The following is a 54,282-nucleotide window of genomic DNA, read 5'->3' on the forward strand; positions in this document are numbered from 1 at the left end:
GCGGGCGCCAGGCGCAGCGGCGGCAGCTCGCTGGGCGGCGGCGGCGTCGCGCAGCCGGCCAGCAAGGCGGTGATCAGCAGCAGGCGGCGCTTCATCATGCGCGGGCAAACCTCAGCAGGCTGTGGCAATAGCCGATGCCGTCGCGCGCGGTCAGCAGGCGCAGGCCGGCGGCCTCGGCCAGGCGGATGTAGTCGCCGCTCTCGTAGACCTTGCTGTTGCCGCTGGCCATGGCGGTGAAATACGGCGAGGTGTTGATGAGGCAATAGGCCGCGATGTCATAGCGCTGGCGGTCCCAGAAGGTGTCCATGACCAGCACCTGCCCGCCGTCGGCCAGGCAGGCAGCGACGCGCCGGAAGATGCTGGCGATCTCGGCCTCGCCGAAGCAGCTCAGGAACTGGCTCATCCAGACCAGGTCCATGCCCGCGGGCAGGGCGGCGTCCGGGTCGAGCAGATTGCGCGCATGCAGCTGGGCGCGCTCGCGCAGGCCCTCGGCCAGCAGATTGGCCTCGGCCACCGCCAATTGCTGGGGCAGGTCGACGAGATGGAGCTCGACCTGGGCGTCGTAGTTCAGCGCGGCGCGCGTGAACTTGCCGGTGTTGGCGCCGATGTCCATGAGGCGCTTTGGCGCCGTGGCGAACACGTCGGGCAGGATGTCGGGGAAGGAGGTGTCCGAGTAGTGGTGGTCGAAGGCAAACCAGCTCGACTTGGCCGGCTCGGGCAGCTCGGACAGCACCGGGTAGATGCTGGGCCAGTCGCCCAGATGGGCCAGGCCCAGCGGCTTGCCGGCATCCAGCGAGCGCTCCAGCTCGAAGAGCCCTTGATAGCAGACGTCGTGGATGAAGTCGAAGTTGACGCGCGTGATGTCGTCGGAGATCAGGCAGAAGCCCGCCTTGTCGAGCTGCCAGCGGCTGGCCTCGATGAGCACGACGCCGGCCGACAGGCAGGACTCCAGCACCAGCTTCAGCGCATAGCGGCTCCAGCGGCCGGTGGCCTCGAGTTCGTCCAGCGTGATGCCGCGCTCGCCGGCGTCGCCCAAAGCCTCGAGGATGCCGCGCTTCCACGCGTAGTGGACGCAGTGGAAGACCACCGGACCGAAGGCGATCTTCTGGGCCTCGAAGCGGGCGTCGAAGGCGCGCTGCTTCGGAGGAGAGAACTTCTTGGTCTCAAGCATGGGGGGGCAGGAAGAAGGGGGTGAGCAGCCAGGCGAGGAAGACGCCCATCAGCAGCGTGAGGCCAAAGGCCTGCAGGGCCGGCGTGCCGGAAAGGGCCAGCAGGCCGAAAGACAGCAGGGTGGAGGCGGCAGCCAGCGTCACCGACAGAAAGGGGCGGGTTTCGCTGCGGCCGGGCTGTTCCAGCAGGAATATGCCGTAGTCCACGCCCAGGCCCAGCAGGATGAGCAGGGGCAGGATGTGAAACAGCTGCAAGACCTGCCCACCAATTGCAAGCAGGGCCACCGTGAGCAGGCAGGCCAGGGCCGTGGGCGCCAGGGCGCGCCAGGCGGCCCGGCCGAAGCGCCAAGCCAGCGCGGCCCAGGTCAGCACGAAGCCCAGCAGCAGCACGGCCGACATCAATTGGCGGTAGCGGCCCAGCAGGGTGCTGACCTCGCCGACCTTGTCGACCCAGGTGACACCGTCGAGCTGCAGCGCCGCCAGGGCGCTGCGTGCCTCGGCCGATTCGGCGCCGCGCAGCATCACGACGCTGGCCATGCCCTCGCCCAGCCGGCCCAGCCATTGGGCGCGCACGGGTCCGCTGGCGGGGCTGGCCAGCCAGGCCTGGGGGGCCAGCGAGGCCGAGGCGGTGGCGGCGGGAGCGACCGCTTGACCCAGCTTGTCGGCCAGCACGGGCCGCAGCTCGGCGGTGCGGCGCGCCGCCAGTTCAGCGTCCTCGCGCTGGCGCTTCAGCGAAGGCAGCCAGTCGCTGACGGCCTGGGCGCCGAGCTTCATGTCACGCAGACGCGCCGTCAGCGCCTCCTCGCGCTCCAGCAGCCGCTGCTCGTCGCGCCCCTGCACGACGAAGAACTGGGCCAGGCCGGGCGCCTGCATCAGGCGGGCGAACTCGCGTTGCTGGGCCACGAGACCGGCCGGCGCGGATTGCAGCTGGCGGATGTCGTCGTCAAAGCGCAGCCGGCTCGCGCCCCAGGCCACGAGAGCGGCGGACACGAGCAGCAGCACGAGCAGCCCGCGCGCCTTGAGGCTGGGCCACAGCGCACGGCGCGAGCCCAGCCAGTCGGCAAAGCGCGTCGGCGCCATGCGGCCGCCGCCATCCAGCAACGGGAACCACCACAGCACGGTGACGAAGGCCGCCACCAGCCCGACCGCCGAGAACACCGCGATCTGGCGCAGGCCCGGGAAGGACGGCAGGGCCAGCAGGGCGTAGCCGATGACGGTGGTGGCCATGGCCAGGCTGACGATGGGGATCTGGCGCCTCAGCATGGCCCAGCGCTCGGCTGCCGCGAGGCCCTGGCGGGCGCTGAAGTAGTTGCTGCCGTAGTTCTCGGCCACGCCCAAGAGGCTGGCGCCGAAGATCAGCGTCACGAGGTGCAGCTGGCCGAACACCAACAGGCTGACCGAGGTGGCGACGCACAAGCCCACCGCCATCGACAGCGCGACGAGCAGGCGCGGCCGGATGGAGCGGAAGGCCAGCAGCGTCAGCGCGACGATGCCGACCAGGGAGCCCAGGCCGATGGTGTGGATCTCACGCTCGGCCTGGTCGGAGGCGGCCGCGGCGAACAGCGGCACGCCGGCCCGGATGACGCGGGCGCCCTGCCCTTCGGCGGCCTGCGTAGCGGCATCCAGCCTGGGCTGCAGCGAGCGCTGGGCGCTGATCTCGAAGCCGGAGCCGGGTAGCTCGATCAACACCAGGGCGTAGTGGCGATCGGGGGCGTCGGGGTCGGTCAGCATCAGCCGGCCGTCCTGCACGCGCACGCGGCTGCTCTGGCCGCGTTCGGCCAGCCATTGGCCGAAGAGGTTGAGCGGGTCGTCGCTCCAGGCGCCCACGCGCGGGCCGCCGACGGGCTGGTAGAGGGCGGCCAGGGCCTGGTCGGCCAGCTCCTCGGTCGGTGCCTTGGCCAGGCGCTCACGGGCCTGCGGCGACAGCAGGCCGGCACGCACGGGTGCGTAGAGGGTCAGCCAGGCCTGCTGCTCGCTGTCGGCAACGCGATGGCGCGCCGGCATGTCACCCAGCGCCTGCAGGAAGGCATCGGCCGCGCGTTGCGCCTGATCCTTCTGGCCGCCGCCGATCAGCACGGTGATGCGGCGCGCGCCGGCATCCGCCAGGGCCTGGGTGGCCTGGCCGGCCAGCGGGCGCTGCTCGTCGCGCGGCAGCATGGCCAGCATGTCGGTCACCGGGGCGCCCTTGTGCACACCCCAGTACCAGGCGTTGTGAGCCAGGCAGGCGAGCACGAGCACGAGCCAAAGGCCCGCGAGGCGCCGGGTGACGCGCTCCAGGTTCACTGGAACAGGCCCGGCTCGGCGGCGCCGTCGCTGCGCTGATTGGTCAGCTGGATCAGGCTCTCGTCGCCATTGGCCTCGAAGAGCTGGATGCGGCGCACAAAGCCGTCGCCCTCGAGCTCGACCTTTTTCAGCACCTGCTGCAGCGCGCCGGGCTTGGGCACGAGCGCGAGTTGCCAACCGGCGCCCTTCACGCTGCCGCCCAGTTCGAAGAGCTCGGTCAGGCCGCTGACGTCACCATTGAGCAGGGCGAACATCAGCGTGTTGATGACGCGCACGGCGGGCTCCCGGGAGGCGTCCAGCTTCATCGCCGTCTGGCCGCCTTGCGTCGCGCGGATCTCGTTCTGTGTCAGGCGCAGCTCGCTGGCGAAAGGCTTCAACGTGCGCCACAGCACACCGCGGCCGCGCGCGGCGACGAAGTTGCCGGTGGACACCAGGGGCTTGGCAAAGCCGGGCACCTTCTTGGCCTGGGTGAAGTCGCCGCGCAGCCATTCGGGCTGCTGCAGGCGTTCGCGCACAGCCTGGGCAAGATTGGGCTCCGCCAGTGCCGTCAGCGGCAACAGGCCCAGCAGCAGCGCGCGGCGCTTCATGCCGGACCCACGCCCAGTTTCTGCCACAGCACCGGCGGGCAGACGTATTCCATCTCGCGGGTGGCGATGTTGAGCGCCACCTGGATGGTGTGGGCCTTGTGGATGACCTTGGACGTCACCGCGTCGCGGATGACGTAGTCGACCTTGATGCGGTTCTCCCACTCGACGATCTCGGCGCGCACGATGACGCGCCGGCCATAGGGCAGCATGTCCACGTATTTGAGGCGCATGTCGACGATGGGCCAGGCATAGCCCGACTCGCGCATCTGCGGGTAGTCGTAGTCGAAGCGGGCCATCAGCGCATTGCGGGCCAGCTCCAGGTACTTCACATAGTGCCCGTGCCAGACGATGTCCATCGGGTCCAGGTCATGGAAGGCCGGACTGATCTCGATCTCGTGCCAGAGCTCAGGCATACAAGTCCCAGCTCTGCTGGCGGATGGCATCGATCAGCGCGACCAGTTCCTTGTCCAGGGCGCGGTCCTCGTTGATCAGCGGCAGGCGCTCGGCGAGGTCGCCTTGCATGCCGCTCAACGCGGGCGTCAGGGCCAGCGGCGCCTGGCGCTCGCGCAGCTCGACACCCTGGCGGGCGGCGATCAGCAGGCCGGCGACGACCTGCTCGGTCAGGTCCAGCACACGCAGGCAGTCACGCGCGGCGATGGTGCCCATGCTGACCTTGTCCTGGTTGTGGCATTCGGTGCTGCGGCTGAACACCGAGGCCGGCATGGTCTGCTTCAAGGCCTCGGCCGTCCACGCGGAGACGCTGATCTGCAGCGCCTTCAGGCCATGGTTGATGGGGGCACGCTCGCCGCTGGCACCGCTCAGATTGGCCGGCAGGCCGTGGTTGTAGCGGGCGTCCACCAGCAGGGCCAGCTGGCGGTCCAGCAGGTCGGCAACGTTGGCGACGGCCGTCTTCAGCGTGTCCATGGCCATGGCGATATGGCCGCCGTAGAAATGGCCACCATGAAGCACGCGCTCGCCCACGGGATCGATCAGCGGGTTGTCGTTGGCGCTGTTGAGTTCGTTCTCGATCAGCTGGCGCAGCCAGGGCAGCGAGTCCTCCAGCACGCCGATGACGTGAGGGGCGCAGCGCAGCGAGTAGCGGTCCTGCAGGCGCTGCTCGTTGCGCGAGGGCTTGTCGCTGGCGAGGTCGGCGCGCAGGCGCTCGGCCACGCGCTGCTGGCCGGCATGGGGCTTGGCGGCGAACAGGGTCTCGTCGAAGTGATGGGCGTTGCCGGCGCTGGCAACGACATTCATGGCCGTGATACGCGTGGCCAGCTTGGCCAGGTAGTCGGCGCGGGCAAAGGCCAGGCAGGCCAGGCCGGTCATGACGGCCGTGCCGTTCATGATGGCCAGGCCTTCCTTGGGGCGCAGGCGCAGCGGCGTAGCGCCGACGGCGCGCAGGGCGTCGGCCGCGGGCAGGGTCTCGCCCTTGACCTTGACCTCGCGCTCGCCACACAGCACGGCGGCCAGATAGGACAGCGGCGTCAGGTCACCGCTGGCGCCGACCGAGCCTTCGCTGGGGATGAGCGGCAGGATGTCATGCTGGAGCAGGGTCTCGATCTGGCGCAGCAGGTCCAGGCTGACACCCGACAGGCCCTGGCACAGCGAGGCCAGGCGGGCACCCAGCACGGCGCGGGTCTGCTCAGCCGTCAGCACGGCGCCAGCGCCGATGCCGTGATAGGTGTAGAGATGATGCGGCAGCTCGGGCACCAGGGCCGGCGGCACGGCCACGGTGCAGGAGTCGCCATAGCCGGTGGTGACGCCGTAGACGACGCCGTCCTCGGCCAGCAGGCGGGCGACGAAGTCAGCGCCGGCCTGGATGCGGGCCTGGAACTCGGGCGTGCGGCCGAGTTCGGCGCTGGCGCTGCGGCCGGCCAGGGCGACGATGTCCTCGATGGCGAGGCGCTGGCCGTCAAAGGTGATGGGCGATGTGTTGTTCATGCCGTGGGGCGATCCCAGAAAGCGTAGAAATTGAACCAGTCATAGGGTGAACGGCGCAGTCGCGCGGCAAGCGCATCGGCAAAGCGGCGGGCATGCTCGGTCAGCGCGGCCTCGCGCGCGCGGCGCGGCAGGTGGACCTTGTCGGCCAGCAGCTCGAACTCGAGCGCATAGCCCGCGCCCTCGTGCAGGCTGAGCATCAGGTAGAGCGGGCAGCCGAGCAGGCCGGCGATCAGATAGGGACCGACCGGGAAATCGGCCTCGCCGCCAAGGAAGGGGATGCGCACCGTCTTGCTGCCACGCACCGGCACGCGGTCCCCCGCGATGGCCAGGAACTCGCCCGCGGCGACGCGATCGGCCAGCTTCAGCGTCAGGCCCATGTCGAGCTCGCTGACCTCGATGAGCTCGACGCCGCGACGGGGGTTCAGGCGCGCCAGGATGCGGTTGAAGCTCTCGGCATGCTTGGTGTGCACCAGCACATTGACCTTGAGATCGGGATGGGTCTCGGCCAGGGCCTGGCAGAGCTCCAGGCAGCCGGTGTGGGCCGTGACCAGCACGGCGCCCTGCCCCGTCTTCGCTTGCGCATGGATGGCGTCGGTGCCGCGCGACTGCACGCGCTCCAGCGGGTAGCGGCCAGCGATGGCGAGCAGCTTGTCCAGCATGGTCTCGGCGAACAGGCGCACATGGGCCAGGCCCTCCCGCCAGCCAGCCGCGGGCTGCATGCGGCGCAGATAGCCCAGGCTGTGGGCGCGCAGGCCGGGGTTGGCCAGCCAGTAGACCGCCACGATGGGCCACAGCAGCAGGCGGAACACCGTGCGGCCCAGCAGCCGATGCACGAAGAAGAGCAGCCAGATGCCGGCGACGAAGGTGTGTTCGCCCATCTGGGCCCAGTGCTTCATGCCGCGAGCTTCCGCCACAGCAGCATCGGTGCACGCCACAGCATGCCGAAGAAGAGGCGCGTGTGCATGGCCGAGATCAGCACGTTGTCCCGCCAGACGCGGAAATGCGAGACGCCGTCCTCGGGGTAGCGCACGCGGGTCGGCACATTGCTGACGCCCATGCCGGACCAGAACAGGCGCACGGCGATCTCGGTGTCGAAATCCATGCGGCGGCCGATGTACTGGCGGGCTATGACCGGCAGGGTGCCGGCCAGCGGATAGATGCGAAAGCCGCACATGGAGTCGCGGATGGCCAGCGACAGGGTGTTGATCCAGACCCAGATATGGGTGGCATAGCGGCCGTACAGCCGCGCCTTGGGCACGCTGTCGTCGTAGATCGGATAGCCGCAGATCATGTGCAGCGGCTGGGCGGCGGCGGCGGCGGCAAAGGCCGGCACATCGCGGGTGTCGTGCTGGCCATCGGCGTCGATCTGCAGTGCATGCGTCCAACCCATCTGCGCGGCGCGCTTGAGGCCCGTCAGAACGGCAACGCCCTTGCCCTGGTTGACGGGCAGGCGCTCCAGGCTCACGCCCGGCTCGAGCGCAAGCCTGTCGAGCACGTCCGCGCAGCCGGGTTCGCTGGCATCGTCCACCAGCAGCACCGGCAGGCCATGGGCGCGCAGGGCCGCAACCACACCGCCCACCGGGCCGCCGTGGTTGTAGACCGGGATGACCGCACCGAGCTTCATGGCGTCGCGAACAGCAGGCGGCCGCTGGCGTGCTGGCCCTGGGCCGAGTGGTAACGGAAGCCCAGCTTGCCGGGCGCCCAGGTCAGGCTCAGCGTGACGAGGCGGTCGGGCGTGATGACGCGCTGGAATTTCAGCGCCTCCATGCCGGCGAACTCGCCCGTGATGCCGAAGCGCTCGCGGCCGAACATCTCGGCCCATTCGAGCTGCACGACACCGGCGAGGATGGGGTGCTCGGGGAAATGGCCTTCGAACTGCGGCAGGGCCGGGTCGATGAACAGCGTCAAATCCTGGCCGCCCTCGGTGGGCTGGATGGCGCGCAGGGCCGGCCGGCGCGGGTCGAACTCTTGGCCAAGCCGGGCCTGGGTGGACTTGCCTTGCGTGTTGAACGGCAGCTCGGGCAGGAAGCGGAAACGCCGCGGCAAGGCCACACGTTCGACGACGTCAGCGAGACAAGCCCGCAGCGCCTCGGCCAGGGCCCGCTTGCCCTGGGCATCGTGCAATTGCCAGCCGGCCTCGCTCGGCACGGCGACGACGCCCAACTGCTCGCGCGGCTCGGTCAGCGGCACCAGGCGCAGGTCGGCGAGCAGCGGCGAGGCGCGCAGCGCGGCCTCCACGGCCGTCAGCGAGACCCGTTTCTCGGCAATCTTGACGATGCGGTCGGCCCGGCCGCGCAGCTCGAAGCCGCCCTCGACGGCGGCAGCACGGTCGGCGCTGACCATCCAGCCGGTTTCGTCCAGGTGCGGCGAGCGCAAGCACAGGCCCTCGTCCTCGATACGCCATTCGACACCGGGCAGGGCCTGCCAATGCACGGGAGCGCCCGGATTGCGTTGGCGCCAGGCCACGCCGCCGGTCTCGCTGCTGCCATAGACCTCGATGGGGGCGCGGCCGAAGACGCGCAGGCAGTCCGGCAGGGCCGCATCCGGCAGCGGCGCACCGGAGCTGAAGACCTGGTCGAGGGCGACGTTCTCCACCAGCGGCAAACGGCTCAAGTGAGCGGGGCTGGCAATCAGCACCGCGCGCGCGCCGGGCGGCGTCAGCTCGACGAGGTCCTCCAGCACCACCAGGCTTTGCGCCTGCAAGGCGCGCCCCGTGGCCAGCGGCCACAGCACGCGGAACAGCAGGCCGTAGACATGCTGGTGGGACACGCTGGCCAGCACCGCGGCGCCGGGTGCGGTGGCCCCGAACGCCTGCTCCAGGGCCGTGATCTCGTCGAAGAGCTGGCGCAGGCGCTTGGGCAGGGCCTGGGGCTGGCCGGTCGAGCCCGAGGTGAAGACGACGAGCTGCTGGGCTTCGACATCCAACAGGCGATCCGCGACGGCTGGCGCGCTGGCGGGCTCGACGGGGGCCAGTTCGGGCGGAGGCGGCGCATCGCCGGCAAAGCCGTCGACGCGCGAGGCCAGGGCTTGGCGGCTGGCGGGCGTCAGGTCGCCGGGCAACCAGGCCTGCTTGCCGGCCTGCCAGACGCCGAACAGCGCGGCGGCAAAGCTCAGGCTGTCCTGGAAGTAAAGGGCGAAGCGCTGGCCGGGATGAGCCGCGAAGGCGGCCTGCCAGCGGCCGGCCTGCTTGATGAACTCGGCGCCGGCCACGGGCTCGCGGCGGCGCCAACCGATGACGTCGGGCGGTGGCAGCGTCAGCAGGGAGGCCAGGCGTTCGGCGGGTGTCATGCCTGCAACCTCGCATGGCGGGCCCGCAGGTGGCGCCGCAGCAGCCACTCGCCGCCCATCAGCGTGCCGATAAGGACATAGGAGATCAGCCCGTTGTACAGGGCCCAGGCTTCTTCCGAGGCCCACAGCGCCGTGACCAGGGCGATGCCGCCGTTGAGCACGAAGAAGCCGCACCAGGCCTGGGTGACGCGGCGGGTGTAGGCCACGCCGCGGGCGTCGAGGTCGGGCTCCTGCAGGCGGGCGATGCGCTCCGCCGCGCTGGGCCCGCGCACCAGGCTGAGGCCGAAGACGATGAGCAGCACGGCATTGACCAGCACGGGATAGAGCTTGAGCGGCACGCTGGTGTTGAGCAGGGCCGTGCTGGCGGCCAGCAGCAGGGCGGCGAGCGCCACCCAGCGGGCTTGCACGACCTGGGCGCCGCCGGCCAGCCAGCGCAGACCGCCCAGCACCAGCAGCAGCAGGGCCAGGTAGCGGGGCTCGACATGCCCCAGGCTGAAATAGACGATCAGCGGATACGCGGCCGTCAGGGCCAGCACCAGGGCCCAGCGCATCGCGTTCCCCGGTTCAGGCGGTGGCCGCCGTCGGCTTGTCGCCGACTTCAGCCTCGGCATCGGCCTTCAGCAGGCCCTGCAGCGCGTCAATGACATCCTGCACGGTGCGCACGGCCTTGAAGGCCTCGGGCTGCAGGCGCTTGCCCACCAGGGGCTTGAGCTTCACGATGAGGTCGACGGCATCGATGCTGTCGATGTCGAGGTCGTCGTAGAGCTTGGATTGGAAAGAGACGCGCTCGGCCTCGATGTCGAAGGTGTCGACGAGGATGCTGCGCAGGCGGTCAAAGATTTCTTGGTCGGTCATGGCTGGGCGCTCCTGCGGCGTTCAGGCGGCAATCTTTCGATGGCTGTCGACGAACTGCGCCAGCGCACGGATGCTGGCGAAATGCCGGCGGGTTTCGGCCGAATCGGCGGCCATGCTCAGGCCGTAGCGCTTCTGCAGCGCGAGACCCAGTTCCAGCGCGTCGATGGAATCCAGGCCCAGGCCTTCGACGAACAGCGCCTGTTCGGCATCGATGTCCTCGGGCTTGAGGTCCTCAAGTTGGAGTGCCGAGATCAGCAGTTCCTTGATTTCTTGTTCCAGCGCTTGCATGACTCCCCTTCGTGACTGCTTTCGGTGGCCTCGTGGGCTCAGAGAAAAACTGGATCAGGCTTTCCGTCAGCCGCCGTGCCGCCCGCCCATGCTCACCGCCAGCCGCTTCCAGCACCGGGGCGGAAGGCAGGTCGTCGCCGACCTGGAGGGTGAAACGCAATGGGCGTTTGGCGACGGTCCACCAGGGCTGCCCCTTGTACAGACCGAGCGGCTCGCATTGGATTCGCACCGGCGTGATGTCAAGTCCGCCGCGCAGGGCAATCTGCGCCGCGCCGCGTTGCATCTTCAGGGCCTGCCCGGGCCGCGACCGCGTGCCTTCGGGAAAGATGATCAGGTTGCTGCCCGCTGCCAGCGTATCGATACATGCCAGCAACAAATCAGAGTCGGGATTGTTGCAGATGTAGCCCGTCGCACGCACCGCACCCCGTGTACAGGGGTGGGTCGCAAGCGTGGACTTGACCACGCAACTGGCGTTGGGAACCAGGCCGATCAGGAAGGCCACGTCGATCAGCGTGGGGTGGTTGGCCAGGATGAGCAGGCCGCGGCGTTGCAGTTTTTCAACACCATGGACTTCGTAACGGATCAGGCCCAGCAGCCGCATGAAGCCGATGAAGAGGCGGAACACGGCCTGCACCACGGTGCGGGCGGCCTGTTGGCGGCGGGCGGCGTCGCGCCAGATCAGGGTCTGCAGGGGGAAAACGATCAGCCAGAGCAGCATGCCGCCGATGCCGAAACACACAAAGGACAAGCCGGTGGCGAAGATCCGCCACAGCCGGCCCGGCCACTGCAGCAGCTCACGCATGGCGGCTCCACAACCAGCCGTGCTGGCGCCACTGCGGTGCGTCGCCGGCCAGGAAGCGCAGCGCCGCCAGGTCGGGCGGCAGGCCGGTCTCGTCATCGTCGGCGCCAGCTGCCGCGGCCTGCAGGCTCAGGCCGCGCTCGGCGGGCTCCAGCAGCACGGCCCAGGCACGCAGAGGGCCGGGATGGGACTCGAAGCCCTGGTAGGGCTCGGGCAACTGAGACTCCACCGAGACGACCAGCACCTGCGGTTCGCCCTGGACCAGCAGGCCGACGGCCTCGCAGACGCCGGCAGCCGCACTGGCCGGGCCGGCGGAGATGGCCGAATAGTTGGCGGTGTCGCCGCGGGCAATGGAATAGACGGCGCTGCTGGCGTTGTGCACGGACAGGCTGAAGGCGGTGGGCGACAGCGGTTCGCCCTGGCTCAGCTGGCGCAGCAGGCCGACCGAGCGGGCGATTTCGCCCCAACGCGAGGCGAACACCACCGGACCCGTCGGCTCGGCGCCCTGGACCCACCAGGCCACCTGCAGGGCGGCGCGGCCGAGGGGATCGATGCGGCGGCGCGTCATCGCGGGCACCTCGGCCAGCGGTGCGACGGCCTCCACCGCCGGCAAAGGCCAGCGGGGCGCGGCCAGCCAGGCGCTCCACGCTTCCTGCGTCTCCAGGCCGGGCGCCCAGGCGGCCCAGCGGCGAACTCGGAAGTGGGTCATGGAAATCGGCTTGGCGCGGCGCAGTCAGGGGAAGGGGCGGATTATCCGCAGCCCACCGGCCGCCCAGTGGAGTGAATAGTCCAGAACGAACCGGACAGCTTGGCGTCAGCTCGGGAAATCGGCCTGCAGCAGCAGGAAGTCGTCGTCCAGGCGGGCGCATTCCGCCATGCGCCGCAATTGCACGAAGGCCTGCTCCGCGGCATTGCCCGAGGTCGGCGGCAGGCAGGCCAGCAGGGCTTCCAGGTCATCCAGCTCGAGCTCGCGGCCGCTGCGGTCCAGGAAGGCGAAGCAGCCGCGGTTGAAGATGTGCAGCCGGCTGCCCGGCGGGACGACCACGCTGTCAGCGGCGAACTCGGTACCGGGCAGCAGGCCGACCGGCGGGTTGAGGGCGTCCAGACGCAGCATCTCACCGTCGGGAATGCGCAGCAGGGCCGGATGCTGGCCGGCGCAGGCATGGACCAGCCGGCGCGTGGCAGGGTCGTAGACGGCGGCCCAGGCGGTGAAGAACAGGCCGTCGTGCGCGCCCTCGCGCCAGCGCTGGTGCAGCTGGTTGAAGAGCTCGGCCGGGCCAGCGATGTCGCACACCTCCTGCAGTTCGCGCAGCACCCGGGCGGCATGGCGGGCGACATGCTCGCGCGGACCGCAAACGTCGATGAGGATCAGCGCCTGCCGGTCCTCGGGCAGCGGCAGCACGGCGAAGCCGGCGCCGCGCGGCGGCTCGGCCCGGCGGTAGCACCACTCCGTGCGCACGGCTCCCTTGGCGAGCGGCGCCGGCAGCCAGGCGTTGACGGTCTGCTCGTGCTCAGCGTCTTCGTAGGCGGCACGCACCAGGCCGTCGGGCGACAGGAAGTCGTGGCGGAACAGGTGCTGGCCCACGGCCAGCGTGCCGCCGGGCGCGAGATAGGCGCTGCCGCTGATGCGGTGGCCGTTGATGAAGCTGCCGTTGGTGGACTTGAAGTCCGTGATCTTCAGTGCCGGGCGGCCGGCCTGGATCTGCACGCGGCAGTGCAGGGCCGACACGAGGAGCTCGGGCAGCACGAGATCGGCAGCGGTGCGGCGGCCGATCACCAGGGGCTTGTCGCCCAGCTCGATGCGGCGGCCGGGCTCCAGGCCCTCGAGCACGACCAGGCTGTGCCGCCACTCGCTGAGGGTGACGGACGCAGAAGTACCGAACGCGGCCGGAGCCGCGTTCGTTGGGGAGATGCCGAGCGGGTGCTCGTCCATCGCTGGTCGCGACGTGGCGCCTTATTTCTTCAGGAACTTGCGCAGCGCGGCGATCTGGGCCGCCTGGATCGCCAGCTCGCTCTGGATGGCGGCCTGGTCGATCTTGTCCTTGGCGTTGCGCAGCGACTCTTCGGCGGCCTTCTTGGCCTCCAGGGCCTTGGCCTCGTCGAGGTCCTTGCCGCGGATGGCGGTGTCGGCCAGCACGGTCACGCGGTTGGGCTGCACTTCGAGGATGCCGCCGGCAACGAAGACGAACTCTTCGCCACCACCGGCCAGCTCGATGCGCACGGCGCCCGGCTTGATGCGGGTGATCAGCGGCGTGTGCTTGGGCAGGATGCCGAGCTCGCCGGATTCGCCCGGCAGGGCGACGAACTTGGCCTCGCCGGAGAAGATCTGCTCTTCGGCGGAGACCACGTCGACGTGGAGGGTTGCCATGAGATTGATCCTTGTTTAACGGAAAGAAGGTTCTGCGAAAGACGGGGCACCCAGGGCGCCCCGATCAACATCACTGAATCTTCTTGGCCTTTTCAAAGGCCTCGTCAATCGTGCCGACCATGTAGAAGGCCTGCTCGGGCAGCGAGTCGCACTCGCCGTTGACGATCATCTTGAAGCCGCGGATGGTTTCCTTCAGTGGCACGTACTTGCCCGGGGTGCCCGTGAACACTTCGGCGACGTGGAAGGGCTGCGACAGGAAGCGCTGGATCTTGCGGGCGCGAGCCACGGCCAGCTTGTCTTCCGGCGACAGTTCGTCCATGCCCAGGATGGCGATGATGTCGCGCAGTTCCTTGTAGCGCTGCAGCACGGCCTGGACGGCGCGGGTCGTCGTGTAGTGCTCTTCGCCGACGACGTTGGGGTCGATCTGGCGGCTGGTGGAGTCCAGCGGGTCCACGGCGGGGTAGATACCCAGGGCGGCGATGTCACGCGACAGCACGACGGTGGCGTCCAAGTGGGCGAAGGTCGTGGCGGGCGACGGGTCGGTCAGGTCGTCCGCAGGGACGTAGACGGCCTGGATGGACGTGATCGAGCCGACCTTGGTCGACGTGATGCGTTCCTGCAGGCGACCCATTTCCTCGGCCAGCGTCGGCTGGTAGCCCACGGCGGAAGGCATGCGGCCCAGCAGAGCGGACACTTCGGTACCGGCCAGCGTGTAGCGGTAGATGTTGTCCACGAAGAACAGCACGTCACGGCCTTCGTCACGGAAGGACTCGGCGATGGTCAGGCCGGTCAGGGCCACGCGCAGACGGTTGCCCGGGGGCTCGTTCATCTGGCCGTAGACCATGGCGACCTTGGAGTCCTCGAGCTTCTCCTGCACGACGACGCCGGAGTCCGACATCTCGTGATAGAAGTCGTTGCCCTCACGGGTGCGCTCACCCACGCCGGCGAACACGGACAGACCGCTGTGCGCCTTGGCGATGTTGTTGATGAGCTCCATCATGTTGACGGTCTTGCCGACGCCGGCGCCGCCGAACAGACCCACCTTGCCGCCCTTGGCGAACGGGCAGATCAGGTCGATCACCTTGATGCCGGTTTCCAGCAGGTCCTGCGACGGGCTCAGCTCGTCGTAGGCCGGGGCCGTGCGGTGGATGGAGGCGGTCAGCTCGGAGGACACCGGGCCGCGCTCGTCGATGGGGTTGCCCAGCACGTCCATGATGCGGCCGAGGGTGGCCTTGCCGACCGGCACCTTGATGGTGTCGCCGGTGTTGTAGACCTGGGTGCCGCGGCGCAGGCCGTCGGATGAACCCAGGGCAATGGTGCGGACCACGCCGTCGCCCAGCTGCTGCTGGACTTCCAGCGTCAGCGCCGAGCCTTCCATCTTCAGGGCGTCGTACACCTTGGGCATCTGGTCGCGCGGGAATTCCACGTCCACGACGGCGCCGATGCACTGAACGATCTTGCCGAGGGCTTGAGTGTTAGCCATTTGTGCGTTCCTTCAATTCAATTCTTTGCGTGCTGAAACCTGATCAACCCACAGCAGCGGCGCCGCTGACGATCTCGGAGAGTTCCTTCGTGATCGCTGCCTGGCGGGTCTTGTTGTAGACCAGCTTGAGTTCTTTGATGAGGTTGCCGGCGTTGTCGGTCGCGGACTTCATGGCCACCATGCGGGCGGACTGCTCGCTGGCCATGTTCTCGGCGACGGCCTGGAAGACCAGGGCCTCCGAGTAGCGCGTGAGCAGCTCGTCGATGACGGTGGCGGCGTCCGGCTCGTAGAGGTAATCCCACGAGTGGCCGGACTTGTCGGTCGCCATGTCGTCGGCCTTCAGCGGCAGCAGCTGCTGGACCACCACCTCCTGCTTCATCGTGTTGATGAACTGCGTGTAGCAGAGGTAGACGGCCGACAGCTTGCCTTCGGCATAGGCGTCGAGCAGCACCTTGACGGGGCCGATCAGCGTCTCGATGTGGGGCTGGTCGCCGAGCTGGGTGGCATGAGCCACGACCTTGGCGCCGATGCGGTTCATGAAGCCGAAGCCCTTGCCGCCGATGGCGACGACGTCGGTCTTCTGGCCCGCGGACTCCAGCTCCTTGAGCTTGGTCGTCGCAGCGCGCAGCAGATTGGTATTCAGACCACCGCACAGGCCCTTGTCCGTCGTGACCACGACCATGCCGGCTGCCGTCGCCTTCTCGTTCTTGACGAGGAAGGGGTGACGGTACTCGGGGTTGGCCTGGGCCAGGGCAGCCGCGATGTTGCCGATCTTCTCGGCGTAGGGGCGGGCCGAGCGCATCCGTTCCTGCGCCTTGCGCATCTTGGACGCGGCGACCATCTCCATCGCCTTGGTGATCTTCTTGGTGTTCTCGACCGACTTGATCTTGCCGCGGATTTCTTTGCTTGAAGCCATTCGAACTCCTAGTCAGTGCGGGGTTGGGTTTTGAGGCCTGGCCCCGCGGTTCCGTGGCTTCTTAAGCGAAGGACTTCTTGAAGGCCGTGATGGCGGCGTTCAGTTCGGCCTCGGCATCCTTGTCCATCGCCTTGTCGTTCTCGAGCTTGGCGAGGAGAGCGGCGTGGCTGGTCTTCAGGTACTGGTGCAGGCCGTGTTCGAAGGCCAGGACCTTCTTGACGTCGATGCTGTCCATGAAGCCCTTGTTGGCGGCGTACAGCGAAGCGCCCATCAGCGAGATGGACAGCGGCGAGTACTGGGCCTGCTTCAGCAGTTCCGTCACGCGGGCACCGCGGTCCAGCTGCTTGCGGGTGGCTTCGTCCAGGTCGGAAGCGAACTGCGCGAAGGCGGCCAGCTCACGGTACTGGGCCAGGTCGGTACGGATACCGCCGGACAGCGACTTGATCAGCTTGGTCTGGGCCGCACCACCGACGCGCGACACCGAGATACCGGCGTTGATGGCGGGGCGGATACCGGCGTTGAACAGGTTGGTTTCCAGGAAGATCTGCCCGTCGGTGATCGAGATCACATTGGTCGGCACGAAGGCGGAAACGTCACCGGCTTGCGTCTCGATGATCGGCAGGGCCGTCAGCGAACCCGTCTTGCCCTTGACCTCACCCTTGGTGAAGGCTTCGACGTAGTCGGCGTTCACGCGGGCGGCACGCTCCAGCAGGCGGCTGTGGAGATAGAACACGTCGCCGGGGAAGGCTTCGCGGCCCGGCGGGCGGCGCAGCAGCAGCGAGACCTGGCGGTAGGCGACGGCCTGCTTGGACAGGTCGTCATAGACGATCAGGGCGTCCTGGCCGCGGTCGCGGAAGTACTCGCCCATCGTGCAGCCGGAGTAGGCCGACACGTATTGCATGGCGGCAGACTCGGAAGCCGAGGCGGCGACGACGATGGTGTACTCCATCGCGCCGGCCTGCTCGAGAGCGCGCACGACGTTCTTGATCGACGACGCCTTCTGGCCGATGGCGACGTAGACGCAGGTCATGTTCTGACCCTTCTGGTTGATGATCGCGTCAATCGCCACGGCGGTCTTGCCGGTCTGACGGTCACCAATGATCAGCTCGCGCTGGCCGCGGCCGACGGGCACCATGGAGTCGATGGACTTCAGGCCGGTCTGCACCGGTTGGTCCACGGACTTACGGGCGATCACGCCCGGGGCGACCTTCTCGATGACGTCGGTCATCTTGGCGTTGATCGGGCCCTTGCCGTCGATAGGCTCGCCCAGCGCGTTGACGACGCGGCCGATCAGCTCGGGGCCGACCGGCACTTCCAGGATGCGGCCCGTGCACTTGACGGTGTCGCCTTCCGAGATGTGCTCGTAGGCACCCAGAATCACGGCGCCGACGGAGTCGCGCTCGAGGTTCAGGGCCAGGCCGAAGGTCTGGCTGCCGTCGGCGGCGACCGGAAATTCGAGCATTTCGCCCTGCATCACGTCGGACAGGCCGTGGACGCGGACGATGCCGTCGGAAACGGACACGACGGTGCCCTGGTTGCGGATGTCCGTGCTGCCACCAAGACCCTCGATGCGGCTCTTGATCAGTTCGGAAATTTCAGCGGGATTCAGTTGCATGCTTGGTCTCCCAGTTGGCCGTTCCGTCGCCGGATCAAGGGCGGGGTCAGACGCGGGGGTGAATCGGTGGAATGTCTTGCGGGGCGTTCGCTGCGGATCAAGCAGTGGTCATGCCGTCAGAGCGACCTTCATGCGCTCCAGGCGGGCCTTGACGGAGGTGTCCAGCACCTCGTCGCCGACGACGACGCGAACGCCGCCGATCAGGCCAGGCTCCAGCTGCACATGGGTTTCGAGCTTGCGGCCGAAGCGCTTCTCCAGCGTGGCCTTGAGTTCGGCGAGCTGGGCGTCGCTGATCTCGTAGGCGCTGAAGACCTGCGCGTCGGACACGCCGGAAGCGGCGTTGGCCAGCACGTGGTACTGGGCGACGATCTCGGGCAGCGCGGCCAGGCGGCCGTTCTCGACGACGGCCTGCAGGAAGTTCTGCACGCCGCCGGCCAGGCTCTGCTTGGCGGCGGCGGTCATGACCGCGACGACCTGCTCGGACTGGGCCTTGGGGTGATCGGCGAACTGGCGCAGATCGGCGTCCTGCGCCACCTGGGCCAGCGCGTCGAGTTGACGGCCCCAGGCGGCGAGGTCTTGCGACTTGGCAACCTGGAACAGGGCTTCGGCGTAGGGCCGGGCGATGGTGGCGAGTTCAGCCATTTACAGCTCCGTCTTCAGGCGAGCCAGCAGGTCGGCGTGGACGCCGGCGTTGACTTCCTTCTGCAGGATCTGCTCGGCGCCCTTGACGGCCAGCGCGGCGACCTGCTCGCGCAGGGCTTCACGGGCGCGGGAGACCTGCTGCTCGGCGTCGGCCTTGGCGGCGGCCAGGATCTTGGCGCCTTCCTCTTCGGCCTTGCCCTTGGCGGCGTCGACGATGGCGGCGGCGCGCTTCTCGGCATCCGAGATCAGCTTGCCGGATTCAGCCTTGGTCGCGGCCAGTTCCTTGGCGATCTGCGCCTCGGCGCCAGCCAGCTCGGCCTTGGCCTTGTCAGCGGCGGAAAGACCGTCCTTGATCTTGGCAGCACGCTCGTCGAGTGCCTTGATGATCGGCGGCCACACATACTTCATCGTGAACCCGACCAGGATCAGGAACACGATCATCTGAACGATGAGCGATGCGTTAATAAACACCTTGGTGCCTCACAAAGTTTCGAGTGCTTGAAGCCGCCCCCAGGAGTCCGAGGGCGGGGCGGCAACGTCGAATTACTTGGCGGCGATCTGCGCCAGCTGACCCAGGAAGGGGTTGGCGGTGGCGAACCACAGGGCGATACCGGTGCCGATGATGAAGGCGGCGTCGATCAGGCCGGCCAGCAGGAACATCTTGGTTTGCAGTTCGTTCATCAGCTCGGGCTGACGAGCGGCGGACTCAAGGTACTTGCTGCCCATGATGCCGATGCCGATACAAGCACCGAAGGCGCCCAGACCAATGATCAGACCAGCGGCGAGAGCAACAAAGCTAATGACTTCCACGATGACTCCTTAGAGGGATAGAGAGGGAAAGGGTTGAAAAAACTACGGGGATGGGTGCGCCGCTTCAGTGCGCGTCGTGGGCCTGACCGATGTAGACCAGCGTCAGCATCATGAAGACGAAGGCCTGCAGCGTGATGATCAGGATGTGGAAGATGGCCCACACCGAACCCGCGATGATGTGCCCGATCGCCAGGCCGATGCCGGTCGCCGACAGGCTCCAGGCACCGCCCATCAGGGCGATCAGCATGAAGATCAGCTCGCCGGCATACATATTGCCGAACAGTCGCATGCCGTGAGAGACAGTCTTGGCGATGAACTCGATGAGCTGCATCGCGAGGTTGACCGGGTAGAGATAGACCTTGTCGCCGAACGGTGCCGCGACGAGCTCGTGCGCCCAGCCGCCAGCGCCCTTCATCTTGACGTTGTAGATCAGGCAGGTGATCAGCACGCCGACGGACAGGCCCATGGTCATGGACAGGTCGGCGGTCGGCACGGAGCGCACCTTGGCGTGATGGTCGCCGGTGATGTTCTGCCAGATCCACGGCAGCAGGTCGACGGGCAGCAGGTCCATCGCGTTCATCAGGAAGATCCAGACGAAGACGGTCAGGGCCAGCGGGGCGACGAGCTTGCGGCTGTTGGCGTTGTGGACGATGCCCTTGGCCTGATCGGCGACGATCTCGACGAGGATCTCGACAGCAGCTTGAAAACGGCCCGGGACGCCCGATGTGGCAGCCTTCGCGGCGCGCCACAGGAAGAAGCAGCCCACCAGCCCCAGCAGCACGCTGAAGAAGATGGAGTCCATGTTGACGACGGAGAAATCGACGATGCCCTTCTGGGTGCCGTTCTGCGCGTGCTGCAAATGGTGAATGATGTATTCACCGGCGCTCGGGGCGGCTGTTTCGTGGCCTTCTGCTGCCATGTTTCGTTCTGCCTCGTCAGTTCAGTCTGCGGCCGCGCCACGCGAGCACCAGCCAGTTCACTTTGATGCACACCGCGAGGGTGACCAGCAGGGCTGGCCAACTCAGGCCCGGCACCACCTTTGGCGCCAGCACCAGCATCGCGATCGATGCACCGATTTTCAAAAATTCCCAACCCATGAACCCGGCAGCCGCTCCGACCGCTGAATCCACGCGCTTTGTCATGCCCCGCGCCAGCAACATGTTCGGCAGCACCACCGCCGCAACGCCGTAGAGCGCCGAGGCCATGGCCACGCCGGATGCCGTCCACAGCCGGATCACGGCCACGCACAGCAAGCCTGCCACCAGCTGCATCCCCAGCACACGCCAGGGGGACAGCATCGGCAACGCGGACTTCAGCGCAGCTGCCTCCTCGGGGCTCAAGGCCTTGACGGGCGGCTCCTCTTGGTCGTCGTCCCAGCCGCCGGCCGTCGAAACAGCGGGGGGCCAGGTCTTTCGGGGGCCGTTCTCGGTCATGGCGCCTGGTCCTGGGGTGGGCGGCTCAACCCCCAAAACTACCGGGAGCTGATTGCACCTGGATGACGCACAGGCGCCACCCAACAAAGCCACTCATTATATGTGACGAGTTACACCGGGGTAAATACGCCCCCTCGCCGGCCCAGGATTCAGGCCCCGTTCAGGCGCCTGTCAGCGTCGCAGGCAAGCCCGGCACATCGACGCGCAACTGCAGCACGGCGCCAGCCAGCGGCTCGCGTTCAAGCTCGTCGGCGGGGCGCTTCTCGCACGCCGTCGTGATGAAGAGTGTGCGCAGGTCGGCACCGCCGAAAGTGGGCATGGTCGGGCAGGTGGCGGGCAGGTCGACGCGCTGCACGACCTCGCCGGTCGGAGCGATGCGCAGCACGCAGCCACCCTCGAACATGGCCGCCCAGTAGCAACCCTCGGCATCCATGGCCGCGCCGTCCGGGCGGCCACCATAGGCTTCGCCAGCGGCGCGCGGCTTGAACTCGGCAAAGACGCGCGGGTTGGACAGCGCGCCCGTCGCAGCGTCGAAGTCGGCGACGTAGATGCAGTGGGCTTTGGTGTCGGACCAGTGCATGCGGCGGCCATCGGGGCTCCAGGCCAGACCGTTGGACGTCGTCAGACCGGGCACCTGGGCGGCGAAGCCGCTGCCGTCGAAGCGATAGAGGGTCGCCTCGGGCTCGCGGGCATCCGAGATGCTGCCAATCCACAAGCGACCGGCCGGGTCGACCTTGCCGTCGTTGAAGCGCACCCGCGCCGGGTCATAGGGCGGCGGACTGACGAGGGCCTGGGCGCCTGTCGTCGTGTCCAGCGTCCACAGGCCGTCTCGGCGCGCGACCAGCAGGCCGCCACTGGCACGGGCCGCGATGCAGCCCGGCTCGCCGTCCTGGGGCCAGACATCGGGCACATCGGCGCCCGCACGCCAGCGCAGCACCTGGCGACCGGGGATGTCGACGGCGTAGAGCTGCTTTTCGGTGGGATGCCAGAGCGGCGATTCGCCGAGCAGGCAGCGGTGCGAGCCCAGCGGCAGGATGTCTTGTTCGAGTGCCATGCCGGCACTCTAGGCGGTTATCCGAAGTAACTCGGCCGGAAGGCGCCGAGCTCGGCCTTCAGATAGTGGGCGCCGGGGATGGGATTGAAATAGAAGGGCGGCACCTCGGCGAAGCCCAGGCTCTCGTAGAGGCCGCGGGCGGCCTCCATGTCGTCCAGCGTGTCCAGCAGCATGGACGAATAGCCGGCTTCCGTCGCGCGGTCCATCAGCGCCTGGGCCAGGATGCGCCCCAGGCCAAAGCGCCGGAAGGCCGGGCGCACGAACAGGCGCTTCATCTCGCAGGCATTGGGATAGTCGGCGTCGGGCAAGGGTCGGAAGGCACCGCTGCCGGCGATGGCGCCATCGACGGTCGCCAGCAGCATCAGGCCGCCGGGTGGCGCGTAGGCGCCGGGCAGTCCGGCGAGCTCTTCCTCGAAGCCCTGGAAGTCGAGGTCGATGTCGAGGCTGTTGGCGTAGTCCCGCAGGACGAGTCGCGCCTCCTGCCAGTCCTCAGGGGACTCGGGTGTGATGAGCTGGATGTCTGGGCCGGCCATAGGCGCCGCAGTTTAGCCAGCCGTGTCAGCCGGCAAATCCCAAGACCACGCGGCGGGTCTTGGCTGATTTCTTTTCGATCTTCGTCACGACGACAGGGCCAATCTCGGCCGTGTTGCTCACATGCGTCCCGCCGCAAGGCTGCAGGTCCACGCCTTGGACTTCCAGCACGCGGACGCGACCCAGCCCACGCGGCGGCTGCACGCTCATCGAGCGGACCAGACCGGGATTGGCATCTAACTCGTCCTCGCTGATCCAGCGATGCCCCACTGGATGGGCCTCGGCCACCAGCCGGTCCAGACCGGCCTGGATGGCCTCCTTGTCGAAAGGCTCGTCGGTATGAAAATCCAGCCGTGCATAGCCCTCGGTGATGGAACAGCCATCGACCGGATAAGGAAGCAGCGCGCACAACAGATGCGTGGCCGTGTGGAAGCGCCGATGCGCCATGCGGCGGGCCGCGTCGATCTCGACGCGCACCGCCGTGCCGACGGGCGGCAGGGCCTCGCCTTCGATCAGGTGGACGATGGCGGCCGGATGCTCCTTGCTCTTGCGCGTGTCGGTCACGCGCCAGCGCTGCTCACCCGCAATCAGCCAGCCGGTGTCGCCGGCCTGGCCGCCGCCAACGGGGTAGCAGACCGTGCGGTCGAGCAGCACACCGCCCTCGCCGTGGGCGGTGACGGTCGCATCGCAGCTCAGCAGCGTCGCGTCTTCACGAAACAGATCCTCGGTCTTCATCAGCCGATCACCTCCAGCTCGACCTCGCCGCGCGGCGTGGCCAATCGCGCCTTCAAACCGTCGCGGGCCTCAAAGCCCAGCAGCTGCACGCCCGAATCGGCCATGCCATCGGTCGGGTGGGCCTCGCCCCACTCGATCAGCACCGGCAGAGCCTCGCGGCGCAGGCGGCGGCCATCTTCGCGCAGCCCGATGCGCCAGCGCAGATTGCCGCGCGAGGCCTCGATCGCCTCACCGGCGTCGACGCCCTCGCCGCGCCAGTTGGCCAGGGCCGCATCCAGATTCGGCACGCGCGACACCCAATGGATCAGCCCCGGCCCTTGGGCCAGACGCTCGCGCAGCGCCGGCTGGTCCAGGTCGAACCAACGCGCGCGGCTCGGCGGCGGCGCCTCGGGATCGATGGCGATGATCTCCAGATAGGCCCGCGGATGGTTGGGGCCGCTGATATTGAGCAGGCGGTTGTGCGTGCCCATCAGCGCATGCTTGCCGCCAGGGCCGGGCGTCACGCCGAGCACGCGCTCACACCAGGCAACGCCCTCTTCCAGCGTCGCCGCGCCGACGACGAGGTGGTCGAGTTCCATGCTCATAACCGGACCTGGCCGTGAATCAGCGGCGTGACGTCGCCGCCAATCCAGGTCGCCTCCGCATCACGCTTCACATGCACGCGGCCCGCGCGTCCCAATGCAGCGCCTTGTGCGGCCACATAGCTGTCGCCCGCCAGGCCCTTTTCCTGCAGCCACAGGGCCAGGCCGGCATTCAGGCTGCCGGTGACCGGATCTTCGGGGATGCCGAGATCGGGCACAAAGGCGCGCACCTCGAACTGGCATTCGCTGCCGGCGGGATACGCGCCGACGACACCGAGCTTGAGTCCCTGCATGGCGATGAAGTCGGGCTGCAGGGCCAGTACGCCGGCCGCATCGGCCAGGCGGGCGACCATCCAGCCCGGGCCGTTGTCCACCCATTCCAGATCCAGCAAGGCCTCGGGCTTGATGCGCAGCGAGGCGATGGCCTGTTCACGCTCGGCCGCGCCGACCGTGCCGCTGCGCTTCAGCGGCGGCGCGGCAAAGGCCAGGCGGGCGCCGTCGCGCTTGACCCGCACCAGGCCGATGGCGCATTGCTGCACCACCTCGCCCGGCTTCTTCGCGTCACCCCCGCTGGCCAGGAAGGCATGGGCGCTGCCCAGCGTCGGGTGGCCGGCAAAGGGCAGCTCGCCGCCGGGCGTGAAGATGCGCACGCGGTAGTCGGCCGCCGGGTCGGTGGGCGGCAGCAGGAAGGTGGTCTCGCTGAGATTGGTCCAGCGCGCGAAGTCGGCCATCTCCTCGTCGGACAGTCCCGCGCCGTCAATGACAACGGCGAGCGCGTTGCCCTTCAGCGGCTGGGCAGTGAAGACATCGACCTGGGCGAAGCGACGGAGTTGAGTCATGGCTTGAGATAAAGACCGGGGCGGACGATTTCCATGCCGCGCTGCGGCGTGGCCAGGGGCGCGAAGCCGTGGCCGCTGTAGAGGGCATGGGCATCGCGGGTGAAGAGCATGAAGCGGCGCAGGCCCTGCAGGTCAGCGTGAGCCAGCAGGGCCTCGATCATCCACGTCGCCAGGCCACGGCCACGATGGGCGTCAAGCACATAGACGTCGCAGAGATAGGCAAAGGTCGTCCGGTCCGTCACGACGCGGGCGAAGCCGACCTGGCCTTGGTCGTCGCGCAGCGCGATGCACAGCGAGTTCGCAATCGCACGCTCGATGAGGGCGAGCGGAATCCCCTCGCACCAGTAGGCCCGGATCAGGAAGGCATGGGCGGCCACCGCGTCGATGTCCGCAGGCGCGAAGCTGAGGCGATAGCCATCGCGTTCCATCAGGGGGCGTGCTCCACGGTAGGCTCCAGCGCCTCGTGCAGCAGGCGGCCGAGCTTCTCGACGCCTTCGCGGATCAGGTCGGGCGTCAGCGTGACGAAGGACAGGCGCAGCGTGCGCGGGTCGGGCTGGTGGGCATAGAAGGCCGCACCCGGCACATAGGCGATGCCGGCATCGACGGCCTGCGGCAGCAGGGCCATGGCGTCCAGGCCTTCGGGCAGCCGGATCCAGAAGAACATGCCGCCCTGGGGCGACAGGTAGTCGCAGCCCGGCGGCAGGTGCTCGCGCAGGGCCTCGGCCATGGCGTCGCGGTTGGCCTTGTAGAGGGCGCGGATGGAGGGGATGTGCTGGTCCAGGAAACCGTCCTTGATGACCTCGTGGACGACGCGCTGGTTGAAGCCTGGCGTGTGCAGGTCGGCGGCCTGCTTGGCCTGCAGCAGCTTCGGATACAGCTCGGTGGGGGCGACGATATAGCCGAGGCGGAAGCCCGGCGTCAGCACCTTGGAGAAGGAGCCCAGGTACAGCGAGCCCTCGGGCCATAGGCTGGACAGCGAGGCCGGCGGCGGTTCGTCGAACCAGAGGTCGCCATAGGGGTTGTCCTCGACGATGGGCACGCCGGCGCGCCGCGAGGCCTCGACGACTTCCACCCGACGCTGGGCGCCCATGACGCGGCCGGTGGGGTTCTGGTAGTTGGGCAGCAGATAGCTGAAGCGCGTGCCCGGCGCATCGTGAGGCAGGGCGGCGATGGCCTCGGGCAGCGGGCCTTGGCTGTCGCTGGCCAGGCTGGCAAAGATCGGCTCGAAGGGCGTGAAGGCCTGCAGGGCGCCGAGATAGGTCGGCGTCTCGACGGCCACCGGCGCGCCGGCGTCGCAGAGGATCTTGCCCACCAGATCCAGGCCCTGCTGGGAGCCGCTGGTGATCAGCACCTGCTCGGGCGTGACCTTCATGCCGAGTGAGGCGACCCGCGTCGCCACCCATTCGCGCAGCGGCGCAAAGCCCTCGCTGGCGGCGTACTGCAGGGCCTCGCGCGGCGACTTGCTCAGCACACGGTCGCAGGCGGCCTTCAGCGCGTCGACGGGAAAGGTGTCCGCGCTCGGCAGGCCGCCGGCCATGGACAGGATGCCCGGCTTTTCGGTGACCTTGAGGATCTCGCGAATGATGGACGGGTTCATGCGCGCGGCGCGGCGCGCTTGGGTCCAGACGGTGCTCATGATGGAGTTACGTGGAATTTCAAAGGGGTCAGCCTAGCATCCAGTCGACTGCCGAACGGGCCTGCAAATCGGTGGAATCGAACAGCGGCAGGGCGGCAGCGCTTTCAGCCGGCAGCAGCAGGCCCAGCTCGGTGCAGCCCAGGATGGCAGCCTGGGCGCCCCGGTCGGCCAGCGCCGCGACCTGGCCACGCAGGGCCTCACGCGAGTGCGGCTCGAACCGGCCGCGGCACAGTTCCTCGTAGATGAGGCGGTGCACTTCGTTGCGCCCCATCTCGTCCGGCGTGATCACTTCGATGCCGAAGCGCTCCCACATGCGCTCGCGATAAAAACCCTGCTCCATCGTGAAGCGAGTGGCCAGCAGGCCGGCACGCTTGATACCGGCAGCGCGCAGGGCCTCGGCCGTCGCGTCGACGATGTGCAGCACCGGCAAGCCGGCGGCGCGTTCGACCTCGGTGGCGACGAGATGCATGGTGTTGGTCGCGATCAGCAGGGCCTCGGCGCCGGCGCGCTTCAGGCCGGCGGCCGCTTCACTCAGCACGCGCGCCGCTTCGGCCCACTCACCGGCCGACTGCAGGGCGGCAATGGGCGCGAAGTCGACGCTGTGCAGCACGAGCTGGGCGCTGTGCAGGCCACCCAGGCGCGTGGCGACGCCGCGGTTGATGAGGGCATAGAGATGCTGGGTCGATTCCCAACTCATGCCGCCCAGGATGCCCAGCGTCTTCATGCCGGTGCCAGGCTGGTGCGCCAGCCTCGTGCCGGTCTGGCTTCGGCGCGCCGCTTGGGCGCCGGTTGCAGCAGCTGGAAGCTCGCCTCGGGCCAGGCCTCGATGACGACCTCCTCGCCGGCCGCCAGCGTCAGGCCTTCGCCGGCGCGCAGCCAATGATCATCGGTGCCGCCCGAAATGGTCAGCCACAGCCGGCCGCCCATGACGACCAGGCGGCGCGGCGTGCGCGCGGCGGCCAGGGTCAAGGCCTGTCCGGGTGCGAGTCGGGTCGTGAAGCTGTCGTTCATGGCGTTTACCTCCTTCAGTGAACCGGCTGCCGCTTGCCCCACCACACGACCGCGAGCACGGCGATGGCGAAGACCACGGTCATGGCATCCAGCTGTTCACCCAGCAGGGGCACGGCAAACAGCATGGACAGAAAAGGTTGCAGCACCTGCACCTGGCTGACACGCAGCGTGCCGCCCAGGGCCAGGCCGCGATACCAGGCGAAGAAACCGATCCACATCGAGACCAGTGACACATAGGCAAAGCCGCCCCAGGCCGAAGCCGCTACCGGCGCCGTCGGCCGCGTCAGCACGGCCAGCGGCAAGGTGATGGGCAGGCTGATGACCAGCACCCAGCAGATGACCTGCTCGGCCGTCAGCGCATTCGACAGCCGCGCGCCGCTGACATAACCCGCCGACGCGCTGACGACGGCGCCCAGCAGCAGCGCATCCGCCATCTCCAATCCGCCCGCGCCGCGCCAGGCCGCAAAGCCGACCACCAGGGCCAGACCGGCCAGGGCGCAGAGCCAGAAGCCCAGGCTGGGCCGCTGGCGCAGCACCGGGGCCGCGATGACGGCGGTGGCCAGCGGCAGCACGCCCGACACCACCGACGCATGCACGGCATCCACATGGCGCACCGCCACGCCCAGCAGCAGCGGCCAGCCGAACACGACGCCCGCGGCCGTGAAGGCCAGCAGCCGCCACTCGCCGCCACGCGGCCGGCGCGCCCCGGTGATCCACAGATAGGCGATCGACAGCAGCCCCGCCACCACGGCGCGGCCAAAGGCGACAAAGGCCGGGTCGAGCTGAGGCGCCGCGGCGCTGCCGCCGGCCAGTCGCGTCATCGGGATGCTGAGCGCAAACATCAGCACGCCGGCCGCGCCGAGCAGCAGGCCGCGCGTGGCGTCGGAGGCGCTCGTCGTGGAGATGGCGGTGGACGTGGAAAACCCTGACATGGACTCAGTCTGAGGCATGACACCGATACAGAACCAGTACAGTCAGCCCACCAGACCACGAATCTGTACTGCCTTGCCGACCGGTACACATCCCCCGCTGCAGCGCGGCGCCAGCCTGCCCCTGGCCGGCCAGCTCGCCGAGCGCTACGCCCAGCGCATCCGCGAACGCCTGCTGTTGCCCGGCGCCCGCCTGCCCTCGGTGCGCGACTGCGCGCGCCAGCATGGCGTCAGCCCGCACACCGTCGTCGCGGCCTATGACCAGCTGCAGGCGGCCGGCCTGCTGGAGGCGCGCCGCCAGCGCGGCTTCTTTGTGCGCGAAAGCCGGCCTGCCACGACCAGAACCCCGTCGGCCCGCGCGCCAGCCACGGCCATGCCGCGCCAGGCACCGATGGACGCCACCGCGCTGATCCGCGGCATGTTCGAGGCCGACGCGGCGCGCTCGCCCGGCCTGGGCACCCTGCCGGCCGACTGGCTGGACCCGACACTGCTGCAATCCGCCCTGCGCCGCCTGAACGCGAGCGACGCATTGGCCGTGCAGACCAGCTATGGCGACCCCAGCGGCGACGTGCGCCTGCGTGCGGCCCTGAGCCAGCGCCTGCACGACCTCGGCATCCATGCCAACCCGGCCCAGATCCTGACGACCAATGGCGCGACCCACGCGCTGGACCTCATCATCCGCACCCAGCTGCAGCCCGGCGACGCCGTCCTCGTCGACGACCCCGGCTGGGCCATCATGTTTGCCCGCCTGACCCAGGCCGGCATCCGCCTGCTGCCCGTGCCGCGCGGTGCCCACGGGCCCGACCTGGATGTGCTGAACGCGCTGGCCGCCGCCCATTCACCGCGCGCCTACCTGACGGTGTCGGTGCTGCACAACCCCACCGGCCACAGCCTCAACCTGGCCGGCGCCCACAAGCTGCTGCGCCTGGCCGACGAGCACGACTTCTTCATCGTCGAGGACGACAGCTACGGCTTCCTCGCGCCCGAGCATCTGCCGCGGCTGGCGGCCCTGGATGGCCTGCGCCGCGTGACCTATGTGTCGGGCTTTTCCAAGGTGCTGACGCCGGCCTGGCGCGTCGGCTATCTGGCCGCGGCCCCCGAGCGGCTGCGCGCGCTGACCGACACCAAGCTGCTGGACGGCCTGACCAGCTCGGCCGTGCTGGAGCGCGCCGTCGCCCTGTGCCTGGAGCAGGGCCGGCTGCGCCGCCATGCCCAGCGCCTGCGCGAGCGCCTGGCCACGGCGCGCCAGCGCATCGCGGCCCTGGCCACCAAGCAGGGCTTCCAGTGGGCCGCGCCGCCGGACGGGCTGTTCGGCTGGCTGGACGTCGGTGTCGACACTGAGAGACTCGCCCAGCCGCTGCTGGACGCCGGCTGGCTGATCGCCCCCGGCGCCCTGTTCAGCGCCACGCGCACGCCCGGCTCGCTGATGCGCATCAACATGGCGACGTCGCAAGACCCGGCCTTCTGGCGCGCCCTGCGCGCGGCGGTGGACGACTTCGGTGGCCGCCCTGCAGCAGGCTGAATCCAGCCTCGCTGCCTCGCATGGCAGCGTTTACATGACGGCCGCCAGGCTGCCGAAAAGTTCTCATCTGACCCGGCGTTGTCGGGGCGGCATGCGCATGGCCGCCGGCAAAATCCGCTCGCCTGGCGCCACCGCAGCTGCGGCGCCCGATGTGACATGAGCGAGCCCTTGAAATTCCTTGTTGTAGACGCCCTGGCCGGAGTGCAAACCTTTGCGCGCCAACTGCTGCAAAGCCGCGGCTTCGCCGCCGACAGCATCCTCTGCTGCGCCGACACCGAAGCGGCCCTGGCCCAGGGCCTGCTCTTCAAACCCCAATTCCTGATCACCGACTGGTTCCCCAAGGCGTCGCTGACCGGCATCCAGCTCTACCAGCGCCTGCGCGAGGCGCAGCCTGCCCTGCACCTGTCGCTGCTGAGCTTCGAGGTGACACCCGAGCACCAGTTCGAGGCCGAGGCCCATGGCGCCCATTTCCTGCTGAAGAAGCCCTTCACGGCCGAGCAGCTCAAGACCGAGATGACGCGCTCGCTGGAGGCCCTGGCCAAGAACTCACCTGGCTTGCATGGGCAGGTACGCGACACCATGCGCGCCGCCAAGCCCGCAACACGACCGGTGCCGCCCCTCATTGCGCCCCAGCCCGTCATCAAGCCGGGCGACAAGGTGCGCTACCAGGGCGGGGTGCATGTGGCCCAGTACGTCGTGCACCGCCACGGCGAAACCGTGGTTCAGCTCAAGGGCCAGAACGGCTTTGTGTCCCTTGAAAAGCTGCAACCCGCCTAGACACAAGGCCCCTCGTCTGGTCGGCCAAGCTAGACGCCGGCCGCCCAGCCGGTCCCCAGACGGGCCGGCTAGGGAGCGGCCCGGCGCTCGGCCCGAATAAGGCACGACGGCCGCGACTCTCAGATCACGACGACCAGGATCATCAGCAGCGGATAGGGCAGCGCGACCGTCGGGCGCAACGCGTTCTTCAGGTATTGCGCGACCAGGCCGGCGCCGCGCGGCCGGCTGGCCAGCCAGTCACTGTGCAATTGCATGGCGGCCACTTCGCCACCCGACTTCAGCCCCGCCTCAACGACAAGCAGGCGATCGCCCAACCGCCCCTGGAAGGTCTTGAGCACGGCCTCCTGCAACCACAGCAGGGCCAGCAAAGCGAGCGCCAGCGTGTTGTCCGGCACCAGCACGGTCGCCGCAAAAGCCACCAGCTTCACGCCCAGGGCCAGGGCCTCGTAGCGCTCATGCTGGGACTGCAGGGCCAGCCATTCCTGGTGGAGTGCGTTCATTTCAGTCGTCCGTTGCATCTGCTGAGACCTGCGGGCCGAGCGCCGGGCCGCTCCCTAGCCGGCCCGCTCCGGCGATGTGCTTGCGGCTCGATGCCGCAAGCATCGCCGTCCCCTCGGGGGACCGACCAGGCTCGCCCGCGTGCAGCGAGGCGAGACTGGGCGAGGGGCCTCATCATTTCGCTTCCAGTTCTTCCCAGCGTTCCATCAAGGTCAACAGCTCGGCGTCGATGTCGGCCGCGCGCTCGGTCACCTCGGCGATGCGCTTGGCGCCCTGGGTGTAGAGCTCGCTGCCGGCGATCAGGGCATTCAGCTGGGTCTGCTCGGCCTCCAGCGCGGCGATCTGCTTGGGGATCTCGTCGAGCTCGCGCTGCGCCTTGTAGCTCAGCTTGCGCTTGGTGGCGACCACCGGGGCCGGTTCAGGCGCGGGCGGCGGCGTGGGTGCAGCGGCGGCCGGCGCGGCCTTGGCCTGCAGGGCGGCGGCGCGCTTGGACTGCGTCAGCCAGTCCTGCACGCTGCCCTCGTACTCACGCCAGCGCGCCTCGCCCTCATAGACGATGGTCGACGTGACGACGTTGTCCAGGAAGCGCCGGTCGTGGCTGACGAGGAAGACGGTGCCGTCGTAGTCGGCCAGCAGTTCCTCCAGCAGCTCCAGCGTCTCGATGTCGAGGTCGTTGGTGGGCTCGTCCAGCACCAGCACATTGGCCGGGCGCGCGAACAGGCGGGCCAGCAGCAGGCGGTTGCGCTCGCCACCACTCAAGGTGCGCACCGGCGAGTTGGCGCGCGCCGGCGAGAACAGGAAGTCGCCCAGATAGCTCTTCACATGCTTCTTCTGCGAGCCGATCTCGATCCACTCCGAGCCGGGGCTGATGGTGTCGGCCAGCGTCGCGTCCAGGTTGAGCGTGTCGCGCATCTGGTCGAAATAGGCCACCGTCAGCCGCGAGCCCTGGCGCACCGTGCCGCTGTCGGGCGCCAGTTCGCCGAGGATCATCTTCAGCAGCGTCGTCTTGCCGGCGCCGTTGGGGCCGATGAGACCGACCTTGTCGCCGCGCAGGATGGTGGACGAGAAGCCGCGCACGATGGCTCTCTCGCCATAGCTCTTGGACACGTCCTCCAGCTCGGCCACGATCTTGCCGCTGGCACCGCCGGTGTCGATGTCCAGCCTGACCTTGCCTTGCACGTCGCGCCGCGCCGCGTGGGCCAGGCGCATGGCCTCCAGGCGCTGGATGCGTGCCACCGAGCGGGTGCGGCGGGCCTCGACGCCCTTGCGGATCCAGATCTCTTCCTGTGCCAGCAGCTTGTCGAAGCGGGCATTGAAGAGGGCCTCGTTCTCCAGCTCATAGGCCTTGGCGGCCTGGAAGGCGGCGAAGTTGCCCGGGTAGCCGCGCAGCTGGCCGCGGTCCAGCTCGACGATGCGGTTGGCCACGTTGTCCAGGAAGGCGCGGTCGTGGGTGATCAACAGCAGCGAGCCCTTGAAGTCGTTCAGCAGGCCTTCCAGCCAGGTGATGGCGTCCAGGTCCAGGTGGTTGGTCGGCTCGTCCAGCAGCAGCACGTCGGGCTGGGCCACCAAGGCCCGGCCCAGGGCCACGCGCTTCTTCAGCCCGCCGGACAGGCTGCCCACCAAGCGCTCGCCATCCAGGCCCAGCCGGTGCAGGGTCTCGTCGACGCGCTGCTCCCAGTTCCAGGCGCCGATGTGCTCGATGCGCTCCTGCACCCAGGCCAGATCGTCGTTCTCGTCATGGCGCTCGTAGCGCTCGCGCAGGGCCTTGGCCTCGGCCACACCCTCGCTGACGACATCGAAGATGGTCGCGTCGCCGCGCAGCTCGGGCTCCTGGGGCACATAGACATTGGTGAGCCCTTGTTGCTGTTGCAACAGGCCGTCGTCGAGTTTTTCCAGGCCGGCGAGGATTTTCAGCAGCGAGGACTTGCCGGTGCCGTTGCGGCCGATGAGGCCGACGCGCTCGCCGGTTTCGAGCGAGAAATTGGCGCCGTCGAGCAGGGCCACGTGGCCGAAAGCGAGATGGGCGTTGGTGAGGGAGAGGACTGCCATGCCTGGATTGTCCTTGACGCCCGCTCAGGGCTAGCATGGACCGCATGACGCGTGCCCCGTTGCTCGCCCTGCTGCTCGCCGTGGCGCCGGTCCAGGCCGACGAAGGCGTCATCGAATGGCAGCTCTACAACCAGCCGCCGCTGTCCATGCTGGACGGCCCCAACCGCGGCCAGGGCGTGCTCAACCTCGGCCTCAACAAGCTGCTGTTGCCCCGGCTGACGCACTACGGCCACCAGATGGCCGAAGTGCCCATCAAGCGCCTTGTGCTGGCACTCAAGACCCAGCCCAATGCCTGTGCCTTCGGCCTGCTGAAGAACGCCGAGCGCGAGGCCTTCATGCTGTTCTCGTCACCCATCCTGCCGCAGCTGCCACCGGGTGTCGTCGTGCGCCGCGCCGAGTACGAGGCGCTGCATCCTTTCCTCAACCGCGACGGTGCCCTGCAGCTCAAGGCCTGGCTGGCCAACGGCAGCGGGCGTCTGGGCGTAACCGATGGCCGCAGCTACGGCGCCGCCGTCGACGAGCTGCTGACGCCGCTGCGCGGCTCGGCCCGCGTGCCCGTCGTCGCGGCCGATGCGCCGGTGCGCAATCTGCTGCAGATGGTGGTGCTGGGCCGCCTGGAGATGGCCGTCGCCCTGCCCTACGAGGCGCGCTATCTGCAGGAGGCCGAAGGCATGGACACGCGCAGCCTGCGCTTCGTGCCGCTGGCCGAGCAGCCGCGCCAGCTGGTGGGCTATGCGGCCTGCGCCAAGGGGCCGTTTGGCGCCGGCGTCATCCGCCGCATCAACGAAGTGCTGGCCCAGTCCGAGGTGCAGGCAACGCTGATCGGCTACTACGAACGCTGGCTGGACGAGGACTCGCGCCAGCTCGCCCGCGCGGCGCGGGCGGCCTCCTCGCCCTAGACAGCGCTCAGACGACGCGCAGCGCCGGCGTCGCCGAGGTGGCCATCAGGAAATGGCCCAGCACCTGCTCCATGACGGCCGGGTCGTTGAGCAGGCGGCGGTGGCCCAGGCTCTCGGTCACATGCAGGCGTCCCGCGCCCAGGCCGGCCAGCAGGGTCTCGCTGCCGCTCAGAGGCGCCGTCAGGTCGCCACGATCGTGCACCAGCAGCGTCGGCTGTACGACACGCTCGCCCAGCCAGGCCGGCTCGAACAGGCCCAGCGACACACCCTCGCGCCGCTCCACATGGCCGCGCATGCGCAGGGCCAACCCTTCATCGGTGCCGATGGCCTGCGCGAACCAGCGCAGGAACTGCCCCGGCGGCGGCGCCAGCGCGATCAGGGCCGCGCGGCGCGCCGGCAGGCCGCGGGCCAGGGCATGCGACACGGCCAGCGCGCCCAGGGAGTGGGCGATGACGCCGTCCCAGGGTCCGAAGCGCGCGGTGACGGCGAACAGCGCCCTCACCCACTGCAGCAGATTGCTGCGCCAGCCGCTGCTGCGGCCATGGGCCGGCAGGTCCAGCAGTACAGGCTCCAGGCCAGCCGCCGCCAGCGTGTCGGCCAGGGGCCGCATCTGCTGGGCGTCACCCGCCCAGCCGTGGGTCAGCAGCACCTTGGGGCGACCGGGTTCGATGTCACTGCGCTGCCAGACGCTGATGTGGCCGCCCTCGAAGGGCAGTCGGCGCTGCACCCAGGGGCGCGGCACATCGCGCGAACGGGCCAGCCATTTGGTGGGCACCGGCGTGAAGAAGAGGTTGAGGGCCACGCGGGTACCGAGGTCGGGCGACAGCCGATGCAGGCCGCGCAGCAGGGCGGCCACGCCACGGGCGGCGGGCGAGGCGTAGAAGGCGGCGGCGGGGTTGTGAGTGGTCACAGCGGCTCCATATTTCGCACGACCGTGCGAAGTTGATTTAAACGAAAAGGTGAGGCAGGCATGGCGGCGGATCAGGGGCTGGGGAGGCTGTCTTTCAGCAGCCGCTGCCAGGCGCGCTCGGCGCGCTCGAGGGCGCGCGGGTCGCGCAGGAAGCGGGCGTCGTGCAGCAGGATGGTGAAGATGGCGTCCATCTCGAACACCATCTGCTCGGCGTCGAGGTCGGCGCGCAGATGGCCGGCCTGCACGGCTTGCAACACGGTGCGGCGCAGCGTGGCGCGCCAGCGCAGCACGCCATCCAGCAGATGCTCGCGCACCGGGCCCTCGCGGTCGTCGTACTCGAAGGCGCCTGCCGTGTAGAGGCAGGTCTTGTGGCGGTCGACGTCGCTGGCCCAGTTCAGCCAGCGCCGCATGACGGCCTGCAGCCGCGGCAGGCCGCGCGCCTCGCTCATGGCGGGCACGAAGACGGTCTGCACAAAGCGCTTGTCGAACTCCAGCAGCACGGCCACCTGCAGCTGCTCGCGCGAGCCGACGCGCGAGAACACGCCGCTCTTGGACAGCTCCAGGCGCTTGGCCACCTCACCGATGCTGATGCTCTCCAGCCCCTCGGTGACGGCCATGTCCAGGGCGGCGCCAACAATGGCGGCCAGCGTCGTCTCGGCGCGTTCGCTGCGGGTTTCCATGCCCGCAATTTAGCACGGTCGTGCGGAATTCCTAGCGAACTGCCGGGTTATTCGGCATGTGTTGGTCCACGGCGTCCAGCACCTCTTCGGGCTCGTCGGCCTCGGCCGGGGTTTCGTTGTTCAACACCGCCTGCATGCGGGCCTGGTCGAGATCGCCCGTCCACTTGCCGACGACGACGGTGGCGACGCCGTTGCCGATCAGATTGGTCAGGGCCCGCGCCTCGGACATGAAGCGGTCGATGCCCAGGATCAGGGCCAGGCCCGCCACCGGTACGCCGCCCACCGCCGACAGCGTGGCCGCCAGCACGATGAAGCCGCTGCCCGTCACGCCGGCCGCGCCCTTGCTGGTCAGCAGCAGCACGCCGAGCAGGGTCAGCTGTTGCGTCAGCGTCATCGGCGTGTCGGTGGCCTGGGCAATGAAGACGGCTGCCATCGTCAGATAGATGGAGGTGCCGTCGAGGTTGAAGGAATAGCCGGTCGGGATGACGAGGCCGACGGTGGACTTGCGCACCCCGAGGTTCTCGAGCTTGGCCATCATGCGCGGCAGCACCGACTCGCTGGACGAGGTGCCCAGCACGATGAAGAGCTCCTCCTTGATGTACTTGATGAACTTCCAGACCGAGAAGCCGTGCAGCTTCGCGATCGTGCCCAGCACGACGAAGATGAAGATCAGGCAGGTGGCGTAGAAGGAGCCCATCAGCTTGGCCAGCTGCAGCAGCGAACCCACGCCGTATTTGCCGATGGTGAAGGCCATGGCCCCGAAGGCGCCGATGGGGGCCACCTTCATGATCATGCCGACGATGGCGAAGAGCACGTGCGAGGTCTTCTCGATGCCATCGAACACCAGGGTGCCGCGGCCGCCGAAGCGGTGCAGGGCGAAGCCGAACAGCAGCGAGAACAGCAGCACCTGCAGCATCTCGCCCTTGGCGAAGGCGTCCACCACCGTGGTCGGGATGATGGCCAGCAGGAAGTCCACCGTGCCCTGCAGCTTGCCCGGCCCGGTGTAGGCGGCGATGCCCTTGGTGTCCAGGGTCTTGGGGTCGACATGCATGCCGTCGCCCGGCTGCAGCACATTGACGACGACGAGGCCGACGATGAGGGCGATGGTCGACACGATCTCGAAGTACAGCAGCGCATAGCCACCGGTCTTGCCGACGCGCTTCATGTCCTCCATGCCGGCAATGCCCACCACCACCGTGCAGAAGATGATGGGCGCGATGATCATCTTGATCAGCTTGATGAAGCCGTCGCCCAGGGGCTTGAGCGCCTCGCCCGTCTGCGGCCAGAAGTGGCCTACCAGCACGCCGATGAGGATGGCCGTGATGACCTGGAAATAGAGGGACCGATAGATGGGCGGGCGCCCGGTCGGGATGGTCTGCATGCGCTGTCTCCGTCAGTTCTTCGAGCGGAACTGGATTCAGCGGCAGCTTAGGTGGGAAGGTCGACGCCGGGGAGTGTGGCTTCCCACATCCATTGCAAAGAAGTTAGGGGAGCAGCTGGCCGGCGTGATGGCGCAGGTGGTCGTCGACGAAGCTGGCAATGAAGTAGTAGCCGTGGTCGTAGTCGGCTTGGCGGCGCAGGGTCAGCGGCTGGCCGACGGCCGCACAGGCGGCCTCGAAGGCCTCGGGGTGGAGCTGCTCGGCCAGGAATTTGTCGTTCAGGCCCTGGTCGATGAGGATGCCGCCGGGATAGGGTACGCCGGCCTGCTGGCGCATCAACTCACTGGCATCGTGGGCGGCCCAGGCGCTGCGGTCCTCGCCGAGATAACCGGTGAAGGCCTTCTGTCCCCAGGGGCATTGCATGGGCGCGCAGATGGGCGCAAAGGCCGACAGCGACGCGAAGCGGCCCGGATGGCGCAGCGCCAGGGTCAGCGCGCCATGGCCGCCCATGGAGTGGCCGAAGATGCCGGCGCGCTCGAGACCCGTCTCCCGCTGAACCAACGGCAGCAGCTCCTTCATCAGCCAGCTCTCCATGCGCCAATGCTTGGCCCAGGGCTCGCGGGTCGCATCGAGATAAAAGCCCGCGCCGACACCGAAGTCCCAGCTCTCGCTCTCGCCTGGCACGCCGGCGCCGCGCGGGCTGGTGTCGGGCATCAACAGGGCCAGGCCCAGCTCGGCCGCCACGGCCTGGGCGCCGGCCTTCATCGTGAAGGTCTCTTCCGTGCAGGTCAGCCCGGCCAGATAGACCAGCAGCGCCTTGGGCTCGGGCGGCGTGAAGAGGGCAAAGCGCATGGGCAGCCCGATCTCGGTCGAATCGTGCTGGTGAAAGCGCTGGGTGCCGCCAAAGGCGGCATGCTCGCTGAGGATCTTCATGCCGCAAGTGTGGCCGCAGAATGCGGGCGATGTCCAAGACCTTCCAGACCTATCTCGTCGGCGGCGCCGTGCGCGACCGCCTGCTGGGCCTGAGCGTGCAGGACCATGACTGGGTGGTCGTCGGCGCCTCGCCCCAGGACCTGCTGGACGCGGGCTACCAGCCGGTCGGCAAGGACTTCCCGGTCTTCCTGCACCCCAAGACCCATGAGGAAGTGGCCCTGGCCCGCACCGAGCGCAAGACGGCCGCCGGCTATCACGGCTTTGCCTTCCATGCGGCGCCCGACGTCACGCTGGAGCAGGACCTGGCCCGCCGCGACCTGACCATCAACGCCATGGCCGAGGACGAGAACGGCCACGTTATCGACCCCTACGGCGGGCAGCGCGACATCGCCGCCAAGGTGCTGCGCCACGTCTCACCGGCCTTCGCCGAGGACCCGGTGCGCATCCTGCGCCTGGCCCGCTTCGCGGCGCGCTTCTCCGACTTCACCGTGGCGCCTGAAACCGTAGCGCTGATGCGTGCCATGGTCGCCGCGGGCGAGGTCGACGCCCTGGTGGCCGAGCGCGTCTGGCAGGAGCTGTCGCGCGGCCTGATGGAGAACAAGCCCTCGCGCATGTTCGAGGTGCTGCGCGAGGCCGGCGCCCTGGCCAAGCTGATGCCCGAGGTGGAGGCGCTGTTCGGCGTACCCCAGCCCGAGGCCCATCATCCCGAGGTCGACACCGGCATCCACCTGCTGATGGTGCTGGACCAGTGCGCCCGGCTGAAGGCGCCGCTGACCGTGCGCTATGCCTGCCTCTGCCACGACCTCGGCAAGGGCACGACGCGCAAGGAAGAGCTGCCCCGCCACATCGCCCACGAGAAGCGCAGCGAGGACCTGGCCCGCAAGGTCAGCGCACGCTGGAAGGTGCCGTCGGATTGCAAGGAACTGGCCGAGCTGGTAGCCCGCGAGCACACCCATGTGCACCAGAGCCAGGGTTTCAGCGCCGAGGCGAGGCTGCGCCTGCTGGAACGCTGCGACGCCTGGCGCCGCCCCGACCGCTTTGCCGAGATGCTGTGGGCCTGCGAATGCGATGCCCGCGGCCGCCTGGGGCTGGAAGACCGCGACTACCCGCAGCGCGAGCGCTTGGCTGCAGACCTGGCCGCGACGCAGAAGGTCGACCTCGCCGCCGCCAGCGCCGAGGCCATCGCCCGCGGCGCCAAGGGGCCGGATATCGGCCGCGCCGTGCAGCGGGCGCGTCTGGCAGCCCTCAATGAGGCGGCAAGTTAGGGCTTTGCGTTGCTTCACCGGCGTGTAAGCGATTGCATGGCTACAGTCAGCGGTTTTGCTCCGGGCGCCCAAGCCGGCGCCGGGGCGGGCTGTCGAGAAGCAAGTCGAACAGGACGCAAAGATGAAGTTGGCATGGGGTAGCGGTGCTCGCCTGAGCACCTGGGCCGCACTGGTCGCCGGGCTGGGGTTGAGCGCTTGCGGCGGAGGCGACAGCAAGCCCGCAGCAGCCGCGCCGCCGCCGCCCGAGGTGGGCGTCGTCACCGTGGCACCCGGGCGGGCCGACCTGGCCGCCGAACTGCCCGGTCGGCTGGAAGCCTTCCGCGTGGCCCAGGTGCGTGCCCGCGCCGCCGGCATCCTGCAAAAGCGCCTCTTCACCGAAGGCAGCGACGTCAAGGCCGGCCAGGCCCTGTTCGAGATCGACCCGGCGCCCTACCGCGCCACGCTGTCCAGCGCCCAGGCCCAGCTCGCGCGCGCCGAAGCCAACCTGACCCAGGCCCAGTCCCTGGCCGACCGCTATGCACCGCTGGCAAAAACCCAGGCCGTCAGCGCTCAGGAGGCCCTGAACGCCCAGGCCGCCGCCATGCAGGCCAAGGCCGACGTGGCCGCCGGCAAGGCCGCCGTGCAGACGGCCCAGATCAACCTCGGCTACGCCGCCGTCACCTCACCCATCGCGGGCCGCATCGGCCGCGCCCTCGTCACCGAAGGCGCCCTGGTGGGCCAGGGCGAGGCCACGCCGCTGGCCATCGTGCAGCAGATCGACAAGCTCTACGTCAACTTCACGCAGTCGGCCGCCGAGGTCATGCGCCTGCGCCAGGCCCTGGCGGACGGCAAGCTGCAGCGCGCCGGCGGCACCGAGGCTGCCAAGGTGCAGGTGCTGCTGGAAGACGGCAGCGTCTACGCGCAAGCCGGCAGGCTGCTGTTCTCCGACCTCAGCGTGGATGCCGCCACCGGCCAGATCACGCTGCGCGCCGAGCTGCCCAACCCCAAGGGTCTGCTGCTGCCGGGCCTGTATGTGCGCGTGCGCCTGGCCCAGGCCGAGGTGGCCGACGGCGTCTGGCTGCCCCAGCAGGCCGTCGCCCGCGGCGCAACGGGCGAGACCGTGCTGGTCGTGGCCGAGGACGGCAGCGTCAGCGCGCGGCCCGTCAAGCTGGGCCCGGCCCAGGACGGCAAGGCCCTGGTGCTGAGCGGCCTGAAGGCCGGCGAGAAGGTCATCGTCGATGGGCTGCAGAAGGCCAAGGCTGGCGGCAAGGCACGCCCGGTGCCGTGGTCGCCCGCGGGCTCGGCCCCCGCCGCGGCTCCCGCTTCGGCCGCCTCCAAGGGCTGACCCCAGATGGCGCAGTTCTTCATCAACCGGCCCATCTTTGCCTGGGTCATCGCCCTCTTCATCACGGTCATCGGCGCCGTCGCGGTCACGCAGCTGCCGATCGCGCAATACCCGCCGGTGGCGCCGCCGTCCATCGTGCTGTCGGTGTCCTACCCCGGCGCCTCGGCCCAGACGCTGGAGGACTCGGTCATCAGCGTCATCGAGCGCGAGATGAACGGCTCGCCCGGCCTCATCTACATGGAGGCCGTGGCGCAAGCCGATGGCACCGGCTCCATCACGATGAGCTTCGACCCGGCCACCAACCCGGACCTGGCCCAGGTGGACGTGCAGAACCGCTACGCACGAGCCCAGCCGCGCCTGCCGCAGGCCGTCATCCAGCAGGGCGTGCGGGTCGACAAGGCCAACCCCAACTTCCTGCTCTTCATCATCCTGTCGAGCAACAACCCGGCCTTCGACCCCATCGCGCTGGGCGACTACGCCTCGCGCACCGTGCTGCCCGAGATCCAGCGCGTGCCCGGCGTCGGCCAGGGCCTGCTGTTCGGCACCGAGCGCGCCATGCGCATCTGGCTGGACCCGGCCAAGCTGGTCGGCTATCGCCTCGCACCCGCCGACGTGAATGCGGCCATCCAGGCCCAGAACGCCCAGGTCAGCTCCGGCTCCATCGGCGACCTGCCCAATGTGCCGGGCCAGCCGGTGGCGGCCACCGTCGTCGTGCGCGGCCAGCTCACCAGCGTCGAGCAGTTCGGCAACATCGTGCTGCGCGCCAGCCCCGATGGCTCCACCGTGCGCCTCAAGGACGTGGCCCGCATCGAGCTGGGCGCCGACAGCTATACCGGCCGCTCCACGCGCTTGAACGGCAACCCGTCGGTCGGCGTGGGCGTGCAACTCGCACCGTCGGCCAACGCACTGCAGACGGCCAAGCTCATCAAGCAGCGCCTGAAGCAGCTGGAGCCCTACTTTCCGGCCGGCGTGAAGGCCAGCATCCCCTACGACAGCTCGCTGTTCATCGACATCTCCATCTCGCAGGTCGTCGAGACCCTGGTCGAGGCCGTCGCGCTGGTCTTCCTGGTGATGTTCCTGTTCCTGCAGAACATCCGCTACACCGTCATCCCGACCCTGGTGGTGCCCATCGCGCTGCTGGGCAGCTTCGCCACGCTGCTGGCCCTGGGCTTCTCCATCAATGTGCTGACCATGTTCGGCATGGTGCTGGTCATCGGCATCGTCGTGGACGACGCCATCGTCGTGGTGGAGAACGTCGAGCGCATCATGAGCGAGGAGGGACTGTCCCCGCTCAAGGCCACGCGCAAGGCCATGAGCCAGATCTCCGGCGCCATCGTCGGCGTCACGGTGGTGCTGATCTCGGTGTTCGTGCCGCTGGCCTTCTTCAGCGGCTCCATCGGCAACATCTACCGCCAGTTCGCGGCGGTGATGGTCTCGGCGATCGCCTTCTCGGCCTTCCTGGCGCTGTCGCTGACGCCGGCCCTGTGCGCCACGCTGCTCAAGCCCGTCGAGGCCGGCCACCACCTGGAGAAGCGCGGCTTCTTCGGCTGGTTCAACCGCAGCTTCTCGCGCACCGCCAAGGGCTATGAGGGCTGGGTCGCCAGGTTCATCTACCGCGGCGGGCGCATGGCCATCGTCTATGTCGCCGTCATCGCGGCGGCCGTGCTGGTGTTCCAGAAGCTGCCGACCTCCTTCGTGCCCAATGAGGACCAGGGCAATATCCTCGTCAACATCCAGCTGCCGCCGGGCGCCACCCAGGCCCGCACGCTGGAAGTGGTCAAGCAGGTCGAGGGCTACATGCTGGCCCAGCCCGAAGTGGAGAGCATGGTCGGCGTCGTCGGCTTCAGCTTCTCGGGCGCGGGCCAGAACGCGGGCCTGGCCTTCGTCACGCTCAAGCCCTGGGACGAGCGCCACGGTGCCGAGCACTCGGCGCAAAGCCTGGCGGCCCGCGCCTTCGGAGCGATGAGCAAAGTGCGCGATGCCATCATCTTCCCGACCAGCCCGCCGCCCATCCGCGACCTGGGCCGGGCCAACGGCTTCGCCTTCCGCCTGCAGGACCGCAGCGGCCACACACGCGCCGAGCTGCTCGCCGCGCGCAACCAGTTGCTGGGCGCCGCGGCCAAGAACCCGCTGCTGAACGCCGTGCGCCCCGACGGCCTGGAAGATGCCGCCCAGCTGGAGCTCAGCATCGACCGCGACCGCGCCCAGGCCCTGGGCGTCAACATCGGCGCCGTCAACGCGGTGCTGGGTACCTCGCTGGGCTCCAGCTATGTGAACGACTTCCCCAACGCCGGCCGGCTGCAGCGCGTCATCGTGCAGGCCGACGCGCCGGCGCGCATGCAGCCGGAGGACCTCGGCCGGCTCAACGTCCTCAACAGCGCCGGCCAGCCGGTGCCGCTGAGCGCGTTCTCCACCAGCAAATGGATCACCGGCGCCATGCAGACGGTGCGCTACAACGGCTATTCGGCCGTGCGCATCCTGGGCGAGCCGGCCAAGGGCGTGTCCACCGGCGTGGCCATCGCCGAGATGGAGAAGATCGCGGCCACCCTGCCCGAGGGCTTCGGCTACGAATGGACCGGCCAGTCGCGCGAGGAAAAGCTCTCGGGCTCCACGGCCTTCATCCTGTTCGGCTTCTCGCTGCTGGCCGTCTTCCTGTGCCTGGCCGCGCTGTACGAGAGCTGGAGCATCCCGCTGGCCGTCGTCCTCGTCGTGCCGCTGGGCGTGCTGGGCGTGGTGCTCGGGGCCACCTTCCGCGGCCTGGAGAACGACGTCTATTTCAAGGTCGGCATGATCACCATCATCGGCCTGTCGGCCAAGAATGCGGTGCTCATCATCGAGTTCGCCAAGGACCTGCAGGCCCATGGCAGGAGCGTGTTCGACGCGGTGCGCGAAGCCGCCCACCTGCGCTTCCGCCCCATCATCATGACGTCGCTGGCCTTCATCCTCGGCGTGCTGCCGCTGGTGCTCGCCAGCGGCGCGGGCTCGGCCAGCCAGCGCGCGATCGGCACCGGCGTCATGGGCGGCATGATCTCGGCCACGATGCTGGCCGTGTTCTTCGTGCCGGTGTTCTTCGTCGTCGTGCGCAGGTTCTTCCCCGGCAGCGAACGCCAGCGCCGGCGCGATGCCCACGAGAAGGAAGAAGAGTCGGGGAGCCAGGCATGAAGACCTCTCTCACGCTGATCACCGCCGCAGCGCTGCTGGCCGCCTGCGCCGGCCCCGAGCCCAAGCGCCCGGCCGCTTCCGAAGCCGCCGCGGCCGCTGTGCCGCCAGCCTTCCCCCAAGCCGGCGGCCCGGGAGGCACCGCCGCCGCCGAGCTGCCCTGGGCCCAGGCCTTCAAGGGCGAGCGGCTGCAGAAGCTGATCCCGCTGGCCCTGGCCAACAACCGCGACCTGCGCATTGCGGCGCTGAACATCGAAACGGCCCGCGCCAGCGCCGCGGCCCGCGATGCCGACCTCTGGCCGACGGTCAATGCCGGCATCAGCGGCTCGCGCACACCAACGGCAGCCGGCGGCATCAACAGCGTCTACCAGGCCGGCCTGCAAGTCTCGGCTTATGAGCTGGACCTGTTCGGCCGCCTGCGTGGCCTGAGCGCTGCCGCTGCGGCGCAGGTGCTGGCGGCCCAGTCCAACCAGCAGGCCGTGCGCACGGCACTCGTCGCGGCCGTCGCCAATGCCGAGATCGCGCTGCAGGCCGACGAGGCCTTGCTGAAGATCACCCGCGACACCCTGGGCACGCGCGAGCAATCGCTGTCGCTGACCCGTCAGCGCTTTGACGGCGGCGTGTCCAGCGAGCTGGACCTGCGCTCGGCCGAGTCCTCCTGGCAGGCCGCCCGCGCCGTGCTGGCCCAGGCCCAGCGCCAGCGCCAGCTCGACGAAAACGCGCTCGCACTCTTGATCGGCGGCCCGCTGCCGGCCGACCTGCCCGCCCCCACCGGCGACCTGGCCGACTTCGAGCCCCTGGCGGAGCTGCCCGCCGGCCTGCCCAGCGAGGTGCTGACGCGCCGGCCCGACATCCGCCAGGCCGAGTTCCAGCTCGGTGCGAGCGATGCCAACATCAATGCCGCCCGCGCCGCCTTCTGGCCGCGCATCACGCTGACCGGCAGCGTCGGCACGGCCAGCGGCCATCTGTCGGACCTGTTCAAGAACTCGGCCTGGAGCTTTGCGCCGTCGCTGGTGCAGCCCCTCTTCGACGCTGGCCGCAACCGCGCCAACCTCAACAGCGCGCGGGCCTCGCGAGACATCGCGCTGGCCCAGTACGAGAAGGCCATCCAGACCGCCTTCCGCGAGGTGGCCGATGGCCTGGCCGGCCGCGCCACGCTGGCCGAGCAGCGCGCGGCGCTGGCCGCCCAGGTGGACGCCGAGACACGCCGGCTGAACGCGGCCGAGCAGCGCTACACCGCGGGCGTCTCCAGCGCCCTGGACCGGCTGGACGCGCAGCGCTCGCTGTTCGCAGCCCAGCAAACCCTGGTGCAGGTGCAGAGCCAGCGCGCCCAGAACCTCGTGGCGCTGTACCGCGCCCTGGGCGGCGGCGGTTGAAGCCCATGCGCAGCCTGCTGCTCGCCGTCGCGCTCGCCGCGCTGCTGCCGGCAGCGCAGGCTGAAGGGACGCTGCGCGAGCGCATCAAGGCGCGCATGGAACAGCGCCGCGCTGACAAGGGCGGCCTGCAGGAGCTGCAGGTCCAGGGCCGCAAGGCGCTGGTCCACCTGCCGGCGGGCTATGACGCCGCCCGGCCGGCACCTCTCGTGCTGGCCTTCCACGGCGGTGGCGGCCATGCCGAGTACATGGCCGACGACGAGAAATACGGCCTGCAGAAGAAGGCCGACGAGGCTGGCTTCGTGGTCGCCTTCCCGAACGGCTACAGCAAGCTGCCGGGCGGGAAGTTCGCCACCTGGAATGCCGGCGGCTGCTGCGGCGATGCGCGCGACAAGAACGTGGACGACGTGGCCTTTGCGCGCGCCGTCGTCGCGGCCGTCCAGGCGAAGTACAGCATCGACAGCCGGCGCGTCTTTGCCACCGGCATGTCCAATGGCGGCATGCTCAGCCACCGCCTGGCCTGCGAGGCCGCCGACGTCTTCCGCGCCGTGGCTTCTGTCGCCGGCACCGACGCCACCGCCAGCTGCACGCCCAGCAAGCCCATCTCCGTGCTGCACATCCATGCCAAGGATGACGACCATGTGCTCTTCAACGGCGGCGCCGGCGCGGGCGCCTTCCGCGACGAAAGCAAGGTCATGAGTTTTGTCTCCGTGCCCGAGACCCTCTCACGCTGGGTGCAGCGCGACCATTGCGCCATGCCACCGCAGCGCACGCTGGACAAGGCGGGCGCCTATTGCGAGACCTTCAGCGGCTGCGCCGGCGGCACCCAGGTGCAGCTCTGCGTCACCGACACCGGCGGCCATTCCTGGCCCGGCGCCTCCAGCGTGCGCCGTGGCAAGGAGGCGGCCTCCCAGGCGCTGGATGCCAACGACGTGATCTGGCGCTTCTTCGAACAGGCCTCCCGTTAGCCTGGTTTTATCCTGGCATTGGAATCGCTTCCAGTTTTCTTGCCTCAAACTGCGAAGCGTTTCCTGATCCGCACCCCACCACCATGCGTTTCCTGACCGCCTCCCTTCTCCTTGCCACCAGCCTCGCCGCCACGGCCGGCGGCCCGCCGGCCATCTATGACGAAGGCGTCGACGCCAAGGCCGCCATCAAGGCCACGCTGCCCGAGGCCGAGAAGGCCAAGGTCCCCGTCCTCGTCGTCTTCGGCGCCAACTGGTGCGGCGACTGCCGCATGCTGGACAACACCTTCAAGCATGGCCCCAGCGCCCCGCTGATCGCCAAGAGCTTCAAGGTCGTCAAGGTCGACGTCGGCCGCTTTGACCGCAATGTCGACATCGCCGAGGCCTACCGCGTGCCGCTGAAGAAGGGCATCCCCGCCGTCGCCGTGCTGTCGCCCCAGGGCAAGCTGCTCTACGCGACCGAGGGCGGCGAGCTGGCCGACGCCCGCAAGATGGGCGACCAGGGGGTCTACGACTTCTTTACCCGCATCAGCTCGACGACCGCCAAGTGAGTTCCGTCGTCGGCGCGTCGCGCGCGCTGCGCGCGCAGTTCTTCGTGCTCGGCGTCATGTTCGCGACCTGGGGCGTCCATGTGCCCACCGTCAAGGGCCATTACGGCCTGGGCGAGCAGGCCCTGGCCATCGCCATGCTGGCCGGCGGCGTCGGCGCCCTGATGGCCCTGGCCCAGGCCGGCCGTGTCGTCGGCCGCTGGGGGCCGCGCGCGGTGTCCGCGGTGATGGGCGTGGCCTGTTGCGCCTCCATTGCCTGCCTGCTGGCGGGATCGGCCTACACGGCCCTGCTGGCCGTCATGCTGCTGTTCGGCATCACCGGCAGCCTGGTCGACGTCGCCATCAACACCGAGGCCACCGAGATCGAGCGCCTGGCGGCCAGGCCGCTGATGAGCGGCTTCCACGGCATGTTCAGCCTGGGCGGCATGGCGGGTGCCAGCCTGGGCAGCGCCGCGCCGGCGCTGGGCCTGTCGCCACAGGCCCATCTGCTGGTGGCCACCGGCATCGGTGCCGTCGTCGTGCTCGTGGGCAGCCGCGCCATGCTGCCCGTGCCCGAGAAGGCGGCAGAGGAAAAGCATCCTCTCAGCTTGCCGCGCGGACCGCTGCTGCTGCTGGGCGTGCTGGCGTCCATGGGCCTGATCGCCGAGGGCGCGATGTACGACTGGAGCGTGCTCTTCATGAAGCAGGAGCGCGCCAGCGAGGCCAGCACTGCGGCCCTGGCCTATGCCAGCTTCAGCGGCGCGATGGCCGTGGGCCGCTTCGCCGGCGACTGGGTGCGGGCCCGTCTCACGCCGCCCAGGCTGATGCGCGCCAGCGGCGTTCTCGGCGCCGCCGGCATGGCGCTGGCGTTGGCCGTGCCCTCGCCGGCCGTCGCCCTGATCGGCTTCGCCCTGGTCGGCCTGGGCCTGTCCAACGTCGTGCCGGTGCTGTTCAGCGCCGCTTCGCAAGTCCCTGGCGTGTCATCGGCCCACGGCATCGCGGCCGTGTCCGGCGTGGGCTATCTCGGCATGATGGCCGGCCCACCGCTGATCGGCCTGATCGCCGAGCATGCCTCGCTGAGCGCGGGCCTGTGGGTGGTGGTGGTCTTCGCCGCCTTCATGGCGATGACGGCGAAGCGGGCACTGCGGAACTGAGCGCTCAGCGGCTGGAGCGCCGGCGCGCCGCGCCGACACCCGCCAGCGCGATCGCGACCAGGGCCAGGGCCGCCGGCTCGGGCAGGCGGGCTGCGGCCTGCGGGTTGGCGAGTTCCAGATTGATGGGCTGGGCGCCGCCGCCTGCCATCAGGGCGCTCCACTTCATCGTGCCGTCGGTGACGTTGACGGTCGACGTGCCGGACCAGCCGATGAAATCGCCCAGCGTTGCCGGCGACCAGCCGGGCAGCACCACGCTGTTGGCGCCGACGGCCAGCGTCGGGCCGTTGTGGCCACCTGAGCTCTCGGTGACGGTGGTGATGGGCGCGGCGAACGAGGTGGTCGTCCACGACAGGCCGCCCGAGGCGCTGCCATTGGTGTCAAACAGGCTGGGCGCGCTGAGGCCGCTTTCGCCAAAGATGATCCAGTCCCACTGCTGACCGGCAGACCAGCTGCCGTCATGGTTGTCCAGGGTCAGCCTGAAGTCATAGCCATACAGGCCGCCGGCCAGGGCCGACTTGGTGTAGGTCAGCGTCAAGGGCGCCGCGGCAGCGGAGGCGGCTGCGGTGGCGAGGGCGGCGGCGAATGCGAACTTCTTCAGTGACTTCATGACTCAGGCTCGTGGGTGATGGCCGCGGACTGTAGGGACGCCCGCGCAAATCCCGTCCCCCCGGCCTGCAGGGGCGCGGCCGCCAAAACGTGCGGCATTTCTCGAACGCGTGGCGCGCGCGTCAGTGCGGCGTGCGCAATTGCCGGGAGGCGACCGCCTGCGCCGCCTCGATCTGGGCCGCTGTCAGCCCCAGGTCCCGGCCGGCAGCACGCGCGCCGCCCAGGCTCGCGGGGTCCAGGCCGCTCAGGCGTCCGAAGATCACCAGAGCCTCGAGATAGCTGCCCCAGGCGCTGAGGTGATAGCTGTCGTCGCCCCAGAGATTGGATTTGCCGGCGTCGATGCCGTCATAAGGGTTGCGGTCGGCCACGCCCTCCAGCACCGCGCGCAGGGCCGCGTCGCCCACCGGCAGCACGCCGGCGATGCAGGCGGCCCGCGCCATGGCCTGCGCATAGGCCGCATGCAGATCGCCCTGCATGGCCTCCAGCGTCCTGCCGGCCCAGCGGCCACCGGGCGTGCGGTAGACCTGATCGGCCCTCGCCCAGGTCTCCAGCAGATAGACGCGCGCGGCGGGGTTCACGCCGTGTACCGCGGCCTCCAGCCGGCCTGCCGCGGCGATGAAGGTCGTCGCGTCGCCGGGCCGCTGCGGGCTCAGCGTGCTGTATTCCTGCAGCACGACGATGTCCCAGGGCCGGCTGGTGAGCAGGGCGCGCTTGTCGTTGAGATGGAACTGCAGCGTCTGGCCGCTGACCAGTTCGCTGGCCACCTCGACATGCAGGCCGGCGTCATCGGCCAGCTGCTTGAAAACGCCCGGCACGCCGCCATAGCCGGTGCCGTTCAGGTCGGTCACGCGGGCCGCGTTGTAGTACAGCACCGGCGGCATATGGCCGTGCAGAAAGCTGTTGCCGACGAAGAGGATGCGGTGCGGTGATTGAGCGCTTGCCGCCGGCAGCGGCGTGCGGTCACAAGCCGCGGCGACCGGGGTGGCAGCGGCGAGCAAAAGCAGGGGCAGCAGCAAAGGCAAGCGGTGGCGCGCGCGGGTCATCCGCAGAGTATGGCCAGGAACGGAAACCGCCGATCGATGCACGGCTGGTACGCTGAACTCATCCCGTCCTCGAAAGGCAATCACCCATGACCACGCGTTCTGAACCGCGGTTGCCGGATTCCGGGGTCGTGGCGCATCCCCACCGCTTCACGCTGCAGGGCAGCCCCGGCTCGCTGAGCTTTCCGCCGCTTTGCCCCAATTGCGGCAACTCGGCAGCGGCCGAGATCGAGTACGCCAAGGTTTTCCAGCGGACTCACAGCGACGCACCGACGGAGCACATCGTGACCAGCGTGCGCGTTCCCCTCTGCGCCACCTGCGCGGCGGTCCATCACGAACAGGCCGCTCCTGCGGGCCGACTGTCGCGGGTGCTCTCAAGCTTTGCCACCGGTGAGATGCTGGGCGCCGTGATGCCGGCGATCGCCGCGTTGTTCGTGGTCTATCTGACGCTGAAGCAATTGTTCAAGGGCCGCTTCGATGTGGCGGGCGTCCTCATCGCGTTGGCGGCCTTTTTTGCCTTGATCGCCTGGTCGCAGCGCCGCCACGTCTGGCGCGCGACCGAGCATCTTCGGGTCGCCCCGCCGACCGAGATGACCACGGCCTTTGATTTCAGCGACGACATCGCCCCGGCTTTCGAGCCGCCTCGCTTCGTCTGCACGATGCGAAATGAGCGCTTCGCCAAGGACTTCATCACGCTCAATCGCCAGCTCGAATACCGTGCCGACAGTCCAAGCGCAGTCGCTGATCGCGAGAAGGCCAACCGCACCCTGTGGCTGGTCGGCGCCGTGGTGGTGGCGCTCGCGCTGCTCGGCTACCTCTTGGGATGAACCCGGCTAACGCTTGGTCTTGCGCCTGGCAGGCGGCTTGGGATGACCGGTCAGCGCGCCCGTCCAGAAGCTCATCACGTCCTGCGTCGCCTGCGTGATTGCGGCCTGGGACTGGCGCTTGGCGCTGGCGGCTATCTGCCCGCGCGCGCTGCCGGCTGCCGAGTTCGCGGCGCTCAGCCACATGCTCATGAAAGGGTTCTTCTTCAGCCAAGGGTTGGACATGATGTTTCTCCGGTTGCCCCCATCGTGGCCCACGCGGCCGCCCCGCAGCGTAGGCGTGCAGGCGGTTGTCCTACAGGTGCAGCGCTCGTCTGGATGCATGGTTGAAGGCCCACGCCAGCAAGGAGGCCGTTCGTGAAGCCCTCGGGATATGTGCGCGTTCGCGGCGCCCGCGAACACAATCTGAAGAACGTCGACGTCGACGTGCCGCGCGATGCGCTGGTCGTGTTCAGCGGCGTGTCCGGCTCGGGCAAGTCCTCGCTCGCCTTCTCGACCATCTACGCCGAGGCACAGCGGCGCTATTTCGAATCCGTCGCGCCCTATGCGCGCCGCCTCATCGACCAGGTCGGCGTGCCGGCGGTCGATTCGATCGACGGCCTGCCACCGGCAGTGGCCTTGCAGCAGCAGCGCGGCACGCCCAGTGCGCGCTCGTCGGTCGGCAGCGCGACCTCGCTGTCCAGCCTGCTGCGCATGCTCTATTCGCGCGCAGGCCATTACCCGCCCAGGCAGCCCATGCTGTACGCGGAGGACTTCTCGCCCAACACGCCCCAGGGCGCCTGCCCGACCTGCCACGGCCTGGGCCGCATCTACGAGGTGACCGAACAGTCCATGGTGCCCGACCCGTCGCTGAGCATCCGCGAGCGCGCCATCGCCGCCTGGCCGCCCGCCTGGCACGGCCAGAACCTGCGCGACATCCTCGTCACCCTGGGCCATGACGTGGACAAACCCTGGCGCGACCTGCCGAAGAAGACGCGCGACTGGATCCTCTTCACCGACGAGCAGCCCACCGTGCCCGTCTACGCAGGCTTCACGCCCGCCGAGACCCGCGCTGCGCTGAAGAGCCGGATGGAGCCCAGCTACCAAGGCACCTTCATGGGCGCCCGCAAATACGTGCTGCACACCTTCGCGACGACGCAGAGCGCGCTGATGAAGCGCCGCGTGTCGCGCTATATGGTGGCCAGCGACTGCCCCAGCTGCGAAGGCAAGCGGCTCAAGCGCGAGGCGCTGTCGGTGACCTTCGAAGGCCTGGACATCGGCGAGCTGTCGCGCATGCCGCTGCGGGAACTGGCGGAGGTGCTGCGGCCCAGCGCCGCAGGCGCGGCGCACGCGGCCGCACAGGGCCATGGCGTCAGCCGCAAGACGTCCAAGGCCCACACGGCGCAGCGGGTGGCGGCCGGCGGCCATGCCCACGCCGCGGCACCCGACGTGCGCCGCACACCCAATCTGTCGGAGGAAAAGCTCATCGCCGCCCAGCGCATCGCCCACGACATGCTGGAGCGCATCACGACGCTCAATGAGCTGGGCCTGGGCTATCTGTCGCTGGACCGCGGCACCCCCACGCTGTCCAGCGGCGAGCTGCAGCGCCTGCGCCTGGCCACGCAGATCCGCTCCAACCTCTTCGGCGTCATCTATGTGCTGGACGAGCCGTCGGCCGGCCTGCATCCCGCCGATGGCGAGGCCTTGCTGAAGGCGCTGAAGGACCTGAGGGCCGCCGGCAACTCCCTCTTCATCGTCGAGCATGACCTGGGCCTGATGCGCGAATCGGACTGGATCGTCGACGTCGGCCCCGACGCCGGCGAGCTGGGCGGCGAGGTGCTCTACAGCGGGCCACCGGCTGGGCTGGAAGCGGTGGCGGCCTCGCGCACGGCCGCCTACCTGTTCCCGCGCGAGGCGCAGGTGCGTCCGCCCCGGCGCGCGCCGCGCGGCTGGCTCAAGCTCGCCGGCGTCACGCGCAACAACCTGCGCGGTGTCGACGTCGACTTCCCGCTAGCCTGCTTCACCGCCGTGACCGGCATTTCGGGCTCGGGCAAGTCCAGCCTGGTCAGCCAGGCCCTGGTCGACCTCGTCAGCCAGGCCCTGGGCCACGAGCCGCCCGCGCCGGAGGCCGACGATGAAGATGACGAGCCTTCCCGCGAGATCACGCACGGCCGCATATCCGCCGGCGCCGAGCACATCCGCCGCCTCGTGCAGGTCGATCAGAAGCCCATAGGCCGCACGCCACGCTCCAACCTCGCCACCTACACCGGCCTGTTCGACCATGTGCGCAAGCTCTTCGCCGCCACGCCCGCGGCGCGCGCCAAGCATTACGACGCGGGCCGCTTCTCCTTCAACGTCGCCAAGGGCCGCTGCGAGACCTGCGAGGGCGAGGGCTTCGTCAGCGTGGAGCTGCTCTTCATGCCCAGCGTCTACGCGCCCTGTCCGGCCTGCCATGGCGCGCGCTACAACGAGGCGACGCTGAAGGTGAGGCTGCGCGACAGGAGCATTGCCGATGTGCTGGGAATGACGGTGGACGAGGCCCTGGCCTTCTTCGCCGAGGACGCGGCGCTGGCCCGGCCGCTGTCCCTGCTGCAGCAGATCGGACTGGGCTACCTGAGGCTGGGGCAACCGGCCACGGAGCTGTCCGGTGGCGAGGCGCAGCGCATCAAGCTCGCGACGGAACTGCAGCGGGCCCAACGCGGCAACAGCTTGTATGTGCTGGACGAGCCGACGACGGGTCTGCATCCATCGGACGTGGACAAGCTGCTGGTGCAGCTGAATGGCCTCGTCGATGCAGGCAACACCGTCGTCGTCATCGAGCACGAGATGCGCGTGGTGGCGGCCTGCGACTGGATCATCGATGTCGGGCCGGGGGCGGGGGCGGAGGGTGGGCGGGTGGTGGCTTATGGAACGCCGGAAGCGCTGACCCAGGCGCAGGGAAGCCGGACAGCGGCGTATTTGGCGCGGGCATTGGCTCTCGAGACGCATTTCGGCCCCTGAATCCCGCACGGCGTCACGCCGCGGTGGCCGGCGCCGACGGCGTGGCTAGCATCGTTTCTCACCGCATTCCCCGCGCCGCGCGCCACCCCATCGACATGCGTCATCTCATCGCCATCCTCACGCTCGGCCTGGCCACGCTCGCTGGCGCCGCACGAGCCGCCCCGCCCATCGCCTTCGTCCACGTCAATGTCGTGCCTCTGGCGACGGAGGGTGTGCTGCCCGACCAGACCGTGGTTGTCGCGGAGGGGCGCATCCAGGCCGTCGGCAAGGATGTCGCCATCCCTGCCGGCGCCACCGTCATCGACGGCCATGGCAAGGCCTGGTTGTCGCCCGGCCTCGCGGACATGCATGTGCACTCCGACACCCGCACCGACATGAGCGTCTACCTGGCCCACGGCGTGACCTCGGTGCTCAATATGGGCGAGGCCTCCAACAGCTTCGTCGGCCGCACCAAGGTGAAAGCCAATCGGGCCGAGATCCCCTCGCCCCATGTCTACACCGCCCTGCGCATCGACGGCTCGCCGCGCTATGGCGGCCTGGTGGTGACCACGCCCGACGAGGTGCGCTCGGCCGTGCGCCTGGCCAAGGCCAATGGCCACGACTTCATCAAGGTCTACAACGACCTCGCGCCCGCGGTGTTCGACGCCCTCGTCGACGAGACCCGGCTGCAGAACCTGCCCATCGTTGGCCACGGCGTCACCAGCGTGGGCCTGCGCAAGCAGCTCGCCGCAGGGCAGCTGATGGTCGCGCATGCCGAGGAGTTTCTGTACACCGTCTTCGACATCGACACCGCCAAGGATGAGAACGCCGCGCCCGACGATGCGCAGATCCCTGCCGTCGTCGACCTGGTCAAGCGCAGCGGGGCCTTTGTCACGGCCGATCTCGCCACCTACGCAGCTATCGCCCGCCAATGGGGCCAGCCTGCCGTCGTCCAGGCGTATCTGCGCGCGCCCGAGTCGCGCTACGTCTCGCCTCAGGACCGCATAGGCTGGAAGCTCGCGGGCTATGACGGCCGCAGCGGCAGCCTCGACAAGCGGCTTGCCTTCCTCGGCCGCTTCGTCAAGGCCCTGAGCGATGCCGGCGTGCCGCTGATCACCGGCACCGACGCGCCGGCGATTCCCGGCATGGCGCCAGGCTTTTCGCTGCACGACGACATGGAGCGCCTCGTGGCGGCCGGCCTGTCGCGTCAGCAGGTCCTCGCGGCCGCATCGCGCGCGCCGGGCGAGATGGTGGCTCGAGCCTTTCGTGGCCAGACACCTTTCGGCACCGTGGCGCCGGGCTCACGCGCCGACCTGGTGCTGAGCGCAGCCAATCCGCTGGATGGCCTGGCGACGCTGCGCCAGCCGCTGGGCGTGATGGCGGGCGGGCGCTGGTATGGCCGGGAGGAGTTGCAGCCGCTGCTGGAGGGCGTGGTGCGGCGCTACAAGGAGGCGGGGTTTCCGGGTGAGGCGCGGCCTTGAGCGGCGTGCGCCGCTCAGCCCACCACTTCAGCTTCGGCGACCGCCTGGTGTTCGTGCCCGGAGCACAGCATCGCGGCCAACTTTTCGGGCACGTCGCTGTCAAAGCTCATCAGCAAGTCGGCGGACTGGCCCGCGGCGGCGGCCTTCAGGACATCGGCGATGCAGG

The 54,282-nt window shown here is 69.1% G+C and carries 57 protein-coding genes (2 of these 57 running past the window's edge); 13 read left to right on the plus strand and 44 right to left on the minus strand.

What is annotated here, in order from left to right; all coding sequences use genetic code 11:
• The 34 genes from J2X20_RS11295 to J2X20_RS11460 all read right to left on the minus strand — a co-directional run.
• On the minus strand, positions 1–98 hold the 5' portion of the coding sequence (locus J2X20_RS11295) for a DUF3261 domain-containing protein (protein ID WP_310264511.1). Its footprint begins 451 nt before the window's first position; only the first 98 of its 549 coding nucleotides appear in the window; the start codon lies at positions 96–98; its stop codon lies beyond the left edge, outside the window.
• Entirely contained in the window at positions 95–1,171 is a 1,077-nt protein-coding gene (locus tag J2X20_RS11300; RefSeq protein ID WP_310264513.1) for a class I SAM-dependent methyltransferase, read from the minus strand. Before J2X20_RS11300 ends, J2X20_RS11295 begins: the two co-directional genes overlap by 4 nt.
• Positions 1,164–3,407 (minus strand): MMPL family transporter, encoded by a 2,244-nt coding sequence (locus tag J2X20_RS11305; protein ID WP_310264515.1) that lies wholly within the window; start codon positions 3,405–3,407, stop codon positions 1,164–1,166. Before J2X20_RS11305 ends, J2X20_RS11300 begins: the two co-directional genes overlap by 8 nt.
• Before the next feature lie 41 nt (positions 3,408–3,448).
• Positions 3,449–4,039: an outer membrane lipoprotein carrier protein LolA gene (locus J2X20_RS11310; protein ID WP_310264517.1), complete on the minus strand. Its 591-nt coding sequence runs from the start codon at positions 4,037–4,039 to the stop codon at positions 3,449–3,451.
• Positions 4,036–4,452 (minus strand): acyl-CoA thioesterase, encoded by a 417-nt coding sequence (locus J2X20_RS11315; RefSeq protein WP_310264519.1) that lies wholly within the window; start codon positions 4,450–4,452, stop codon positions 4,036–4,038. Before J2X20_RS11315 ends, J2X20_RS11310 begins: the two co-directional genes overlap by 4 nt.
• Entirely contained in the window at positions 4,445–5,980 is a 1,536-nt protein-coding gene (locus J2X20_RS11320) for an HAL/PAL/TAL family ammonia-lyase (protein ID WP_310264523.1), read from the minus strand. The genes J2X20_RS11315 and J2X20_RS11320 overlap by 8 nt, the downstream gene beginning before the upstream one ends.
• On the minus strand, positions 5,977–6,876 hold the full coding sequence (locus tag J2X20_RS11325; protein WP_310264525.1) for an LpxL/LpxP family acyltransferase: 900 nt from the start codon (positions 6,874–6,876) through the stop codon (positions 5,977–5,979). Before J2X20_RS11325 ends, J2X20_RS11320 begins: the two co-directional genes overlap by 4 nt.
• Positions 6,873–7,604 carry a glycosyltransferase family 2 protein gene (locus J2X20_RS11330; RefSeq protein WP_310264526.1) on the minus strand — a complete coding sequence of 244 codons (732 nt, stop codon included), beginning with the start codon at positions 7,602–7,604 and terminating at the stop codon, positions 6,873–6,875. Before J2X20_RS11330 ends, J2X20_RS11325 begins: the two co-directional genes overlap by 4 nt.
• Entirely contained in the window at positions 7,601–9,268 is a 1,668-nt protein-coding gene (locus J2X20_RS11335; RefSeq protein ID WP_310264528.1) for an ApeI family dehydratase, read from the minus strand. The genes J2X20_RS11330 and J2X20_RS11335 overlap by 4 nt, the downstream gene beginning before the upstream one ends.
• On the minus strand, positions 9,265–9,819 hold the full coding sequence (locus tag J2X20_RS11340; protein WP_310264529.1) for a COG4648 family protein: 555 nt from the start codon (positions 9,817–9,819) through the stop codon (positions 9,265–9,267). Before J2X20_RS11340 ends, J2X20_RS11335 begins: the two co-directional genes overlap by 4 nt.
• Positions 9,820–9,832: 13 nt before the next feature.
• Positions 9,833–10,123 carry an acyl carrier protein gene (locus J2X20_RS11345; RefSeq protein ID WP_310264530.1) on the minus strand — a complete coding sequence of 97 codons (291 nt, stop codon included), beginning with the start codon at positions 10,121–10,123 and terminating at the stop codon, positions 9,833–9,835.
• Between the two features lie 21 nt (positions 10,124–10,144).
• Entirely contained in the window at positions 10,145–10,411 is a 267-nt protein-coding gene (locus tag J2X20_RS11350) for a phosphopantetheine-binding protein (RefSeq protein ID WP_310264531.1), read from the minus strand.
• Positions 10,356–11,213 (minus strand): lysophospholipid acyltransferase family protein, encoded by an 858-nt coding sequence (locus tag J2X20_RS11355; protein WP_310264533.1) that lies wholly within the window; start codon positions 11,211–11,213, stop codon positions 10,356–10,358. Before J2X20_RS11355 ends, J2X20_RS11350 begins: the two co-directional genes overlap by 56 nt.
• The gene (locus J2X20_RS11360) at positions 11,206–11,919 is read right to left on the minus strand and encodes a beta-ketoacyl synthase chain length factor (protein WP_310264536.1); all 714 of its coding nucleotides are present in this window, start codon (positions 11,917–11,919) and stop codon (positions 11,206–11,208) included. Before J2X20_RS11360 ends, J2X20_RS11355 begins: the two co-directional genes overlap by 8 nt.
• A gap of 105 nt (positions 11,920–12,024) precedes the next feature.
• Positions 12,025–13,143, minus strand: coding sequence for a SpoIIE family protein phosphatase (locus J2X20_RS11365; protein WP_310264539.1), 1,119 nt, complete (start codon positions 13,141–13,143; stop codon positions 12,025–12,027).
• 21 nt (positions 13,144–13,164) lie between these two features.
• Positions 13,165–13,578 (minus strand): F0F1 ATP synthase subunit epsilon, encoded by a 414-nt coding sequence (locus tag J2X20_RS11370; protein ID WP_310264541.1) that lies wholly within the window; start codon positions 13,576–13,578, stop codon positions 13,165–13,167.
• 70 nt (positions 13,579–13,648) lie between these two features.
• Positions 13,649–15,061 carry a F0F1 ATP synthase subunit beta gene (gene atpD / locus J2X20_RS11375; RefSeq protein WP_310264543.1) on the minus strand — a complete coding sequence of 471 codons (1,413 nt, stop codon included), beginning with the start codon at positions 15,059–15,061 and terminating at the stop codon, positions 13,649–13,651.
• Between the two features lie 43 nt (positions 15,062–15,104).
• Complete coding sequence (gene atpG / locus J2X20_RS11380) at positions 15,105–15,977, minus strand: F0F1 ATP synthase subunit gamma (protein WP_310264546.1); 873 nt, start codon at positions 15,975–15,977, stop codon at positions 15,105–15,107.
• A 61-nt stretch (positions 15,978–16,038) separates the two neighbouring features.
• On the minus strand, positions 16,039–17,592 hold the full coding sequence (atpA, locus tag J2X20_RS11385; RefSeq protein WP_310264549.1) for a F0F1 ATP synthase subunit alpha: 1,554 nt from the start codon (positions 17,590–17,592) through the stop codon (positions 16,039–16,041).
• A gap of 108 nt (positions 17,593–17,700) precedes the next feature.
• Complete coding sequence (locus J2X20_RS11390) at positions 17,701–18,234, minus strand: F0F1 ATP synthase subunit delta (protein ID WP_310264551.1); 534 nt, start codon at positions 18,232–18,234, stop codon at positions 17,701–17,703.
• On the minus strand, positions 18,235–18,705 hold the full coding sequence (locus tag J2X20_RS11395; protein ID WP_310264553.1) for a F0F1 ATP synthase subunit B: 471 nt from the start codon (positions 18,703–18,705) through the stop codon (positions 18,235–18,237).
• A gap of 72 nt (positions 18,706–18,777) precedes the next feature.
• On the minus strand, positions 18,778–19,044 hold the full coding sequence (atpE, locus tag J2X20_RS11400) for a F0F1 ATP synthase subunit C (protein ID WP_056873235.1): 267 nt from the start codon (positions 19,042–19,044) through the stop codon (positions 18,778–18,780).
• A gap of 64 nt (positions 19,045–19,108) precedes the next feature.
• Positions 19,109–19,963 carry a F0F1 ATP synthase subunit A gene (gene atpB / locus J2X20_RS11405; RefSeq protein ID WP_310264555.1) on the minus strand — a complete coding sequence of 285 codons (855 nt, stop codon included), beginning with the start codon at positions 19,961–19,963 and terminating at the stop codon, positions 19,109–19,111.
• A gap of 16 nt (positions 19,964–19,979) precedes the next feature.
• Positions 19,980–20,477, minus strand: a complete 498-nt coding sequence (locus tag J2X20_RS11410) for an ATP synthase subunit I (RefSeq protein WP_310264557.1) — start codon at positions 20,475–20,477, stop codon at positions 19,980–19,982.
• A gap of 160 nt (positions 20,478–20,637) precedes the next feature.
• Positions 20,638–21,531: an SMP-30/gluconolactonase/LRE family protein gene (locus J2X20_RS11415; protein ID WP_310264559.1), complete on the minus strand. Its 894-nt coding sequence runs from the start codon at positions 21,529–21,531 to the stop codon at positions 20,638–20,640.
• Positions 21,532–21,548: 17 nt separating this feature from the next.
• Positions 21,549–22,064 carry a GNAT family N-acetyltransferase gene (locus tag J2X20_RS11420; protein ID WP_310264561.1) on the minus strand — a complete coding sequence of 172 codons (516 nt, stop codon included), beginning with the start codon at positions 22,062–22,064 and terminating at the stop codon, positions 21,549–21,551.
• Between the two features lie 25 nt (positions 22,065–22,089).
• Positions 22,090–22,797, minus strand: a complete 708-nt coding sequence (locus J2X20_RS11425) for an alanyl-tRNA editing protein (protein ID WP_310264563.1) — start codon at positions 22,795–22,797, stop codon at positions 22,090–22,092.
• Positions 22,797–23,375, minus strand: a complete 579-nt coding sequence (locus tag J2X20_RS11430; protein WP_409034146.1) for a VOC family protein — start codon at positions 23,373–23,375, stop codon at positions 22,797–22,799. The genes J2X20_RS11425 and J2X20_RS11430 overlap by 1 nt, the downstream gene beginning before the upstream one ends.
• A gap of 2 nt (positions 23,376–23,377) precedes the next feature.
• A complete protein-coding gene (locus J2X20_RS11435; RefSeq protein ID WP_310264567.1) occupies positions 23,378–24,217 on the minus strand; it encodes a PhzF family phenazine biosynthesis protein in 840 nt (279 codons plus the stop codon).
• The gene (locus J2X20_RS11440) at positions 24,214–24,645 is read right to left on the minus strand and encodes a GNAT family N-acetyltransferase (protein WP_310264569.1); all 432 of its coding nucleotides are present in this window, start codon (positions 24,643–24,645) and stop codon (positions 24,214–24,216) included. Before J2X20_RS11440 ends, J2X20_RS11435 begins: the two co-directional genes overlap by 4 nt.
• Positions 24,645–25,853 (minus strand): aminotransferase-like domain-containing protein, encoded by a 1,209-nt coding sequence (locus J2X20_RS11445; protein ID WP_310264571.1) that lies wholly within the window; start codon positions 25,851–25,853, stop codon positions 24,645–24,647. Before J2X20_RS11445 ends, J2X20_RS11440 begins: the two co-directional genes overlap by 1 nt.
• A gap of 28 nt (positions 25,854–25,881) precedes the next feature.
• On the minus strand, positions 25,882–26,577 hold the full coding sequence (locus J2X20_RS11450) for an aspartate/glutamate racemase family protein (RefSeq protein ID WP_310264572.1): 696 nt from the start codon (positions 26,575–26,577) through the stop codon (positions 25,882–25,884).
• Entirely contained in the window at positions 26,574–26,864 is a 291-nt protein-coding gene (locus J2X20_RS11455) for a DUF2917 domain-containing protein (RefSeq protein ID WP_310264574.1), read from the minus strand. Before J2X20_RS11455 ends, J2X20_RS11450 begins: the two co-directional genes overlap by 4 nt.
• A gap of 14 nt (positions 26,865–26,878) precedes the next feature.
• A complete protein-coding gene (locus J2X20_RS11460; protein WP_310264576.1) occupies positions 26,879–27,796 on the minus strand; it encodes a DMT family transporter in 918 nt (305 codons plus the stop codon).
• 73 nt (positions 27,797–27,869) lie between these two features.
• Here J2X20_RS11460 and J2X20_RS11465 point away from each other — a divergent pair, with 73 nt between their 5' ends.
• Entirely contained in the window at positions 27,870–29,315 is a 1,446-nt protein-coding gene (locus J2X20_RS11465; RefSeq protein WP_310264578.1) for an aminotransferase-like domain-containing protein, read from the plus strand.
• Positions 29,316–29,483: 168 nt separating this feature from the next.
• Complete coding sequence (locus J2X20_RS11470; protein ID WP_310264580.1) at positions 29,484–30,092, plus strand: response regulator; 609 nt, start codon at positions 29,484–29,486, stop codon at positions 30,090–30,092.
• A 119-nt stretch (positions 30,093–30,211) separates the two neighbouring features.
• On the opposite strand, the gene J2X20_RS11475 is transcribed toward J2X20_RS11470, so the two are convergent.
• Positions 30,212–30,592, minus strand: coding sequence for a hypothetical protein (locus J2X20_RS11475; protein ID WP_310264583.1), 381 nt, complete (start codon positions 30,590–30,592; stop codon positions 30,212–30,214).
• A 172-nt stretch (positions 30,593–30,764) separates the two neighbouring features.
• On the minus strand, positions 30,765–32,639 hold the full coding sequence (locus tag J2X20_RS11480; protein WP_310264585.1) for an ATP-binding cassette domain-containing protein: 1,875 nt from the start codon (positions 32,637–32,639) through the stop codon (positions 30,765–30,767).
• Positions 32,640–32,683: 44 nt separating this feature from the next.
• Between J2X20_RS11480 and J2X20_RS11485 the strand changes: the two genes are divergently transcribed.
• On the plus strand, positions 32,684–33,538 hold the full coding sequence (locus tag J2X20_RS11485) for a TIGR02285 family protein (protein ID WP_310264588.1): 855 nt from the start codon (positions 32,684–32,686) through the stop codon (positions 33,536–33,538).
• 7 nt (positions 33,539–33,545) lie between these two features.
• On the opposite strand, the gene J2X20_RS11490 is transcribed toward J2X20_RS11485, so the two are convergent.
• The 4 genes from J2X20_RS11490 to fghA form a co-directional block, all read right to left on the minus strand.
• Positions 33,546–34,448 carry an alpha/beta hydrolase gene (locus J2X20_RS11490; protein ID WP_310264590.1) on the minus strand — a complete coding sequence of 301 codons (903 nt, stop codon included), beginning with the start codon at positions 34,446–34,448 and terminating at the stop codon, positions 33,546–33,548.
• Between the two features lie 71 nt (positions 34,449–34,519).
• Positions 34,520–35,128, minus strand: a complete 609-nt coding sequence (locus tag J2X20_RS11495; RefSeq protein WP_310264592.1) for a TetR/AcrR family transcriptional regulator — start codon at positions 35,126–35,128, stop codon at positions 34,520–34,522.
• Positions 35,129–35,159: 31 nt separating this feature from the next.
• Positions 35,160–36,509: a dicarboxylate/amino acid:cation symporter gene (locus J2X20_RS11500; protein ID WP_310264594.1), complete on the minus strand. Its 1,350-nt coding sequence runs from the start codon at positions 36,507–36,509 to the stop codon at positions 35,160–35,162.
• A gap of 103 nt (positions 36,510–36,612) precedes the next feature.
• Positions 36,613–37,440, minus strand: a complete 828-nt coding sequence (fghA, locus tag J2X20_RS11505) for an S-formylglutathione hydrolase (protein ID WP_310264596.1) — start codon at positions 37,438–37,440, stop codon at positions 36,613–36,615.
• Positions 37,441–37,469: 29 nt separating this feature from the next.
• On the opposite strand from fghA, the gene J2X20_RS11510 reads away from it, so the two are divergent.
• From J2X20_RS11510 to J2X20_RS11540, 7 genes are all read left to right on the plus strand, one after another.
• A complete protein-coding gene (locus J2X20_RS11510; RefSeq protein WP_310264600.1) occupies positions 37,470–38,705 on the plus strand; it encodes a multifunctional CCA addition/repair protein in 1,236 nt (411 codons plus the stop codon).
• A 121-nt stretch (positions 38,706–38,826) separates the two neighbouring features.
• A complete protein-coding gene (locus tag J2X20_RS11515) occupies positions 38,827–40,029 on the plus strand; it encodes an efflux RND transporter periplasmic adaptor subunit (RefSeq protein WP_310264602.1) in 1,203 nt (400 codons plus the stop codon).
• A gap of 6 nt (positions 40,030–40,035) precedes the next feature.
• Entirely contained in the window at positions 40,036–43,191 is a 3,156-nt protein-coding gene (locus tag J2X20_RS11520) for an efflux RND transporter permease subunit (protein WP_310264604.1), read from the plus strand.
• Positions 43,188–44,564 (plus strand): efflux transporter outer membrane subunit, encoded by a 1,377-nt coding sequence (locus tag J2X20_RS11525; RefSeq protein WP_310264606.1) that lies wholly within the window; start codon positions 43,188–43,190, stop codon positions 44,562–44,564. The genes J2X20_RS11520 and J2X20_RS11525 overlap by 4 nt, the downstream gene beginning before the upstream one ends.
• 5 nt (positions 44,565–44,569) lie before the next feature.
• On the plus strand, positions 44,570–45,529 hold the full coding sequence (locus tag J2X20_RS11530; RefSeq protein WP_310264608.1) for an extracellular catalytic domain type 1 short-chain-length polyhydroxyalkanoate depolymerase: 960 nt from the start codon (positions 44,570–44,572) through the stop codon (positions 45,527–45,529).
• A gap of 83 nt (positions 45,530–45,612) precedes the next feature.
• Positions 45,613–46,077, plus strand: a complete 465-nt coding sequence (locus J2X20_RS11535) for a thioredoxin family protein (protein WP_310264611.1) — start codon at positions 45,613–45,615, stop codon at positions 46,075–46,077.
• Entirely contained in the window at positions 46,074–47,207 is a 1,134-nt protein-coding gene (locus tag J2X20_RS11540) for an MFS transporter (RefSeq protein ID WP_310264614.1), read from the plus strand. The genes J2X20_RS11535 and J2X20_RS11540 overlap by 4 nt, the downstream gene beginning before the upstream one ends.
• A gap of 4 nt (positions 47,208–47,211) precedes the next feature.
• Here J2X20_RS11540 and J2X20_RS11545 read toward each other — a convergent pair whose 3' ends face one another.
• Both J2X20_RS11545 and J2X20_RS11550 read right to left on the minus strand, forming a co-directional pair.
• Positions 47,212–47,814 (minus strand): PEP-CTERM sorting domain-containing protein, encoded by a 603-nt coding sequence (locus J2X20_RS11545; protein WP_310264616.1) that lies wholly within the window; start codon positions 47,812–47,814, stop codon positions 47,212–47,214.
• Positions 47,815–47,935: 121 nt separating this feature from the next.
• A complete protein-coding gene (locus J2X20_RS11550; RefSeq protein ID WP_310264618.1) occupies positions 47,936–48,856 on the minus strand; it encodes a PEP-CTERM sorting domain-containing protein in 921 nt (306 codons plus the stop codon).
• A gap of 86 nt (positions 48,857–48,942) precedes the next feature.
• On the opposite strand from J2X20_RS11550, the gene J2X20_RS11555 reads away from it, so the two are divergent.
• The gene (locus J2X20_RS11555; protein ID WP_310264619.1) at positions 48,943–49,680 is read left to right on the plus strand and encodes a hypothetical protein; all 738 of its coding nucleotides are present in this window, start codon (positions 48,943–48,945) and stop codon (positions 49,678–49,680) included.
• 6 nt (positions 49,681–49,686) lie between these two features.
• Here J2X20_RS11555 and J2X20_RS11560 read toward each other — a convergent pair whose 3' ends face one another.
• Positions 49,687–49,902, minus strand: a complete 216-nt coding sequence (locus tag J2X20_RS11560; RefSeq protein WP_310264621.1) for a hypothetical protein — start codon at positions 49,900–49,902, stop codon at positions 49,687–49,689.
• Positions 49,903–50,034: 132 nt separating this feature from the next.
• Between J2X20_RS11560 and J2X20_RS11565 the strand changes: the two genes are divergently transcribed.
• Positions 50,035–52,656: an excinuclease ABC subunit UvrA gene (locus tag J2X20_RS11565; RefSeq protein WP_310264623.1), complete on the plus strand. Its 2,622-nt coding sequence runs from the start codon at positions 50,035–50,037 to the stop codon at positions 52,654–52,656.
• 95 nt (positions 52,657–52,751) lie between these two features.
• Entirely contained in the window at positions 52,752–54,116 is a 1,365-nt protein-coding gene (locus J2X20_RS11570; RefSeq protein WP_310264625.1) for an amidohydrolase family protein, read from the plus strand.
• 14 nt (positions 54,117–54,130) lie between these two features.
• Here the strand turns inward: J2X20_RS11570 and J2X20_RS11575 are convergent, their stop codons facing one another.
• Positions 54,131–54,282: the 3' portion of a hypothetical protein gene (locus J2X20_RS11575; RefSeq protein WP_310264627.1), read on the minus strand. It continues 223 nt past the right edge of the window; 152 of the gene's 375 nt are visible here — the last part of the coding sequence; the start codon falls outside the window, past its right edge; its stop codon occupies positions 54,131–54,133.

The organism is Roseateles saccharophilus, from assembly GCF_031458095.1.
GTDB lineage: Bacteria > Pseudomonadota > Gammaproteobacteria > Burkholderiales > Burkholderiaceae_C > Pelomonas > Pelomonas saccharophila_A.

What these genes read in the sequence shown, in the direction of transcription:
- J2X20_RS11360 (WP_310264536.1), bottom strand. Translation starts at nt 11,919, where the DNA reads ATGACCCACTTCCGAGTTCGCCGCTGGGCCGCCTGGGCGCCCGGCCTG.
- J2X20_RS11485 (WP_310264588.1), top strand. Translation starts at nt 32,684, where the DNA reads ATGACGCGTGCCCCGTTGCTCGCCCTGCTGCTCGCCGTGGCGCCGGTC.
- J2X20_RS11440 (WP_310264569.1), bottom strand. Translation starts at nt 24,645, where the DNA reads ATGGAACGCGATGGCTATCGCCTCAGCTTCGCGCCTGCGGACATCGAC.
- J2X20_RS11515 (WP_310264602.1), top strand. Translation starts at nt 38,827, where the DNA reads ATGAAGTTGGCATGGGGTAGCGGTGCTCGCCTGAGCACCTGGGCCGCA.
- J2X20_RS11340 (WP_310264529.1), bottom strand. Translation starts at nt 9,819, where the DNA reads ATGCGCTGGGCCCTGGTGCTGGCCCTGACGGCCGCGTATCCGCTGATC.
- J2X20_RS11330 (WP_310264526.1), bottom strand. Translation starts at nt 7,604, where the DNA reads ATGAAGCTCGGTGCGGTCATCCCGGTCTACAACCACGGCGGCCCGGTG.
- J2X20_RS11325 (WP_310264525.1), bottom strand. Translation starts at nt 6,876, where the DNA reads ATGAAGCACTGGGCCCAGATGGGCGAACACACCTTCGTCGCCGGCATC.
- J2X20_RS11345 (WP_310264530.1), bottom strand. Translation starts at nt 10,123, where the DNA reads ATGACCGACCAAGAAATCTTTGACCGCCTGCGCAGCATCCTCGTCGAC.
- J2X20_RS11480 (WP_310264585.1), bottom strand. Translation starts at nt 32,639, where the DNA reads ATGGCAGTCCTCTCCCTCACCAACGCCCATCTCGCTTTCGGCCACGTG.
- J2X20_RS11335 (WP_310264528.1), bottom strand. Translation starts at nt 9,268, where the DNA reads ATGACACCCGCCGAACGCCTGGCCTCCCTGCTGACGCTGCCACCGCCC.
- J2X20_RS11355 (WP_310264533.1), bottom strand. Translation starts at nt 11,213, where the DNA reads ATGCGTGAGCTGCTGCAGTGGCCGGGCCGGCTGTGGCGGATCTTCGCC.
- J2X20_RS11455 (WP_310264574.1), bottom strand. Translation starts at nt 26,864, where the DNA reads ATGAACGACAGCTTCACGACCCGACTCGCACCCGGACAGGCCTTGACC.
- J2X20_RS11320 (WP_310264523.1), bottom strand. Translation starts at nt 5,980, where the DNA reads ATGAACAACACATCGCCCATCACCTTTGACGGCCAGCGCCTCGCCATC.
- J2X20_RS11500 (WP_310264594.1), bottom strand. Translation starts at nt 36,509, where the DNA reads ATGCAGACCATCCCGACCGGGCGCCCGCCCATCTATCGGTCCCTCTAT.
- J2X20_RS11570 (WP_310264625.1), top strand. Translation starts at nt 52,752, where the DNA reads ATGCGTCATCTCATCGCCATCCTCACGCTCGGCCTGGCCACGCTCGCT.
- J2X20_RS11425 (WP_310264563.1), bottom strand. Translation starts at nt 22,797, where the DNA reads ATGAAGACCGAGGATCTGTTTCGTGAAGACGCGACGCTGCTGAGCTGC.
- J2X20_RS11445 (WP_310264571.1), bottom strand. Translation starts at nt 25,853, where the DNA reads ATGAGCACCGTCTGGACCCAAGCGCGCCGCGCCGCGCGCATGAACCCG.
- J2X20_RS11410 (WP_310264557.1), bottom strand. Translation starts at nt 20,477, where the DNA reads ATGACCGAGAACGGCCCCCGAAAGACCTGGCCCCCCGCTGTTTCGACG.
- J2X20_RS11545 (WP_310264616.1), bottom strand. Translation starts at nt 47,814, where the DNA reads ATGAAGTCACTGAAGAAGTTCGCATTCGCCGCCGCCCTCGCCACCGCA.
- atpG (WP_310264546.1), bottom strand. Translation starts at nt 15,977, where the DNA reads ATGGCTTCAAGCAAAGAAATCCGCGGCAAGATCAAGTCGGTCGAGAAC.
- J2X20_RS11560 (WP_310264621.1), bottom strand. Translation starts at nt 49,902, where the DNA reads ATGTCCAACCCTTGGCTGAAGAAGAACCCTTTCATGAGCATGTGGCTG.
- J2X20_RS11370 (WP_310264541.1), bottom strand. Translation starts at nt 13,578, where the DNA reads ATGGCAACCCTCCACGTCGACGTGGTCTCCGCCGAAGAGCAGATCTTC.
- J2X20_RS11315 (WP_310264519.1), bottom strand. Translation starts at nt 4,452, where the DNA reads ATGCCTGAGCTCTGGCACGAGATCGAGATCAGTCCGGCCTTCCATGAC.
- J2X20_RS11365 (WP_310264539.1), bottom strand. Translation starts at nt 13,143, where the DNA reads ATGGACGAGCACCCGCTCGGCATCTCCCCAACGAACGCGGCTCCGGCC.
- J2X20_RS11420 (WP_310264561.1), bottom strand. Translation starts at nt 22,064, where the DNA reads ATGGCCGGCCCAGACATCCAGCTCATCACACCCGAGTCCCCTGAGGAC.
- J2X20_RS11430 (WP_409034146.1), bottom strand. Translation starts at nt 23,375, where the DNA reads ATGGAACTCGACCACCTCGTCGTCGGCGCGGCGACGCTGGAAGAGGGC.
- J2X20_RS11450 (WP_310264572.1), bottom strand. Translation starts at nt 26,577, where the DNA reads ATGAAGACGCTGGGCATCCTGGGCGGCATGAGTTGGGAATCGACCCAG.
- J2X20_RS11300 (WP_310264513.1), bottom strand. Translation starts at nt 1,171, where the DNA reads ATGCTTGAGACCAAGAAGTTCTCTCCTCCGAAGCAGCGCGCCTTCGAC.
- J2X20_RS11525 (WP_310264606.1), top strand. Translation starts at nt 43,188, where the DNA reads ATGAAGACCTCTCTCACGCTGATCACCGCCGCAGCGCTGCTGGCCGCC.
- atpB (WP_310264555.1), bottom strand. Translation starts at nt 19,963, where the DNA reads ATGGCAGCAGAAGGCCACGAAACAGCCGCCCCGAGCGCCGGTGAATAC.
- J2X20_RS11555 (WP_310264619.1), top strand. Translation starts at nt 48,943, where the DNA reads ATGACCACGCGTTCTGAACCGCGGTTGCCGGATTCCGGGGTCGTGGCG.
- J2X20_RS11350 (WP_310264531.1), bottom strand. Translation starts at nt 10,411, where the DNA reads ATGCAAGCGCTGGAACAAGAAATCAAGGAACTGCTGATCTCGGCACTC.
- J2X20_RS11390 (WP_310264551.1), bottom strand. Translation starts at nt 18,234, where the DNA reads ATGGCTGAACTCGCCACCATCGCCCGGCCCTACGCCGAAGCCCTGTTC.
- J2X20_RS11310 (WP_310264517.1), bottom strand. Translation starts at nt 4,039, where the DNA reads ATGAAGCGCCGCGCGCTGCTGCTGGGCCTGTTGCCGCTGACGGCACTG.
- J2X20_RS11460 (WP_310264576.1), bottom strand. Translation starts at nt 27,796, where the DNA reads ATGTCAGGGTTTTCCACGTCCACCGCCATCTCCACGACGAGCGCCTCC.
- J2X20_RS11510 (WP_310264600.1), top strand. Translation starts at nt 37,470, where the DNA reads ATGTCCAAGACCTTCCAGACCTATCTCGTCGGCGGCGCCGTGCGCGAC.
- J2X20_RS11495 (WP_310264592.1), bottom strand. Translation starts at nt 35,128, where the DNA reads ATGGAAACCCGCAGCGAACGCGCCGAGACGACGCTGGCCGCCATTGTT.
- J2X20_RS11535 (WP_310264611.1), top strand. Translation starts at nt 45,613, where the DNA reads ATGCGTTTCCTGACCGCCTCCCTTCTCCTTGCCACCAGCCTCGCCGCC.
- J2X20_RS11550 (WP_310264618.1), bottom strand. Translation starts at nt 48,856, where the DNA reads ATGACCCGCGCGCGCCACCGCTTGCCTTTGCTGCTGCCCCTGCTTTTG.
- J2X20_RS11520 (WP_310264604.1), top strand. Translation starts at nt 40,036, where the DNA reads ATGGCGCAGTTCTTCATCAACCGGCCCATCTTTGCCTGGGTCATCGCC.
- atpD (WP_310264543.1), bottom strand. Translation starts at nt 15,061, where the DNA reads ATGGCTAACACTCAAGCCCTCGGCAAGATCGTTCAGTGCATCGGCGCC.
- J2X20_RS11530 (WP_310264608.1), top strand. Translation starts at nt 44,570, where the DNA reads ATGCGCAGCCTGCTGCTCGCCGTCGCGCTCGCCGCGCTGCTGCCGGCA.
- fghA (WP_310264596.1), bottom strand. Translation starts at nt 37,440, where the DNA reads ATGAAGATCCTCAGCGAGCATGCCGCCTTTGGCGGCACCCAGCGCTTT.
- J2X20_RS11415 (WP_310264559.1), bottom strand. Translation starts at nt 21,531, where the DNA reads ATGGCACTCGAACAAGACATCCTGCCGCTGGGCTCGCACCGCTGCCTG.
- atpA (WP_310264549.1), bottom strand. Translation starts at nt 17,592, where the DNA reads ATGCAACTGAATCCCGCTGAAATTTCCGAACTGATCAAGAGCCGCATC.
- J2X20_RS11475 (WP_310264583.1), bottom strand. Translation starts at nt 30,592, where the DNA reads ATGAACGCACTCCACCAGGAATGGCTGGCCCTGCAGTCCCAGCATGAG.
- J2X20_RS11435 (WP_310264567.1), bottom strand. Translation starts at nt 24,217, where the DNA reads ATGACTCAACTCCGTCGCTTCGCCCAGGTCGATGTCTTCACTGCCCAG.